48 protein-coding genes, 2 tRNA genes and 3 pseudogenes (2 of these 53 cut by a window edge) are annotated in these 57,422 nt (G+C 71.4%); 12 read left to right on the top strand and 41 right to left on the bottom strand.

Translation table 11 applies throughout. The annotated features are described in order from the left end of the window. From rsfS to RIU97_RS26870, 4 genes are all read right to left on the bottom strand, one after another. Window positions 1–139, bottom strand: the 5' end (the start) of a protein-coding gene (gene rsfS / locus RIU97_RS26885; protein ID WP_030008628.1) for a ribosome silencing factor. 308 nt of this gene lie to the left of the window's left edge; 139 of the gene's 447 nt are visible here — the first part of the coding sequence; its start codon is at window positions 137–139; the stop codon falls past the left edge of the window. Window positions 140–258: 119 nt separating this feature from the next. After that, the gene (locus RIU97_RS26880; RefSeq protein ID WP_404960152.1) at window positions 259–1,956 is read right to left on the bottom strand and encodes an LCP family protein; all 1,698 of its coding nucleotides are present in this window, start codon (window positions 1,954–1,956) and stop codon (window positions 259–261) included. A gap of 24 nt (window positions 1,957–1,980) precedes the next feature. Beyond that, window positions 1,981–2,598, bottom strand: coding sequence for a nicotinate-nucleotide adenylyltransferase (gene nadD, locus RIU97_RS26875; protein WP_319720699.1), 618 nt, complete (start codon window positions 2,596–2,598; stop codon window positions 1,981–1,983). A 36-nt stretch (window positions 2,599–2,634) separates the two neighbouring features. Continuing rightward, on the bottom strand, window positions 2,635–2,802 hold the full coding sequence (locus RIU97_RS26870; RefSeq protein WP_327413986.1) for a hypothetical protein: 168 nt from the start codon (window positions 2,800–2,802) through the stop codon (window positions 2,635–2,637). Window positions 2,803–2,942: 140 nt separating this feature from the next. Here RIU97_RS26870 and RIU97_RS26865 point away from each other — a divergent pair, with 140 nt between their 5' ends. After that, window positions 2,943–4,031, top strand: coding sequence for a M48 family metallopeptidase (locus tag RIU97_RS26865; protein ID WP_404960151.1), 1,089 nt, complete (start codon window positions 2,943–2,945; stop codon window positions 4,029–4,031). Here RIU97_RS26865 and RIU97_RS26860 read toward each other — a convergent pair. The 7 genes from RIU97_RS26860 to RIU97_RS26830 form a co-directional block, all read right to left on the bottom strand. Further along, window positions 4,015–5,160 (bottom strand): hypothetical protein, encoded by a 1,146-nt coding sequence (locus RIU97_RS26860; RefSeq protein WP_404960150.1) that lies wholly within the window; start codon window positions 5,158–5,160, stop codon window positions 4,015–4,017. The two genes, RIU97_RS26865 and RIU97_RS26860, sit on opposite strands and share 17 nt — an antisense overlap. Before the next feature lie 68 nt (window positions 5,161–5,228). Continuing rightward, window positions 5,229–5,789: a hypothetical protein gene (locus RIU97_RS26855; protein ID WP_404960149.1), complete on the bottom strand. Its 561-nt coding sequence runs from the start codon at window positions 5,787–5,789 to the stop codon at window positions 5,229–5,231. Window positions 5,790–5,866: 77 nt separating this feature from the next. Beyond that, window positions 5,867–7,150 (bottom strand): glutamate-5-semialdehyde dehydrogenase, encoded by a 1,284-nt coding sequence (locus tag RIU97_RS26850; protein ID WP_404960148.1) that lies wholly within the window; start codon window positions 7,148–7,150, stop codon window positions 5,867–5,869. Between the two features lie 257 nt (window positions 7,151–7,407). Next, window positions 7,408–7,875: a hypothetical protein gene (locus tag RIU97_RS26845; RefSeq protein ID WP_319720729.1), complete on the bottom strand. Its 468-nt coding sequence runs from the start codon at window positions 7,873–7,875 to the stop codon at window positions 7,408–7,410. Between the two features lie 34 nt (window positions 7,876–7,909). After that, window positions 7,910–9,037: a glutamate 5-kinase gene (proB, locus tag RIU97_RS26840; RefSeq protein ID WP_404960147.1), complete on the bottom strand. Its 1,128-nt coding sequence runs from the start codon at window positions 9,035–9,037 to the stop codon at window positions 7,910–7,912. Between the two features lie 76 nt (window positions 9,038–9,113). Continuing rightward, complete coding sequence (locus RIU97_RS26835; RefSeq protein WP_404960146.1) at window positions 9,114–9,542, bottom strand: GtrA family protein; 429 nt, start codon at window positions 9,540–9,542, stop codon at window positions 9,114–9,116. Continuing rightward, window positions 9,539–10,534: a glycosyltransferase family 2 protein gene (locus tag RIU97_RS26830; protein ID WP_404960145.1), complete on the bottom strand. Its 996-nt coding sequence runs from the start codon at window positions 10,532–10,534 to the stop codon at window positions 9,539–9,541. The genes RIU97_RS26835 and RIU97_RS26830 overlap by 4 nt, the downstream gene beginning before the upstream one ends. 188 nt (window positions 10,535–10,722) lie before the next feature. Here RIU97_RS26830 and RIU97_RS26825 point away from each other — a divergent pair, with 188 nt between their 5' ends. Beyond that, the gene (locus RIU97_RS26825; RefSeq protein ID WP_404960144.1) at window positions 10,723–13,611 is read left to right on the top strand and encodes a CDP-glycerol glycerophosphotransferase family protein; all 2,889 of its coding nucleotides are present in this window, start codon (window positions 10,723–10,725) and stop codon (window positions 13,609–13,611) included. Further along, the gene (locus RIU97_RS26820; RefSeq protein ID WP_404960143.1) at window positions 13,608–14,780 is read left to right on the top strand and encodes a glycosyltransferase; all 1,173 of its coding nucleotides are present in this window, start codon (window positions 13,608–13,610) and stop codon (window positions 14,778–14,780) included. Before RIU97_RS26825 ends, RIU97_RS26820 begins: the two co-directional genes overlap by 4 nt. A gap of 84 nt (window positions 14,781–14,864) precedes the next feature. Here RIU97_RS26820 and galE read toward each other — a convergent pair whose 3' ends face one another. The 18 genes from galE to RIU97_RS26730 form a co-directional block, all read right to left on the bottom strand. Further along, a complete protein-coding gene (gene galE, locus RIU97_RS26815) occupies window positions 14,865–15,878 on the bottom strand; it encodes a UDP-glucose 4-epimerase GalE (RefSeq protein ID WP_404960142.1) in 1,014 nt (337 codons plus the stop codon). 62 nt (window positions 15,879–15,940) lie between these two features. Continuing rightward, complete coding sequence (locus RIU97_RS26810) at window positions 15,941–17,557, bottom strand: glycosyltransferase family 2 protein (RefSeq protein ID WP_404960141.1); 1,617 nt, start codon at window positions 17,555–17,557, stop codon at window positions 15,941–15,943. A 70-nt stretch (window positions 17,558–17,627) separates the two neighbouring features. Next, window positions 17,628–19,073 (bottom strand): GTPase ObgE, encoded by a 1,446-nt coding sequence (gene obgE / locus RIU97_RS26805; RefSeq protein WP_404960140.1) that lies wholly within the window; start codon window positions 19,071–19,073, stop codon window positions 17,628–17,630. Window positions 19,074–19,241: 168 nt separating this feature from the next. Continuing rightward, window positions 19,242–19,496: a 50S ribosomal protein L27 gene (gene rpmA / locus RIU97_RS26800; protein WP_030027134.1), complete on the bottom strand. Its 255-nt coding sequence runs from the start codon at window positions 19,494–19,496 to the stop codon at window positions 19,242–19,244. Window positions 19,497–19,509: 13 nt separating this feature from the next. Then, a complete protein-coding gene (gene rplU / locus RIU97_RS26795; RefSeq protein ID WP_404960139.1) occupies window positions 19,510–19,830 on the bottom strand; it encodes a 50S ribosomal protein L21 in 321 nt (106 codons plus the stop codon). A gap of 276 nt (window positions 19,831–20,106) precedes the next feature. Beyond that, window positions 20,107–24,087: a ribonuclease E/G gene (locus RIU97_RS26790; RefSeq protein ID WP_404960138.1), complete on the bottom strand. Its 3,981-nt coding sequence runs from the start codon at window positions 24,085–24,087 to the stop codon at window positions 20,107–20,109. Window positions 24,088–24,322: 235 nt separating this feature from the next. After that, the gene (locus tag RIU97_RS26785; RefSeq protein ID WP_053171682.1) at window positions 24,323–25,102 is read right to left on the bottom strand and encodes a TIGR03936 family radical SAM-associated protein; all 780 of its coding nucleotides are present in this window, start codon (window positions 25,100–25,102) and stop codon (window positions 24,323–24,325) included. A 127-nt stretch (window positions 25,103–25,229) separates the two neighbouring features. Continuing rightward, the gene (locus RIU97_RS26780) at window positions 25,230–26,315 is read right to left on the bottom strand and encodes a hypothetical protein (protein WP_404960137.1); all 1,086 of its coding nucleotides are present in this window, start codon (window positions 26,313–26,315) and stop codon (window positions 25,230–25,232) included. Window positions 26,316–26,378: 63 nt separating this feature from the next. Beyond that, a complete protein-coding gene (locus tag RIU97_RS26775) occupies window positions 26,379–28,304 on the bottom strand; it encodes a TIGR03960 family B12-binding radical SAM protein (protein WP_208869402.1) in 1,926 nt (641 codons plus the stop codon). A 72-nt stretch (window positions 28,305–28,376) separates the two neighbouring features. Continuing rightward, the gene (locus tag RIU97_RS26770; RefSeq protein ID WP_404960136.1) at window positions 28,377–29,897 is read right to left on the bottom strand and encodes a CHAD domain-containing protein; all 1,521 of its coding nucleotides are present in this window, start codon (window positions 29,895–29,897) and stop codon (window positions 28,377–28,379) included. A gap of 49 nt (window positions 29,898–29,946) precedes the next feature. Continuing rightward, window positions 29,947–31,146, bottom strand: coding sequence for a rod shape-determining protein RodA (rodA, locus tag RIU97_RS26765; RefSeq protein WP_404960135.1), 1,200 nt, complete (start codon window positions 31,144–31,146; stop codon window positions 29,947–29,949). A 12-nt stretch (window positions 31,147–31,158) separates the two neighbouring features. Next, window positions 31,159–33,339 carry a penicillin-binding protein 2 gene (mrdA, locus tag RIU97_RS26760; protein ID WP_404960134.1) on the bottom strand — a complete coding sequence of 727 codons (2,181 nt, stop codon included), beginning with the start codon at window positions 33,337–33,339 and terminating at the stop codon, window positions 31,159–31,161. Between the two features lie 13 nt (window positions 33,340–33,352). Further along, on the bottom strand, window positions 33,353–34,060 hold the full coding sequence (gene mreD / locus RIU97_RS26755; protein WP_404960133.1) for a rod shape-determining protein MreD: 708 nt from the start codon (window positions 34,058–34,060) through the stop codon (window positions 33,353–33,355). Between the two features lie 13 nt (window positions 34,061–34,073). After that, a complete protein-coding gene (gene mreC, locus RIU97_RS26750; RefSeq protein WP_404960132.1) occupies window positions 34,074–35,021 on the bottom strand; it encodes a rod shape-determining protein MreC in 948 nt (315 codons plus the stop codon). Window positions 35,022–35,154: 133 nt separating this feature from the next. Next, the gene (locus tag RIU97_RS26745) at window positions 35,155–36,174 is read right to left on the bottom strand and encodes a rod shape-determining protein (protein ID WP_008738981.1); all 1,020 of its coding nucleotides are present in this window, start codon (window positions 36,172–36,174) and stop codon (window positions 35,155–35,157) included. Between the two features lie 306 nt (window positions 36,175–36,480). Next, a complete protein-coding gene (gene ndk, locus RIU97_RS26740) occupies window positions 36,481–36,891 on the bottom strand; it encodes a nucleoside-diphosphate kinase (RefSeq protein ID WP_030710854.1) in 411 nt (136 codons plus the stop codon). A gap of 97 nt (window positions 36,892–36,988) precedes the next feature. Continuing rightward, a complete protein-coding gene (locus RIU97_RS26735; protein ID WP_404960131.1) occupies window positions 36,989–37,357 on the bottom strand; it encodes a DUF4233 domain-containing protein in 369 nt (122 codons plus the stop codon). 3 nt (window positions 37,358–37,360) lie between these two features. Next, a complete protein-coding gene (locus RIU97_RS26730) occupies window positions 37,361–38,899 on the bottom strand; it encodes a bifunctional folylpolyglutamate synthase/dihydrofolate synthase (protein ID WP_404960130.1) in 1,539 nt (512 codons plus the stop codon). A 117-nt stretch (window positions 38,900–39,016) separates the two neighbouring features. Here RIU97_RS26730 and RIU97_RS26725 point away from each other — a divergent pair. Beyond that, window positions 39,017–39,484: pseudogene (locus tag RIU97_RS26725) on the top strand (rod shape-determining protein); the annotation flags it as partial. Here the strand turns inward: RIU97_RS26725 and RIU97_RS26720 are convergent. Continuing rightward, window positions 39,420–40,571: a sensor histidine kinase gene (locus RIU97_RS26720; RefSeq protein WP_404960129.1), complete on the bottom strand. Its 1,152-nt coding sequence runs from the start codon at window positions 40,569–40,571 to the stop codon at window positions 39,420–39,422. The pseudogene RIU97_RS26725 and the gene RIU97_RS26720 sit on opposite strands and share 65 nt — an antisense overlap. A 150-nt stretch (window positions 40,572–40,721) precedes the next feature. Here RIU97_RS26720 and RIU97_RS26715 point away from each other — a divergent pair, with 150 nt between their 5' ends. After that, complete coding sequence (locus tag RIU97_RS26715; RefSeq protein WP_404960128.1) at window positions 40,722–41,327, top strand: vitamin K epoxide reductase family protein; 606 nt, start codon at window positions 40,722–40,724, stop codon at window positions 41,325–41,327. 92 nt (window positions 41,328–41,419) lie between these two features. On the opposite strand, the gene RIU97_RS26710 is transcribed toward RIU97_RS26715, so the two are convergent. Further along, window positions 41,420–44,041, bottom strand: a complete 2,622-nt coding sequence (locus RIU97_RS26710) for a valine--tRNA ligase (protein ID WP_404960127.1) — start codon at window positions 44,039–44,041, stop codon at window positions 41,420–41,422. Between the two features lie 139 nt (window positions 44,042–44,180). Here RIU97_RS26710 and RIU97_RS26705 point away from each other — a divergent pair, with 139 nt between their 5' ends. Together RIU97_RS26705 and RIU97_RS26700 are read left to right on the top strand one after the other, a co-directional pair. Continuing rightward, complete coding sequence (locus tag RIU97_RS26705; RefSeq protein ID WP_404960126.1) at window positions 44,181–45,155, top strand: hypothetical protein; 975 nt, start codon at window positions 44,181–44,183, stop codon at window positions 45,153–45,155. Window positions 45,156–45,268: 113 nt separating this feature from the next. After that, entirely contained in the window at window positions 45,269–45,565 is a 297-nt protein-coding gene (locus RIU97_RS26700; RefSeq protein WP_404960125.1) for a hypothetical protein, read from the top strand. A 73-nt stretch (window positions 45,566–45,638) separates the two neighbouring features. Here the strand turns inward: RIU97_RS26700 and clpX are convergent, their stop codons facing one another. The 5 genes from clpX to RIU97_RS26675 all read right to left on the bottom strand — a co-directional run bounded on the left by clpX (window position 45,639) and on the right by RIU97_RS26675 (window position 50,352). Beyond that, entirely contained in the window at window positions 45,639–46,925 is a 1,287-nt protein-coding gene (gene clpX / locus RIU97_RS26695; protein ID WP_301371147.1) for an ATP-dependent Clp protease ATP-binding subunit ClpX, read from the bottom strand. Window positions 46,926–47,078: 153 nt separating this feature from the next. Then, window positions 47,079–47,744, bottom strand: a complete 666-nt coding sequence (locus tag RIU97_RS26690; RefSeq protein ID WP_150257432.1) for an ATP-dependent Clp protease proteolytic subunit — start codon at window positions 47,742–47,744, stop codon at window positions 47,079–47,081. A gap of 54 nt (window positions 47,745–47,798) precedes the next feature. Next, entirely contained in the window at window positions 47,799–48,416 is a 618-nt protein-coding gene (locus RIU97_RS26685) for an ATP-dependent Clp protease proteolytic subunit (RefSeq protein WP_030026957.1), read from the bottom strand. Window positions 48,417–48,692: 276 nt separating this feature from the next. Then, complete coding sequence (gene tig, locus RIU97_RS26680) at window positions 48,693–50,087, bottom strand: trigger factor (RefSeq protein ID WP_404960124.1); 1,395 nt, start codon at window positions 50,085–50,087, stop codon at window positions 48,693–48,695. Window positions 50,088–50,275: 188 nt separating this feature from the next. After that, window positions 50,276–50,352, bottom strand: a tRNA-Pro gene (locus tag RIU97_RS26675). Window positions 50,353–50,519: 167 nt separating this feature from the next. On the opposite strand from RIU97_RS26675, the gene RIU97_RS26670 reads away from it, so the two are divergent. Then, window positions 50,520–50,590, top strand: a tRNA-Gly gene (locus RIU97_RS26670). A 95-nt stretch (window positions 50,591–50,685) separates the two neighbouring features. Further along, entirely contained in the window at window positions 50,686–51,222 is a 537-nt protein-coding gene (locus tag RIU97_RS26665) for a hypothetical protein (RefSeq protein WP_404960123.1), read from the top strand. A gap of 35 nt (window positions 51,223–51,257) precedes the next feature. Here the strand turns inward: RIU97_RS26665 and RIU97_RS26660 are convergent, their stop codons facing one another. The 3 genes from RIU97_RS26660 to RIU97_RS26650 form a co-directional block, all read right to left on the bottom strand. Beyond that, on the bottom strand, window positions 51,258–51,452 hold the full coding sequence (locus tag RIU97_RS26660; protein WP_404960122.1) for a hypothetical protein: 195 nt from the start codon (window positions 51,450–51,452) through the stop codon (window positions 51,258–51,260). A gap of 176 nt (window positions 51,453–51,628) precedes the next feature. After that, entirely contained in the window at window positions 51,629–52,084 is a 456-nt protein-coding gene (locus RIU97_RS26655; protein ID WP_404960121.1) for an HD domain-containing protein, read from the bottom strand. Beyond that, complete coding sequence (locus RIU97_RS26650; protein WP_404960120.1) at window positions 52,081–53,469, bottom strand: pyridoxal phosphate-dependent decarboxylase family protein; 1,389 nt, start codon at window positions 53,467–53,469, stop codon at window positions 52,081–52,083. Before RIU97_RS26650 ends, RIU97_RS26655 begins: the two co-directional genes overlap by 4 nt. 402 nt (window positions 53,470–53,871) lie before the next feature. Here RIU97_RS26650 and RIU97_RS26645 point away from each other — a divergent pair, with 402 nt between their 5' ends. Both RIU97_RS26645 and RIU97_RS26640 read left to right on the top strand, forming a co-directional pair. Next, window positions 53,872–54,519, top strand: a complete 648-nt coding sequence (locus RIU97_RS26645) for a DUF4232 domain-containing protein (RefSeq protein WP_404960119.1) — start codon at window positions 53,872–53,874, stop codon at window positions 54,517–54,519. Beyond that, window positions 54,516–55,118 carry an AAA family ATPase gene (locus tag RIU97_RS26640; protein WP_404962948.1) on the top strand — a complete coding sequence of 201 codons (603 nt, stop codon included), beginning with the start codon at window positions 54,516–54,518 and terminating at the stop codon, window positions 55,116–55,118. Before RIU97_RS26645 ends, RIU97_RS26640 begins: the two co-directional genes overlap by 4 nt. Before the next feature lie 5 nt (window positions 55,119–55,123). On the opposite strand, the pseudogene RIU97_RS26635 reads toward RIU97_RS26640, so the two are convergent. Together RIU97_RS26635 and RIU97_RS26630 are read right to left on the bottom strand one after the other, a co-directional pair. Continuing rightward, window positions 55,124–55,650 (bottom strand): annotated as a pseudogene (locus RIU97_RS26635) (ABC transporter ATP-binding protein); the annotation flags it as partial. A 20-nt stretch (window positions 55,651–55,670) separates the two neighbouring features. Further along, on the bottom strand, window positions 55,671–56,813 hold the full coding sequence (locus RIU97_RS26630) for a PP2C family protein-serine/threonine phosphatase (protein WP_404960118.1): 1,143 nt from the start codon (window positions 56,811–56,813) through the stop codon (window positions 55,671–55,673). A gap of 117 nt (window positions 56,814–56,930) precedes the next feature. On the opposite strand from RIU97_RS26630, the pseudogene RIU97_RS26625 reads away from it, so the two are divergent. Next, window positions 56,931–57,422 (top strand): annotated as a pseudogene (locus RIU97_RS26625) (GNAT family N-acetyltransferase) (it continues 743 nt past the right edge of the window).

The raw sequence follows: 57,422 nt of genomic DNA, 5'->3' as shown, positions 1-57,422 counted from the left end.
GCGCCGAGGCGAGCAGGAAGGCATCGGTGATCGACAGCACGTCGCTGACGTCGTACGCGATGATGTCGTGCGCGAGCCGGTCGGCCGCGGCCTGGGCGGCGGCGGTGATGAGCTCGATGGAGCGGTCCGTGGCGGTCACTGGCCATGCTTTCGGGTTGGCGGGCAGATCCTTACAAGGGTCTCATGTACCGCCGACACCGCCCGCGCGGAACGGCCCGCGCGGGCGAAAGCACTCCCCGGGACCGGGCCCGAGCCCGGTCAGGACGCCTTGTAGTCCTTGCCCAGGATCACCACGACCTCCGCGTTCACCACGTTCTCGGCCTTCTTCACGACCGTCTCGGGCAGCCCCAGCGTCTTGGCGACCTCGATCGCGCGGTCCCGCTGCGCGTCGTCCTGGTACGTGATCTGGGAGGCGGCCGCCGTCTTGTCGGCCTTGCCGCCGTCCACGAAGGTGTAGCCGCCGTTCAACAGCGCCGCCTTCGCCGCGACCTGCGTCTTCTCGTCGCCGGTGGCGTCCTTGAGGCCGACGCGCGGGGAGGCGCCGGGCTGCGCCGCGGCGACGGAGCCGCCGAGCACCTCCTTGACGACCTTCTTGTTGGCCTCGTCCGTGAGGGTGCCGTCCGCCTTCACCGCGAGGAGGTCGGTGCGGTACGCGCCCACCTTGGCGTGCTCGCCGAGCCGGGCCAGCAGGGCACCGAGGGTCTGCGCGTTCAGGGCCGGGTCGAGGATCTGGCCGATGCTCTCGACGGTCACGGCCGCCGCCTTCGGGTCGCTCGGGACCTTGCGCAGGACCGCCTGGAGCACCTTGCCCACACGCTCCAGCTGCTTGGTCTCCGGTTCGCCCTGGCCGCGGTACGTGGCGTACGCGACGGCCATGGGGCCGCTCAGGCTCTGCTTCTGGCCCTGGGCCACGGCGGGGGTCTTGGCCGCGTCGTCGGCCGGGACCGCGGTGTCGGTGTCGACCTCGATGCCGCCGACCAGCTCGACCAGGTTCTCCAGGAAGGGGGTGTCCAGCCGCCAGGTGCCGCCGATCTGGGTGCCGAGCACCGAGTCGAGGGCCTCGCGGGTGCCGAGGCCGCCCTCCTCGACCGCCTTGCCGAGCGCCGTCGCGGAACCGTCCTGGCTGGTGACGCCGAGGGCGTTCGGGAGCAGGACGGTGGCGCCCTGCTTGGTGGTGACGTTGTCGACGAGCAGCGCCGAGGAGGTGCCGCCCTTCTTGGTGTTGTGCAGGTGGACGACGATCATGTCGCGCTTCTGCGCCCCGGGGGCGGCCGCCCCGCTCTTGTCCTGGCCGGGGCCGTCGAGGAAGGGCAGCTGGCCCGCGTACCAGAGGTAGCCGAGGCCGCCGACGACGAACAGGGCGAGGACGACGATCAGCGCCACCACCCGGTTGCGGCCGCGGCGGCGGGCCTCCTCGCGGCGTTCGGTCCGGCTCTCGGTGAACTTGAGCCAGTCGATGACGTCCTCGGAGTCCTCGTCCGGCTGGTCGATGAAGGCGAACATCTCGGTGCGGTAGTCCCGGCCCGCCTCGGGCTCACCGTCGGGCCGGCGCGGCTCGGGGACCTGGGCGGTCCGGCGCTCGGCCGGGGCCGGCGGCTCGGGGGCGGCAGGCTGCGGCGCGGCCTGCTCGGGGGCCTGCTGCGGGGCGGTCTGCTGCGGGATCCACTGCTGGGTCTGCTGCGTGTCGTAGCCGTAGCCGGGCGCCTGCGCGTAGTCCTGCTGCCCGTACTCCTGGGCGGCCGGCTGCGGCACGTAGTACTGCTGCTGCGGCTGCTGCTGGCCGTAGCCCTGGTAGTCGTAGCCGTACTGCTGCTGCTCGTACTGCGGCGCGGGCGGAGCGGGCTGGACGGGCTGTGCGGGCACCTGGCCGTACACCGGCCGCCCGTACGCGTCGTAGCCGATGAGCTGCTGCTCCTGGGCGGCATACGGGTCGTACGGATCCTGTCGGTCGTTCACCGCGGGGCCCCTCTCTCCGGAAGCTCAGGCTCCCCGGTACAGCTCACGCTTGTCGATGTAGCGCACGACGCCGTCCGGCACCAAGTACCAGACGGGATCCCCCTGGGCCACCCTCGCACGGCAGTCCGTGGACGAGATCGCCAGCGCGGGCACCTCGACCAGGGAGACGCCGCCCTCGGGGAGCCCGTCGTCGGTGAGGACGTGGCCCGGCCGCGTGACGCCGATGAAATGGGAGAGCGAGAAGAGCTCGTCGGCGTTCCGCCAGGTCAGGATCTGTGCGAGAGCGTCGGCACCCGTGATGAAGAACAGGTCGGCGTCGTCGTTCAGCGCCTTGAGGTCCCTCAGGGTGTCGATCGTGTACGTCGGCCCGCCGCGGTCGATGTCGATGCGGCTGACCGAGAACTGGGGGTTCGAAGCCGTGGCGATGACCGTCATCAGGTAGCGGTCCTCGGCGGGCGAGACGGCCCCGTGCGACTTCTGCCACGGCTCACCCGTCGGCACGAACACCACCTCGTCGAGGTGGAAAAGGGCGGCCACCTCGCTGGCGGCCACCAGGTGTCCGTGGTGGATCGGGTCGAATGTCCCGCCCATCACGCCGAGCCGGCGCTTGACCGGACCGGTAGGCATCTCCTGCTCTCCCATGAGCGCAGAGCCTACTGGCCCGGTGGACCGGTCGGTCTAGCGGTCGCGGTTCAGGCGCGTGGTGACCCAGAGCATCAGCATCAGGACGACGAAGGCACCGCCGCCGGTCAGGTACGGGTTCAGGCTGTCGTGGTTGCCGCCGTGCTGTTCGGCCCCCTCCGAGGCGAGGACGACCAGGTTGTGGGCGGTGGAGGCGAGGCTCATCAGGCAGGTACCTATCGAGTCGGGGAGCGGGCGGAGACTTCGCTCACATCGTATGCGGGGGCCTGGGGCACGCTCACGCCGACTCAGGCGTTGGAGAGGATAGACGCACGGCCAAGCAGGCCATTCCAGGGGAGGGCGCTATGACGGAGACGGGTTTCGAGAAGGCACCGGCGCGGGACCGCAGGCGGTTCCCCGGTATCTCCTCGCGGGCGTACGAGCATCCGGCGGACCGCTCGGCGCTGGTGGCGCTGCGCAAGCTGACCGGGTTCGACACCGCGTTCAAGGCCCTGAGCGGGCTGCTTCCGGAGCGGAGCCTGCGGCTGCTGTTCCTGTCGGACTCCGTACGCGTGGGCGAGACGCAGTTCCCGCACCTGTACGCGATGCTGCGCGACGCCTGTTACATCCTGGACCTGGAGAAGGTCCCCCAGATGTACGTGCAGCAGGACCCGAAGCCCAATGCCATGTGCATCGGGCTGGACGAGCCGATCATCGTGGTGACCACGAGCCTCGTCGAGCTGCTCGACGAGGAGGAGATGCGGGCGGTGGTGGGCCACGAGGTGGGCCACGCCCTGTCGGGGCACTCCGTGTACCGCACGATCCTGCTGTTCCTGACGAATCTGGCGCTGAAGGTCGCGTGGATCCCGCTGGGCAATGTGGCGATCACGGCGCTCGTGACCGCTCTGCGCGAGTGGTTCCGCAAGTCGGAGCTCTCGGCCGACCGGGCCGGCCTGCTGGTGGGGCAGGACGTGACCGCCTCGATGCGGGGGCTGATGAAGCTGGCGGGCGGCAACCACCTGCACGAGATGAACGTGGACGCCTTCCTGGAGCAGGCCGACGAGTACGAGAAGGGCGGCGATCTGCGCGATTCCGTGCTGAAGATCCTCAACATGCTGCCGCGCACGCACCCCTTCACCACGGTCCGGGCGGCCGAGCTGAAGAAGTGGTCGGAGAGCCGGGACTACCAGCGGATCATGGACGGCCACTACCCGCGCCGCGAGGAGGACAAGGACGCCTCGGTCACCGACTCCTTCCGGGAGTCGGCCGCGCACTACGCCGACGCGGTGCGCACCAGCAAGGACCCGCTGTTCAAGCTGGTCGGCGACATCGCGGGCGGCGCGGCCGACATGGGCGGCAAGCTGCGAGACAAGTTCACGGGCGCCGGCAGCGGATCCGCCCCGGGCACCGGGCCGGCGGGCAAGGACGGGGCCGGGGCTACGGAGCAGGGCTGACCGAGGTCTCCCCCGGGTACGCGGAGGGCGCCAGTACGCCGCACAGCCCGGCCGCGCGCCGCGGTTCGCCGGTGGCGTACGGGTCGCTCGCGGGCGGGCCCACGGTGGTCGGGCCGGCTCCGGCCGGCACCGGGCGGAAGCCCCCGGCCGGGTCGCTGGAGCAGTCCTGCGGCCCGGCCATCACGTAGGCCGCCACCAGCTCCAGCCGCCGGGCAGCCAGGTCGTCCCGGTCGAAGCGCAGCCGCAGCTCCCGCCGGACGGTGAAGAGCGAGGCGCCGTCGGCCGCGGCCGGGAATCCGGTGGCCGGCCGCACGGCGTACACGAAGGTGTGGTCGGTGATCACCTCGAGCACGTCCGGAGCGACCTCCGCGTAGGCGAGGGTCCCGCTCACCCGGACCCGGGAGTCGGCCACGACCGCGGTGGCCGGGTCGAAGCGGACCAGCCAGCCGGTTTCCGCGTGCCGGCCGTCGCCGGCGGGCGAGGTCATGCTGTGGTCGAACTGCGCCAGCTGGTCGGGGTCGAGCAGGACGCGCACCGGCCGGTTGGCGGTTCCGGCCAGGACGTCGGGGTCCAGCGAGGAATTCACCAGGTAGTCCTTGGCGATGGACAGGGCGGTGACGATCTGGACGTCGGTGAAGTGCTGCGTGCGGCGCACGGCGGGCAGGGTGATCCCGGCCGCCCCCACGCGGTAGTCGGCGGCGGGGCTCTTCGCGTACAGGTCGGCGGGCCGCCCGCCGGGCACGGCGCTCGTCGGCGCGAGCGGGACCACGGTGCTGCTGAGCGCCTGGGCGGGCCCTGCGGGCGGGGGGACGTAGGGGTTGCGCAGCCCCATGTAGACGGCGGCCGAGAAGGCCGTGGCGATGAGCAGCACGAGCAGCATGCCCTGCCGGGCGCCCCGGCCGGGGGTGCCGGTGCGGGGCCCGGAGCCGCCGCCCGACCAGATGGAGCGGCTGCGCACGGCCCTGGCGTGTTCGCCCATGCGTTCCTGTGCCGAGTACTCCTGGAGCCTGGCAGCCCTGACGAAGTCCTCGTCGAACACCACCGATCGGTACTCGTCCGACCGGAACTCGTCGTCGCCCCCGCCCGTGCCTTCGGGGGTGCCGTTGGGCGGATCTCCTGGAACGGCCATCGCTTCTCCCCGCTGTCCCCGCTTCAGAGAAGCCCCCTACTCCGGCGTACGCGAGTGGGGTCGTACCTTCAGGGTTGGCGGACGGAGGGGTACGTAAACGCGCCTACGCCGGTGACTTCGCGCCTGGGGGTGCTGGCGGGCGCCGGGGCGGGGTCCGCCTCGCCCGAGGCACTGCGGTAGACGGCGCTGAAGGCGAGCGCGACCATGCCGAGGCCCATCACGAACGCGAGCACCCAGGCGACCGGGCGCAGCCAGGGCGCCCGGCCGCGGTACGGGCGCAGGCTGCCGCCGTAGGCCCCGTACGGGCCGTACGTGCCGTCGGGGTAGCCGGGGCCGCGGTCGTCCCAGCCGGGTTCGTCGCCCTCGTAGCCGTCGGGGTGGCCGTAGGCGTATCCGTCGTAGTCGTCGTCGCCCGTCCAGCCGCCGGCCACGGCGCGGGCGGCTTCGGCCTCCGCGCGTGCCCGGTCCGCCGCCCGCTGGCGCTCGGCGGCACTCGGTTCATGGATCTCGGCGTTCCGGACGAAGGCCTCGTCGAACACCACGGAGGCGAAGTCCTGATCCGCGCCTCCGCGGTCGTCGTCGGGCTCCCCGTCGTCCGGGAACGGCTTGCCCCCCACGTCGTCCGGCACAGGACCAGCCTAGACCTGGGGGCCGCCTTTGGGCAGGGTGTCCGCCGAAATCCGGCCACACCGCGTCCAGGCCACGACTACCGAACGTGACCGTCGCCGGTGACGATGTACTTCGTGGAGGTGAGCTCGGGAAGGCCCATCGGGCCCCGGGCGTGCAGTTTCTGGGTGGAGATGCCGATCTCGGCGCCGAATCCGAACTGGCCACCGTCCGTGAACCGAGTGGATGCATTCACGGCGACCGTGGTCGAGTCGACCAGCTGGGTGAAGCGGCGCGCGGCGGCCTGCGAGGTGGTGACGATCGCCTCGGTGTGGCCGGAGGTCCAGCGGCGGATGTGGGCGACGGCGTCGTCGAGGGAGTCCACGACGCCCGCGGCGATGTCGTAGGAGAGGTACTCGGCGGCCCAGTCCTCGTCGGTGGCGGGCAGGGCGGTGACCTTGCCGCCTTCGGCCGCGGCCAGGACCCGGGCGTCGCCGTGCACGGTGACGCCGGCGTCGGCGAGCGCGTCGAGGGCGCGGGGCAGGAAGGCGTCGGCGATGTCGCGGTGGACGAGGAGGGTCTCGGCGGAGTTGCAGACGGAGGGCCGCTGGGCCTTGGAGTTGACGAGGATGTCCACGGCCATGTCCAGGTCGGCCTGGGCGTCGACGTAGACGTGGCAGTTGCCGGTACCGGTCTCGATGACCGGGACGGTGGACTCCTCGACCACGGTCTTGATGAGGGAGGCGCCGCCGCGCGGGATGAGCACGTCGACGAGGCCGCGGGCGCGCATCAGCTCGCGGACGGAGTCACGGGACTCGCCGGGGACGAGCTGGATCGCGTCGGCGGGGAGACCGGCCTCGGTGACGGCGTCGCGGAGGATCGCGACGAGCGCGGTGTTGGAGGCGTAGGCGGAGGAGCTGCCGCGCAGCAGGACCGCGTTGCCGGACTTGAGGCAGAGGGCGGCGGCGTCGACGGTGACGTTCGGGCGGGCCTCGTAGATGATCCCGACGACGCCGAGGGGGACGCGGATCTGCCGGAGGTCGATGCCGTTGGGGAGGGTGGAGCCGCGGACGACCTCGCCGACGGGGTCGGGGAGGGCGGCGACGTCACGCACGTCGGAGGCGATGGCGGCGACGCGGTCGGGGGTGAGGGTGAGGCGGTCGATGACGGTCTCGCTGGTGCCGGCGGCGCGGGCCTTGTCCGTGTCCACGGCGTTGGCGGCGATGATCTCGGCCGTACGGGCCTCCAGCGCGTCCGCGATCGCCAGCAGGGCCGTGTCCTTGACGGACCGCGGCAGTGGCGCGATGGCGGCGGCCGCGGTGCGGGCCGCTTGCGCGGTGGCGATGACGGGCGAGGTGGCGGTGGGGGCATCGAGCGAGGTCATGCCGCCCAGGGTAATCCCCCGCCGGTGCCCCGCCGATGGGGTTCCACCCCGCGAGACGCTGCCGCGGGCCGACTGCGGGGCCGCTGCGCGGGGCCTTCTCCCCGCCCCGCCCTTTCGCCGTTTCCCCGGGCGCTGCCCGGACCCCGGTCCTCAAGCGCCGGACGGGCTGAGAAGGCCTGGGGCTCCGCCCCGGACCCCGCGCCTCGAACGCCGGCGGGGCTGGATGGTCCCCGGCGGGGCTGAAAGCGGGGGCTGAGTCAGTACGGGTGCACGCCGACCGGGTGGGCCGGGGGTGGGCCGTAGCCTTCGGCCACGCGTTGGTGGTAGGTGGCGCGGTCGATGACCTCCAAGCCGACGATCTCCCACGGCGGGAGCTGCGCCGAGGAGCGGTGTTCGCCCCACAGGCGCAGGGCGACGGCCGCCGCGTCGTGGAGGTCGCGGGCCTCTTCCCAGTAACGGATCTCCGCGTGGTCGTCGGCGTACCGGCTGGTCAGCAGGAAGGGGTGGTCGTGGGCCAGTTGTTCCAGCCCGCGCCGGACCTCGGACAGCGGGGCCGGCCTGCCGGAGACGCTCAGGGTCACGTGCCACAGGCGCGAGGCGTGATCCTGCTCCTCCCCGCCACCGCCGCCGTCACCGTCCCCCGGACCGACGCTGGTCAGCGCTCGTCTCACCAGCCGCCTCCTGTCTCCGCTGCGCGTGTCCGCCCGCCCCTCACAGTTGACCAGTCCCCGGCCCGCCGCGCTGCGCTTTTACCGAACCTCAGCCCTGCAGCAGGACCAGATCGTCACGGTGGACGACCTCCCGTTCGTACGCGGGTCCGAGTTCCCGTGCGAGCTCGCGAGTGGAGCGGCCGAGGAGCTGAGGAAGCTCCTTGGCGTCGAAGTTGACCAGGCCCCTGGCCACCGCGCGGCCGTCGGCCGCGCGCAGCTCCACGGGGTCGCCCGCGACGAAGTCGCCCTCGACCGCGGCGATGCCGGCCGGGAGGAGCGAGCTGCCGCGTTCGGTGACGGCGCGCACCGCGCCGTCGTCCAGGACCAGGTGGCCCTGCGGGGTCGAGGCGTGCTGGAGCCAGAGCAGCCGGTCCGCCGAGCGGCGCCCGGTGGCGTGGAAGAGCGTGCCGGTCCCCCGTCCGGCGAGGGCGTCGGCGGCCTGGCTCGCGGAGGTCAGCACGACGGGGATCCCGGCGGCGGCCGCGATCCGGGCCGCCTCGACCTTGGTGACCATGCCGCCGGTGCCCACGCCCGCCTTGCCGGCACTGCCGATCGAGACGTGCGCGATGTCCTCGGGCCCGCGGACCTCGTCGATGCGGGTGGTGCCGGGCAGGGACGGGTCGCCGTCGTAGAGGCCGTCCACGTCGGAGAGGAGGACGAGGAGGTCGGCGCGGACGAGGTGGGCGACGAGGGCGGCCAGGCGGTCGTTGTCGCCGAAGCGGATCTCGTCCGTGGCGACGGTGTCGTTCTCGTTGACGACCGGGAGGGCGCCCATGGCGAGCAGCTGGTCGAGGGTGCGGTACGCGTTGCGGTAGTGGGCGCGGCGGCTGGTGTCGTCGGTGGTGAGGAGCACCTGGCCGACGCGGAGGCCGTAGCGGGCGAAGGAGGCGGTGTAGCGGGCGACGAGCAGGCCCTGGCCGACGCTGGCGGCGGCCTGCTGGCGGGCCAGGTCCTTGGGGCGGCGGCGCAGGCCGAGCGGGGAGAGTCCGGCGGCGATGGCTCCGCTGGAGACGAGGACGATCTCCTTCTCGCCGCCGCTGCGGACCTTGGCCAGGACGTCGACCAGCGCGTCCACCCGGTCGGCGTCGAGACCCCCGGCCGCGGTGGTCAGGGAGGAGGAGCCGACCTTGACCACGATCCTGCGGGCGTCCACGACACCTTGCCTAGCCGCTGACACGTCTGTCCCCTTGCCCCTTGCCGAAATGCCTGCCACCTCAATCTACGGGGTGGCCCCGAAGGGCTGCTCGGGGGTTTCAGACCCTGGACGGGCCGTCGTGCGCGTGCTCCGGCTCGGCGGCCCGCGCGGCACCCGGGACGAGGATCTTGCGGGAGAGGAGGAAGGTGAACGGGATGGCCACGATCGCCGCGACCAGCGGGGCGATCCGGGTGTCCATCCCGGCCCAGGTCACCAGGGCGTAGAGGCCGGCCGACTGGATCACGTAGTTGGTGACGTTCGTCAGCGGGAAGAGGAAGAACTTCTTCCAGGTCGGCCGGGTCCGGTAGGTGAAGTAGGTGTTCATGAAGAACGAGCCGACCATCGCCAGCACGAAGGCGAGGGAGTAGGCCGCGAAGTACGGCATCCACGGGTGCAGCAGGAGGTAGATGCCGAAGAAGGTGCCGGTGTTGACCCCGCCGACGAGGGCGAAGCGGAAGATCTGGCCGAGCTGCTCCCTGCGGCTCATCGGGCGCTGCGCTCCACGATGGCGGGCTCCGCCGCCGGACCGGTCCGGCCGTCGCGCGGGGGCTGCTCCGTGCCGTGCGACTCCTTCACCAGGAAGTGCGGCCGGCGCTTGGTCTCGTAGTAGATGCGGCCGATGTACTCGCCGATGAGACCCAGCATGATCAGCTGGACGCCGCCCAGGCCGGTGATGATCGCCACGAGGGTGACGTAACCCGGGGACTCGACGCCGTTGGTGATCGCCATGATCGTGATCCACAGCGCGTACAGGCCGGTCAGGGCGACCAGCGACACGCCGAACCAGATCCCGATCCGCAGCGGCCGGTTGTTGAAGGAGATCAGGCCGTCCATGCCGTAGTTCAGCAGGGACCCGAACTTCCACTTCGTCTCGCCGGCCTCGCGCTGCGCGTTGCGGTAGTCGAAGTGGACGGTGTCGAAGCCGATCCAGGAGAAGAGGCCCTTGGAGAAGCGGTTGTACTCCGGCAGCGACAGCAGGGCGTCCACGGCCGGGCGCGACAGCATGCGGAAGTCTCCGACGCCGTCGGTGAGCTCCACGTCGACCCATCGGTTGACGCCCCGGTAGTAGAGGCTGCTGAGGGCGGAGCGGAGCTTCTTGTCGCCCTCGCGCGTGCGGCGGGCGATGATCTGGTCGTGGCCCTGCCCGTAGAGCTCCAGCATGCGGGCGATGAGCTCCGGCGGGTGCTGGAGGTCGGCGTCCATGATCACGACGGCGTCGCCGGTGGCCTCGCGCAGGCCGGCGAGCATGCCCGCCTCCTTGCCGAAGTTGCGGCTGAAGGAGACGTAGCGCGTCCGGTCGCCGTGCTCCGCGGCGATCTTCCGGAGTTTGCCGAGGGTGCCGTCGCGGCTGCCGTCGTCGACGTAGCAGATCTCATACTCGACGGGGAGGGTGTCCAGGACCTTGCGGACCTCCGCGTCGAAGCTGTCGATGACGGCCTCTTCGTTGTAGCAAGGGACAACTACGGACAGCTTCGTCATGAACACTTCCTGCTGGGTCCGAACGGGTGATTGTCGGCGACCGGACCGGCCTCTCACCTCTTCCTTAGAAGTATGCACGGCGAGAGTGGAGCGTCGGTCGGCCTGCCTGAGCCGAGACCGGTACACGGTAGCTTTGACGAGATAAGCGGAATGAGCTGAACGAAACGCAACGAAACGAAGGGATCGAGGTGCACGTGCCCGACGTCTCCGTGGTCGTCATCGTCTACAACGACGCAGAGCGTCTGTCGACAGCAGTCCAGTCCGTTCTGGACCAGACCCTGCACGGGGTCGAAGTCGTGATCGTCGACGACTGCAGCAAGGACCGTTCCTACGCGGTCGCCCAGGAACTGGAGGCCGCGCATCCGGGAAGAGTGCGCGCCTTCCAGCTGCCGGAGAACAGCGGTGGCTGCGGTGCGCCGCGCAACCACGGCATCCTGCAGGCCACCGGAACGTACGTGATGTTCCTCGACAGCGACGACGTCCTGGAGCGCAACGCCTGCCGGAACATGCTGCAGGCCGCCGAGCGCACCGGCTCCGACCTGGTGTCGGGCATGTGCGTACGCGTGCACCTCGACAACCGCTGGGGGAAGACCACCGAGTGGTACCCCTGGATCTACTCGCGCACGCGCACGCTGGAATCGATCACCGAGTTCCCCGACCTGCTGGTCTACGACACCCTCTCCACGAACAAGTGCTACCGGCGCGCGTTCCTGCTGGAGCAGGGCCTGGAGTTCCCGGTCGGCATCCACTACGAGGACCTGCTCTTCTCCGCGCAGGCGTACGTGGCGGCCCGCCGCATCACGCTGATCCCGAACCACGTGTACTTCTGGAACGTGGTCGAGAAGGCCTCCGCCAAGTCGATCAGCAACCGGCGCCACGAGATCGCGAACTTCGTCCACCGGATGGAGATCCACCGCCGCGTCGACCAGCTGCTGGCGGCGGAGGGCCACGCGGACATCAAGTCCGCGAAGGACGCCAAGTTCGTCAAGCACGACCTGGTGCTGCACCTGCGCGACCTGCCGCTGCTCAGCGACGAGTACCGCCAGGAGTTCGCCCGGCTGGCCAACGGCTACCTCGCGGGGATCGACCCGACCGCGTACGAGAACGTCACCTACCTCCAGGCGATCTGCGCCTACCTGCTGGGCAAGGAGGACTGGGACAACCTGCTCCCGGCCGCCGACGCCATGACCAACAAGGGCCGGCTCACCTCCCCGCTCGCCGAACGCGACGGCCGCGTCTACTGGTGCGCGCGGCACATCGACAGCCCCGACCCCGCCGAGGCCGCCGAGGCCCGCCGGATACTGGACGTCACCGAGCAGGCCTTCCACACCACCCCGCTCACCTCCCTCACCATCGGCAACCGCCTCACCGCCTACGAGGACGACGGCCGCGGCACCGTCACGCTGTCCGGCTCCGTCGTGAATCCGCTGGGCCGGATCCCCGCCGACGCCGATCTGAAGGCCACGCTCGAATTCAGGGCCCGCCGGCAGATCGGTGTGCGTTCCTTCGGCTTCCCGGTGGCAACCGTGCGCCACGCCGGTGACACGATCGAGTGGACCGGCACCGCCGACGTCGCGAGCACCGTCCGCCCCCTCGGCATCGTCGACGCCGTCTGGGACGTCCGCCTCAAGCTGACCGCCGGAGGCGAGCGGATCACCACGCGCGTCTCGGTCGGCGGGGTCGACCTGGACTCGGCGGCCCGGCTGCGCGTGCGGCCGCGGCTGACCCGGCTGGTCTCCGACCGCTTCGGGCCCGAGGTGACGAAGAAGGGCAACCTCAGCTACGTCCTGACCGCCGAGAGCGCCGCCGCCGTCCGCACCCAGTCGCTGATCAACAACGCCATACAGGGCAAGGCGGCCGGCGTGGTCAAGCGGGGCCTGCGCAAGGCGCTGCGGGCCCGCCGGAACATGGGCTCCGGCGAGCAGAAGGTGAAGCTCTACCACGAGGTCTTCTCGAAGCTGCCGGTCAAGAAGGACACGGTCGTCTTCGAGAGCCACATGGGCAAGCAGTACAGCGACAGCCCCAAGGCGATCTACGAGGAGATGGTGCGCCAGGGCGTGCCGTTCGAGGCGATCTGGTCGTACGCGGGCGCCAAGCCCACCGGCTTCCCCAAGGAGGCCACCCTGGTGCGGCGCTGGAGCTGGCCCTACCTGCGGGCCCTGGCCCAGGCCGAGTACTGGGTCGACAACCAGGGCTTCCCGCTGGCACTGGCCAAGCGCCCGGGCACCACGTACATCCAGACCTGGCACGGGTCCGCGCTCAAGCGCATGGGCTTCCACGAGCCCCGCACCAAGGCGCAGGGGCGGGCCGGCCAGAAGCGCTTCCAGGAGGCGGTCGACCGCTTCGACCACTTCCTGATCCGCTCCGAGCACGACACCCGCACCCTCGCCAAGGGCTTCCGGCTGCGCGACGAGGTGCTGCTGCGCACGGGCTACCCGCGCAACGACGCCCTCGTCGAGGCGCACCGGACCGAGGTTCAGAGCGGTGAGCGGGTCCGCGGACCCCTGGCGGCCGAGCTCGGCATCGACCCGGACAAGAAGGTGCTGCTGTACGCGCCGACCTTCCGGGCGGGTGCAGACGGCGCGGTGGAGGGCTTCACCTTCCCCTTCGACGTGGAGGAGTTCGCGGACCGGCTCGGCGACCGCTTCACGCTGCTGGTGCGGACCCACTACCTCAACAGCGTCTCGCTGCCGCCGTCGGTGGCCGGCCGTGTCCTCGACGTGTCCCGGCGCCACGACATCACCCCGCTGCTGGCCCTCGCCGACGGACTGATCACCGACTACTCGTCCGTCATGTTCGACTACGCGGTCCTGGACAGGCCGATGCTGTTCTTCGCGTACGACTACGAGAAGTACGCGACGGACATCCGCGGCACGTACTTCGACCTGAAGGAGAAGGCCCCGGGCCCGGTGGTGGCCACGGCGGACGAACTCCTGCAGGCGGTCGCCGCCTTCGAGGAGGCGGACGCCAAGTACGCCCAGGCGCGCGAGCGCTTCCTCGCCGAGTTCGGCGAGTACGACCGCGGGGACGCGGCCCGCCAGATCGTCGAGAAGTTCTTCACCAGGAGCGGCAAGTGAGCCAGGAGACCACCACCCCGGGCGGCCGTGACATCTTCATCGTCTCCAACAACGTCGACGAGCTCGGCGGCGTGACCACCTGGTCGCACCAGATGGCCCGGCTGTTCACCGACCGCGGCCACCACGTGCACATCGTCGGCATCGCCCCGGTCGCCGAGGAGATCCGGCAGAAGCTGCCGCAGGACCTGCCGTACGCGATGACCACGCTCTACGACGCCCACCCGCCGTCGGCCCGCCGGCTGCGCGGGATCAAGGGCCGGCTGAACGCACCCGAGCGGCGCCGTCAGGCGGCCCGGCGGGCGAAGATGCGGGTCAAGGCGGAGCAGCTGAGCGAGCTGCTGCGCACGGCCCGTCCGGGCGGTGTGGTCATCGTCACGCAGGTCTGGGCGATGGAGTGGGTGGCGCTCGCCGACACCAAGGGGCTCACCGTCATCGGCATGAGCCACGAGTCGTTCGAGGCCAGCCAGAAGTCCACCCGCGGCGAGCGGGTCCGCCGCCACTACCCCGAGGTCGACCGGCTGCTGGTGCTGACGGCCGAGGACGCGGACCTGTGGATCCGGGCGGGCATGGAGAACGTCGGCAGCATGCCGAACCCGCTGCCCTTCATGCCCGACACCCCCGCCCCGCGCACGGAGAAGGTCGTGGCGTGCGTCGGCCGCCTCGCCTTCGAGAAGGGCGTCGACCTGCTGCTCGACGCGTGGGCTGACGCCGCGCCGCTCCACCCCGACTGGGTCCTGCGGATCTACGGGGCGGGCGCGGAGGAGGAGGCCCTGCGGGCGCACTGCACCTCGCTGGGCCTGGACGACTCCGTGGAGTGGATGGGCAGCACCGGCGACGTGCTGGGCGCCCTGCGCGGGGCCTCGGTCTTCGCCCAGGCCTCCCGGGCCGAGGGCTTCCCGATCACACTGCTTGAGGCGATGGCGGCGGGCGTTCCGGTGGCCGCCTTCGACTGCGCGCCGGGCGTACGGGAGATCGTCGAGCACGGCGAGGACGGGCTGCTGGCCCGGCTGGGCAACACGATGGAGCTGGCCGGGCACCTGCACGTGCTGATGTCCGACCGTGAACTGCGCGACCGGCTCGGCGACAACGCCTTCCACTCGGTGAAGCGGTACTCCAGCGCCGACATCACCGACCGGTGGGAAGAGCTGTTCACCTTCCTGGAACGCTGACGGCTCCCGCCGCGTGACACACGGAGCCGCCCGCCCCGGACACGTCCGGGGCGGGCGGCTCCGTACCCGTCCTTCGGCGGCCGGTCAGGCCTTGTGGACGTCCGCGTGGCGGTCCGCCCGGGCGGCCTTGTTGGCCTCCCAGCCCGCCCAGGCGGAGGTGACCATCTCGCGGACGTCGTGGCGGGCCTTCCAGCCCAGCTCGCTGGTGATCTTGTCGGCCGAGGCCACGACCTTCGCCGGGTCGCCGGCGCGGCGCGGGCTGATCACCGGCGCGTAGTCGTGCCCGGTGTTCTTGTTCAGGAGCGCCACCATCTCGGCGACCGAAACGCCCTCGCCGCGCCCGATGTTGACGGTGAGGTCCTTGTACTCCCCGGCCGCGCCCCACTCGGCGAGCTTGCGGGCCGCCGCCACGTGGGCCTCCGCCAGGTCCTCGACGTGGATGTAGTCGCGGATGCAGGTGCCGTCCGGGGTCGGGTAGTCGTCACCGAAGATCTTGGCGCCCTCGCCGGCGTCATAGCGCTCGAAGACCATCGGGACCAGGTTGAAGACGCCGGTGTCGGCGAGCTCGGGGGTCGCCGCGCCCGCCACGTTGAAGTAGCGCAGGCAGGCCGTGGAGATGCCGTGCGCCTTGCCCGCGGCGCGGACCAGCCACTCGCCGGCCAGCTTCGTCTCGCCGTAGGGGCTCAGCGGCGCGCAGGGGGTGTCCTCGGTGACCAGGTCCACGTCGGGCATGCCGTAGACGGAGGCGGAGGAGGAGAAGAGGAAGTTGCGGATGCCCGCGTCGGCCACGGCCTGGAGCAGGACCGTCAGACCCTGCACGTTCTCGTGGTAGTAGTACAGCGGCTTCTCGACGGACTCGCCGACCTGCTTCTTGCCCGCGAGGTGCACCACGCCGGTGATCTTGTGCGCGCGGATGGTCTTGTCCAGGGTCAGCCGGTCCAGGACGGAGCCGACCACCAGCGGGACGCCCTCCGGGACGCGGTTCTCGTTGCCCGTGGAGAGGTCGTCGAGCACGACGACCTCCTCCCCCGCGAGCTGCATCGCGCGGACGACGTGCGCGCCGATGTAACCGGCGCCACCGGTGATCAGAAACGTCATGTGTATCTCCTTGGTCCTGTCCGACTTCGGTGGGGAAAAGCGCAGCGGTGTGGAAGCGGCCCTCAGCCCGCCTCGCGGCCCGCCCGGGCCCGGTGGAGGCGGTTGCGCACGAGGTACAGCGCTCCCTCGGCGCCGGGCGCGAGCCGCAGCGCGAGGGCGCCGGCCCCCGTCCGGTAGGGCTGCGCCAGCAGAACACCGTACCGGCTGCTGGGCAGGGCCCGGCGGCGGAGCAGACGGCCCTGGGGGCGCAGGGCGGTGAACACCGAGCTCCCGTCGGCGCACTCCACGCGCACCCCGACGTTCCAGGCCTGCATCCTGCGCAGCCCCTGGCGGCGGCCGGTGACGGCCAGGTCGGCCAGGCGGAAGGGCAGCACGGCGATCCAGCCGCCGCTGCGGTCGGGGCGCAGCTCGACCGGCTGGGCGAGGACCGGCTCGGCTCCCGCGCGCGGCATGAAGCTCAGCTGCACGGTCCGGGGCCCGGCCTCGGCGAGGCGCCCGTACAGGTCGTGCAGACGGACCCGGACGGCGCCGCGGCCGGCCGGCTCGGCATCGACGGTCACTGGCAGTTCGGCGACCGGCAGCCCGGCCAGACCGTCCAGCTCCACCGGGAGCTCCTCGCTCCACACCGGGGCACCGGTGGGGCCGACCGCGTACGGGGGCAGCAGCCGCGGCGGTTCGGCGGCCAGCCGGGTGAGCCGGCCGACGTCGGCGGGCGGGGTCGCGGTGGCGCGCAGCACCCGTACGATCCAGCGGGCGTGGGCGGCGGCGGACTCGATGTCGGCCTCGGCGAAGGTGTCGAGGTACTCGCGGGTGAGGGTCCACCAGGCGGCCTGGTACCCGGGGTCCTTGCCGAGCTCGCGCAGGTACATGCGCAGGTCGTACTCCAGGAACTTCACCTGGCAGGCGCTGCCCAGCTCCGGGGAGGCGGCGGCGAGGGTCCGGGAGGCCGTGCGGTGGGCCTCGACGCGGGCACGCCAGTTCCCGACGTCCTTGCGGTCCAGGGAGATCGACACCTGGGCGGCGCTGCGCCGCACGTGCCAGACGTAGACGAGGTCGCCGGTGACGGCGATGCGGGGGGCCGCGGCCAGTACGCGCGCGGTGAAGACGAAGTCCTCGTAGACGAACCGGCCGTCGGGGAAGCGCAGGCCGTGTTCCTGGAGGAAGGCGCGGGCGTAGAGCTTGTTGACGCAGAGGGTGTCGCGGACGAGCTCGGGCCGGTCCGCCGGCCGCTCGATGACGTCGCCGGGCGTGTAGAGCCCGGGCATCCACGGCACGTCGTGGTGCTGGGGCAGCTCGCGCCGGACCGCCGCGCCGACGGTGACGGGGGCGCCGTGCTCCTCGGCGGTGCGCACCAGGGCGTCGGCCGCACCCGGTGGCAGGACGTCGTCGCTGTCGAGGAAGAGGACGTACGTGCCGGACGCGACCGCGATCCCGTCGTTGCGCGGGGTGCCGCACCCCCCGCTGTTCTCCGCGCGGTGCACGACCTTGAGGCGGGGGTGCGCGGCCGCCAGCTCGTCCAGCACCCGTGCGGTGCCGTCGGACGAGGCGTCGTTCACCGCGATGACCTCGGCGACCACCGGGCCCTGGGCGAGGGCCGAGGAGACGGCCTCGCCCACGAGCCCGGCGTCGTTGTACGCGATGACCACGACGGAGACCGTGGGGAGGTTGCTGCTGTTCACCCGAAGGATCCTAGGCGACCCACATAAAGACGCCTTCAAACCCTCCGGGTCGGATTCCCTCGGAAGGGGACTAGAACGGCCGGAATTCGTCGTACTCCTTCTGCGCCGAGTCCCCGCGCTGGGCTTCCTTGTCCTTGCGGCGGGTGGTGGCCGGACGCGGGGCGTCCAGACGGTGGTCCTCGCCGCGGCGGCCCAGCATCTCGGCGCCGGCCATCACGGTCGGCTCCCAGTCGAAGACGACCGCGTTCTCGTCGGAGCCGATGGCCACGCCGTCACCGGCGCGGGCGCCGGCCTTCTTGAGCGCCTCCTCGACGCCGAGGCGGTTGAGGCGGTCGGCGAGGTAGCCGACGGCCTCGTCGTTGTTGAAGTCGGTCTGGCGGACCCAGCGCTCCGGCTTCTCGCCGCGCACGTTGTAGACGTCCTCGACCTCGTCGTAGGTGACGGTGAAGCCGGCGTCGTCCACGGCCTTCGGACGGATGACGATGCGGGTCGCCTCCTCCTTCGGCTTGCGGGCGCGGGCCTTGGCGATGCCCTCGGCGAGGTAGTAGGAGAGTTCCTTCAGGCCGGTACGGGCGACCGCGGAGACCTCGAAGACCTTGTAGCCGCGCGCTTCCAGGTCCGGGCGGACCATGTCGGCGAGCTCCTGGCCGTCCGGGATGTCGACCTTGTTCAGGACGACGAGGCGCGGGCGCTTCTCGAGGCCGCCGCCGTAGAGCTTGAGCTCCTCCTCGATGACGTCGAGGTCGGCGATCGGGTCGCGGTCGGACTCCAGGGTGGCGGTGTCCAGGACGTGCACGAGCACCGAGCAGCGCTCGACGTGGCGCAGGAACTCCAGGCCCAGGCCGCGGCCCTGGCTGGCGCCGGGGATCAGGCCGGGGACGTCGGCGATCGTGTAGACGGTCGAGCCGGCGGTGACGACGCCCAGGTTCGGGACGAGGGTGGTGAAGGGGTAGTCCGCGATCTTCGGCTTGGCCGAGGAGAGCACCGAGATCAGCGAGGACTTGCCGGCGCTCGGGAAGCCGACCAGCGCCACGTCGGCGACGGTCTTGAGCTCCAGGACGATGTCGCCGGTGGTGCCGGGGACGCCGAGGAGCGCGAAGCCGGGCGCCTTGCGGCGGGCGGAGGAGAGCGCGGCGTTGCCGAGACCGCCGCGGCCGCCCTCGGCGGCCACGTAGGTGGTGCCCTGGCCGACGAGGTCGGCGAGGACGTTTCCCTCCTTGTCGAGGACGACGGTGCCGTCCGGCACGGGCAGGATCATGTCCTGGCCGTCCTTGCCGGAGCGGTTGCCGCCCTCGCCGGGCTTGCCGTTGGTGGCCTTGCGGTGGGGGCTGTGGTGGTAGTCCAGCAGGGTGGTGATCGCCTGCTCCACCACCAGGATGACGTCGCCGCCGCGGCCGCCGTTTCCGCCGTCGGGGCCGCCGAGCGGCTTGAACTTCTCCCGGTGAACGGAGGCGCAGCCGTGGCCCCCGTTACCCGCGGCGACGTGCAGCTCGACGCGGTCCACGAAGGTGGTCATGGTTGTTCCTCCAGTTACATGCGGGAATGTCCCGGACAGGCCTTGCTGTCCATTAAAACGTCTGTACGTACCAACGCGCCGAGGGCGGACCTCTCTTCCCGGCTGACGCCGGGAAGAGCTGAGATCCGCCCTCGGGAAGTTACGAACGCTTGATCAGCCGAAGCTGGATCAGGCGGCCGGAACGATGTTGACGACCTTGCGGCCACGGTGCGTGCCGAACTGCACGGCACCCGCCTGCAGCGCGAACAGCGTGTCGTCGCCACCACGACCGACACCCGAACCCGGGTGGAAGTGGGTGCCACGCTGGCGGACGAGGATCTCGCCGGCGGAGACGACCTGACCGCCGAAGCGCTTCACGCCGAGCCGCTGGGCATTGGAGTCGCGCCCGTTCCGGGTGGACGATGCGCCCTTCTTGTGTGCCATGTCTCAGTCCCTCTTACTTCGCAGCCGCGGGGATACCGGTGACCTTGATCGCCGTGTACTGCTGGCGGTGACCCTGGCGACGGCGGTAGCCGGTCTTGTTCTTGTACCGAAGGATGTCGATCTTCGCACCCTTGTGGTGGTCCACGATCTCGGCCTGGACCTTGATGCCGGCCAGGACCCACGGGTCGCTGGTCACGGCTTCGCCGTCGACAACGAGCAGGGTCGAGAGCTCGACCGTGTCGCCAACCTTGGCAGTGGAAATCTTGTCAACCTCAACGATGTCGCCGACAGCAACCTTGTGCTGGCGACCACCGCTGCGCACGATGGCGTACACGCGGATCTCTCTCTCACTCGGGACGGATGCTCCTGAAGCCAGCCGCTCAGGCGGGCCGGGGCCCACGCTGATCCGGATTGGACGAGCGGCCTCTCCCGTACAGCGCTTGCGCGCGGAATAGCGGGAGGAGGGTGCTCAGGAGCGCGGCGCACACTGAACGGATTCGTCCAAGACACGCCGACGGTCTAGGTTACGGGGCCGGTTCCGGAGGGTCAAACCGGGCCCCGCACGGCCGTGGGCCCCGCCGCTCGGCGGGGGCCCACGGTCATGAGCGGATCAGGCTTCGGTCGGAGCCGAGACGGAGGGCAGCGTCTGCTGCTCCGCCGCCGCGGTCTTCTTCGTCGCCCGCTTCGCCACGGTCTTCTTGGTCGTGGCCGCCTTCTTGGCCACGGTCTTCTTGGCGGCCGCCGCCTTCTTGGCCGGGGCCTTCTTCGCCGTGGTCGCCTTCTTGGCCGGAGCCTTCTTGGCGGCCTTCTTCGCCGGTGCGGCCTCCTCGGCCGGTGCGGCTTCCTCGACGGGCGCCGGGGCCTCGGTCACCGGAGCGGCCTCGACGACCACCACGGCGGCCTCTGCCGCGCCTGCCGGGGACCCGGCGGGTGCGGTGGCCTTACGGGTGGCACGCCGGCGCGGACGGGCCGGTGCGGCCTCCGCCACGGGGGCCTCCTCGACCACGGCCACGGGCTCGGGTTCGACGACGGCCGGCTCGGGCTCGACGACGGGCTCGGGCTCCGGCACGACGACCGGCTCCGGGGCCACCTCGGCCGCGGGGGCCGGGGCGCCCGCCGGGGCGGTGGCCTTACGGGTCGCACGGCGACGGGTACGGCCCTTGGGAGCCTCCTCCGCCACCGGCTCCGCGACGGCCTCGGCCACGGGCTCGACCACGGCTTCGACGACGGGCTCGGGCTCGGGCACCAGCACCGTGTCGGCCGGCTCGGTCACCGGCTCGACCTCGGCCTCCGGGGCCTGCACCGGAGCGGCCGCACCGCGCGGGGCGCCCGCCGGAGCGGTCGCCTTGCGGGTGGCGCGGCGCCGGTTGCGACGGCTGCTCACGCCCGCGGCGGCCTCGGCCTCGGCCGGGCTGCTGTAGAGCTCCTCGTCCGCGACGAACTCCGGCTCGGGCAGCGCACGCGGGGCGGCGGCCTCGGCAGCCACCTCCGCCTCGGACTCGAAGCCCTCCGTCTCGACCGTCTCGACCTCGTGGTCGTGCTGGTCGAACTCACCGCGGCCACCGCGGCGCTTCGAGCGCTTGCCGTTGCCACCGCCGCCGATCGCGGTCGGCGTCTCCATGTGCACGATGACGCCGCGGCCGTTGCAGTGGACGCAGGTCTCGGAGAAGGACTCCAGCAGACCCTGGCCCACCCGCTTGCGGGTCATCTGGACCAGGCCCAGCGAGGTGACCTCGGCCACCTGGTGCTTCGTACGGTCGCGGCCCAGGCACTCCAGCATGCGCCGCAGGACCAGGTCGCGGTTGGACTCCAGGACCATGTCGATGAAGTCGATGACGACGATGCCGCCCAGGTCGCGCAGCCGCAGCTGGCGCACGATCTCCTCGGCCGCCTCCAGGTTGTTCCTGGTGACGGTCTCCTCGAGGTTGCCGCCCTGACCGGTGAACTTGCCGGTGTTGACGTCGATGACGATCATCGCCTCGGTCTTGTCGATCACAAGCGAGCCGCCCGAGGGCAGCCACACCTTGCGGTCGAGCGCCTTGGCGAGCTGCTCGTCGATCCGGTACGTCGCGAAGACGTCGACCTCGGAGGTCCAGCGCTGCAGCCGGTCGGCCAGGTCCGGGGCCACGTGGTTCACGTAGCCGTGGATGGTCTCCCACGCGCCGTCACCGCTGACGATGACCTTCGAGAAGTCCTCGTTGAAGATGTCGCGCACGACACGGACGGTCATGTCCGGCTCGCCGTAGAGCAGGCTCGGCGAAGAGGTCGAGATCTGCTTCGACTTCTTCTGGATGTCCTCCCACTGGGCCTGCAGACGCTCGACGTCGCGACGCAGCTCGTCCTCGCTCGCGCCCTCGGCGGCGGTGCGCACGATGACGCCCGCGTCCTCGGGGACGATCTTCTTGAGGATGGTCTTCAGGCGCGCGCGCTCGGTGTCGGGCAGCTTGCGGCTGATGCCGGTCATCGAGCCCTCGGGCACGTAGACCAGGTAGCGGCCGGGCAGCGAGACCTGGCTGGTCAGGCGGGCGCCCTTGTGGCCGATCGGGTCCTTGGTGACCTGCACGAGGACCGACTGGCCGGACTTGAGGGCGGATTCGATGCGGCGCGGCCCGTTGGCCATGCCGAGCGCCTCGAAGTTGACCTCACCGGCGTACAGGACCGCGTTGCGGCCCTTGCCGATGTCGATGAAGGCGGCCTCCATCGACGGCAGCACGTTCTGGACCTTGCCCAGGTAGACGTTGCCGACGTACGAGGTGGCTTCTTCCTTGTTGACGTAGTGCTCGACGAGCACGTTGTCCTCGAGGACGCCGATCTGGGTGCGCTCGCCGGACTGGCGGACGACCATGACGCGCTCGACGGCCTCACGGCGGGCCAGGAACTCGGCCTCGGTGATGATCGGGACGCGGCGGCGTCCCTGCTCGCGGCCCTCGCGGCGGCGCTGCTTCTTGGCCTCCAGGCGGGTCGAGCCCTTGATGGACTGGACCTCGTCGGCGCTCGAACCGGGTTCGGCCTTCTCACGGGCCGGGCGCGGCTCACGGACCTTGACGACGGTGCGCACACCGTCCTCGTCGCCCGCTTCGGCGGCATCGGCGGCGGTGTCGCCACTGCGGCGACGGCGACGGCGGCGACGGCGGCTGGAGCTGGAACCGAGGGCCTCTTCGGCCTCGTCCTCTTCCTCCTCGTCGGCCTCCTGCTCGGCGGACTCGTCCTCTGCCTCAGCATCTTCCTCGGCGGACTCGTCGAGGTCGGCGGCCTCACCGCGGCGGCGGCGACGGCCACCACGGCGGCGGCGGCGCGACGGGCGCTCGCCCGACTCGTCGCCCTCCTCGAACTCCGCGGACTCCTCCTCGAGCTCGGCCTCGGGCTCCTCCTCGGCGAGAACCTCGGGGAGGGAGACCGGGGCGGACTCGGCGGCCGGGGCGGACTCGGCGGCGACGCCGCGCCCACGGCGACGGCGGCGGCCGGCGGGCTGCGGGGCGGGGGTCTGGACGACCTCGGCCTCGACCTCCGTCTCCTCCTCCTCGACCTCGTCGGCCGGGGCGGCGGCGCGGGCGGCCGCGGCGGCCATGGCGGCGGTCTCGGGGGTCTGGAACATCGGCTCGGCGAAGACCGGGGCCTGGAAGACGGCCACGGCGGGGCGCGCGGCGCGGCGGGCGCGGGCCGGGGCGGCGGGCGCCTCGGTCTCGGCGGCGGGCTGCGCGGCGGTGGCCGGTGCGGTGGTGGAGCGGGTGGCGCGGCGGCGGCCGCCGCGCTTCGGGGAGTCCAGGGCGTCGGCGACGGTGAAGGCGCGGGCGGCGGCCTTGGGGGCCTCCTCCACGACCGGCTCGGCCTCGGCGGCCGGGGTCTCGACGACGGCGGCGGCCTCGGCGGCCGGAGCCTCCGGGGCGGTCACGGCGCGGGTCGCACGACGACGGGCACGCGGAGCCGGAGCGGCCGGGGCCTCCTCCTCGACCACGGGCGCGGCCTCGGCGGCCGGAGCCTCCGGGGCGGTCACGGCGCGGGTCGCACGACGACGGGCACGCGGAGCCGGAGCGGCCGGGGCCTCCTCCTCGGCCACCGGCGCGGCCTCGGCCACGGGAGCCTCGACGGCGGCGGCCTCGGCGGCCGGAGCGGTCACGGCACGGGTGGCACGGCGACGGGCACGCGGAGCGGGAGCGGCCGCAGCCTCCTCCTCGACCACGGGCGCGGCCTCGGCGGCCGGAGCCTCCGGGGCGGTCACGGCGCGGGTCGCACGACGACGGGCACGCGGAGCGGGCGCGGCGGCGGGCTCCTCGGTGACCGGGGCGGCAGCGGGAGCCGCGGCGGCGGGGGCCTCGACGACGACGGCCTCGGCCGGCGTCTCGGGAGCGGCCACGGCGCGGGTCGCGCGGCGGCGGGAACGTGCGGGGGCGGCGGCCGGAGCGGCCTCCGCCGCACTCGCCTGGGGGGCGGCCGGGGCGGCCTCCGTCTCCGGGGTCACCTCTGCGGTGGCCCCGCCGGGCGGCCCGGCGGGCCGGGAAGCGGCGCGGCGACGCCTGCGCGGCGGCAGGTTGTCGCTGGGGCTGCCGCTGTCGGCGTTACCTGCGGTGGTGTCGTTTTCGTTGTTGAGCATTGCGGGCGGTTCTCCCGTCACGCTCCCGGGCGCCGCGGCTGACTTCCGGTCCGGCTCGGCTCCGCGTAATGAGCGCGGAGCCGGCCTCCGGGGCGCGTTCGCCACACGGGAGCTGTAGTCCATGGCCGCCGGTTCCGTACGTGTTGTCCGTACGGCCTGGCGGAAGTCTTCAGGTCAGTGCGCGGCCCGACCCAGGTGGCTCCCGAGTGCCAGGGCTGCGCGACGACGACGATCCCTACGCGGCGGGACCTTCCGGCGCCTTCGCGTCGGCTGCTACGGCGGCCGTGGGTGGGGCGGCCGTGTCAGCCTCGCGGTCGGGCGCGAGCGGGTCGGTCACCGTGCCGGACTCCTCGTCGAAGAGCCCCTGCGCCAGCCTGGTCACCGCTGAGGGGACCGGCGGCGCCAGGTCGGCCACAGCTCGGAGACCGGACAGGACGTCGTCGGGTCGCACGGCAGGTGTCAGATGCCGAACAACCAGCCGCAGTATCGCACAAGCATTGTCCAGCGGCCTATCAGCCGGGGCAGGAAGGGCTTCGAGAGAGACCACGGCGCCGCGCGTGTCGAAGGTCCGCATCCCGTTCTTGGTACGGCGCTGCACCTCCACGGTCTCGGCGGCGAGGAAGGCCGTCACGGCCCGCTCGGCCTCGGCGGGCTCCACGCCGTCCAGGCGCAGCTCCCACACGGAGGCGGTCAGCCGGTCCGCGAGGCCCGAGGTGCGGGCCTCGACGGCGTCGATGATGTCGAGCCCGGTCGGCATCGACTCGTCGAGCAGCTCACGGAGCTTCTCGGGGTCGCGCGGCTCGGCGAGGGCGATCTCCAGGTATTCGGCCTCGCTGCCGGTCCCGGTCGGGGCGGCGTTCGCGTACGAGACGCGCGGGTGCGGGGTGAAGCCGGCCGAGTACGCCATCGGCACCTCGGCACGGCGCAGGGCCCGCTCGAAGGCGCGCTGGAAGTCGCGGTGGCTGGTGAACCGGAGGCGGCCGCGCTTGGTGTAGCGCAGTCGGATGCGCTGCACCACCGGTGCGGGAGGCGGGCCTTCGGGCTGTCGCTTGCCCAGTGGTTCTTCTCCTTGTGCGGGGCTCCGCGGCTCGCGCGTCGCCCTGAGCGTCTGTGGGACCGGCCGGCCCCGCCCTGCCTCCGGCTCACCCCTGCCGTTCGTGGAGGGAGATCTCGGGAGCGGGCGTGTTGCCTGCGGCTGTCGTACTACCCAGAGTACGCGCCCGTGACCTCGCCGGTTCCACGGGAGGAGTGCCGAACAGCGCCTGCCGTACGGCGGCGCGCGCCTCCCTGACCGCGGCGCGGCCCGTGCGCCACACCTCGCGGACGGCGTGGCCGGCGGGGGTCAGGACGTGCCGGTACACCCGGGAGGCGGGCCACCCGACCAGGACCCAGCCGACCCGTTTGAGCCCGCGCCACAGCGCTGCGGCGATCCGGCCGGCCACGTGCCAGGCCCAGAGGAGGACCTGGCCGACCGGGGTGAGCACGTACCGGTACAGCGCGACCGCGAGCCAGGCGAGGCCGAGTCCGAGGGGCCGCAGCAGGTACCGGTACAGCGCCACCGCCAGCCATACGAGGCCCAGCCCGACGGGCCGCAGCAGGTACCGGCAGGCCGCCACCGCCAGCCACGCCAGGCCGTGTCCGACCGGGGTGAGCACGTGCCGGTAGGCCGCCGCGGCCAGCCGTGCGAGGCCGCGGCCGACGGGCGCGAGCACGTACCGCCACAGCCCGACCCACGGCCACACGAACGACGCCATGGCCAGGGCCCAGAGCACCCAGGCCACCCCCTTGCCGAGCGGGGCGAGCAGGTACCGCAGCCCGCCCCGGCCGGCCCAGGTCAGCGCTGCCCAGAGCGGTTGGAACACGTAGGCGGTCAGGATCCGCCCGGCCGGTGCGAGCAGGTGCGCGTACGCGCCGCGGCCCAGCCAGGCCAGGCCCCGCCCGACCGGGGTGACCACGTACCGCCACAGCCCGACCCACGGCCAGACGAAGACCAGCTTGAGCAGGGTGGCCAGCACCCGGCCGAGCACCCGGAGCGCCGGCTCGACGACATGGACGTACAGCGGCCCGAGGACGTGCCGGTGCACGGCCCGGCCCAGGGCGACGAGCAGCTCCCAGACCACTCGTACGGGCAGTACGACGAGCACGGCGACGATCTTGACGGGGATCCTGATGACTCCCGCCAGGCATCCGTCGCCACCGTCGCCGGGAGGCCGTTCGCGCAGTTCCATGCAGTCAAGGACACGGCAGAGGCCCCCGCCCGTTGCGGGCGGGGGCCTCTCGTGACCCAAGGGTTACTTCACGACCGACAGCGGCAGCAGCTTCTTGCCGGTGGGTCCGATCTGGATCTCGGTCTGCATCTGAGGACACACGCCACAGTCGAAGCACGGGGTCCAGCGGCAGTCGTCGACCTCGGTCTCGTCGAGGGCGTCCTGCCAGTCCTCCCAGAGCCAGTCCTTGTCGAGACCGGAGTCCAGGTGGTCCCAGGGCAGGACCTCCTCGTAGGTGCGCTCGCGGGTCGTGTACCAGGCCACGTCCACGCCGTAGGCCGGCAGCGTCTTCTCCGCGGCCTCCATCCAGCGGTCGTACGAGAAGTGCTCGCGCCAGCCGTCGAAGCGGCCGCCCGACTCGTACACGGCGCGGATGACGTCGCCGATGCGGCGGTCGCCGCGCGAGAGGAGGCCCTCGACGATGCCCGGCTTGCCGTCGTGGTAGCGGAAGCCGATGGAGCGGCCGTACTTCTTGTCGCCGCGGATCTTGTCGCGGAGCTTGCCCAGGCGGGCGTCCGTCTCCTCGGCCGACAGCTGCGGCGCCCACTGGAACGGGGTGTGCGGCTTCGGCACGAATCCGCCAATGGACACCGTGCAGCGGATGTCGTTCTGACCGGAGACCTCGCGGCCCTTGGCGATGACGTTGACCGCCATGTCGCCGATCTGGAGGACGTCCTCGTCGGTCTCGGTGGGCAGGCCGCACATGAAGTACAGCTTCACCTGGCGCCAGCCGTTGCCGTACGCGGTGGAGACCGTGCGGATCAGGTCCTCCTCCGAGACCATCTTGTTGATGACCTTGCGCATGCGCTCGGAGCCGCCCTCGGGGGCGAAGGTCAGACCGGAGCGGCGCCCGTTGCGGGTCAGCTCGTTGGCCAGGTCCACGTTGAAGGCGTCCACGCGGGTCGACGGCAGGGACAGGCCCACCTTGTCGTCCGTGTAGCGGTCCGCGAGGCCCTTGGCGATGTCGGCGATCTCCGTGTGGTCGGCCGAGGAGAGGGAGAGGAGACCCACCTCTTCGAAGCCCGTGGCCTTCAGGCCGCGCTCCACCATCTCGCCGATGCCGGTGATGCTTCGCTCCCGTACGGGACGCGTGATCATGCCGGCCTGGCAGAAACGGCAGCCGCGGGTGCAGCCGCGGAAGATCTCCACGGACATCCGCTCGTGGACGGTCTCGGCGAGCGGGACCAGGGGCTGCTTGGGGTAGGGCCACTCGTCGAGGTCCATGACCGTGTGCTTGGACACGCGCCACGGCACGCCGGAGCGGTTGGGCACGACACGGCCGATGCGGCCGTCCGGAAGGTACTCCACGTCGTAGAAGCCCGGCACGTAGACGTTGCCGGTCTTCGCCAGGCGCAGCAGGACCTCCTCGCGCCCGCCCGGCCGCCCCTCGGCCTTCCAGGTGCGGATGATCTCGGTCATGTCGAGGACGGCCTGCTCGCCGTCGCCGATGACCGCGCAGTCGATGAACTCCGCGATCGGCTCGGGGTTGAAGGCCGCGTGGCCGCCCGCGAGGACGATCGGGTGGTCGACCGTACGGTTGCGGGCCTCCAGCGGGATGCCCGCGAGGTCCAGCGCTGTGAGCATGTTGGTGTAGCCCAGCTCCGTGGAGAAGGACAGGCCGAACACGTCGAAGGCGGAGACCGGGCGGTGGCTGTCCACGGTGAACTGCGGCACCTTGTGCTCGCGCATCAGTTCTTCGAGGTCGGGCCACACGCTGTACGTGCGCTCGGCGAGGACGCCCTCGCGCTCGTTCAGCACCTCGTAGAGGATCATGACGCCCTGGTTGGGCAGCCCGACTTCGTACGCGTCCGGGTACATGAGCGCCCAGCGGACGTCGCAGCTCTCCCACTCCTTGACCGTGGAGTTGAGTTCACCGCCGACGTACTGGATGGGCTTCTGCACGTGCGGAAGCAGGGCCTCAAGCTGAGGGAAGACCGACTCGGTCATCACGCGACTTTCGTGAAGCGGGCGGGGGGCAGCTCTCAAGCGTACCTCGGCCCCCACCCGCCTCCACCCACATGATCATCCCAACGCCGCCCGCAGCGCGGGGTCCGAGGCCTTCGCCCAGATGCCCGGAAGTTCCCGTTCGCGCCGCTCGGCCAGGGCCTCCTCGCGGGCGTAGAGGACACCCCAGGTGAACGCGGACTCGCCCGCGCCCGCAGCCTGGGCCGCGAGGCCGCGCAGGGCCTCGCGGGCCACCACGCTGTCCTGGTGGTCGCCGAGCAGGCTCTGGACCTTCTTCCCCGCCTTGGCCAGGCGTTTCGCCGGCTTGCCGAGGGCCGGTACGGCCGACTCCGCCGCGTACCGGAGGCGCTTGGCCGCCTTGCGGGCGTCGTGCAGGGCCAGGTCCCGCTCCTGGCCCTGCGCCAGGGTGAGCGCGCCCTCGACGCGCACGGCGAGGCGCGCGTAGTCGCCGAGCACCGCCTTCGGCAGGACGGCCCGCGGCTCCGCGTCGGCGCCCTTCCGCAGCGGCGGCGCCTCCAGCAGGGCGTCGAGGGAGTCCAGGAGGGAGACGTACCGCTCGCTGTCGAGTACGGCCAGGGCCCGGCGGCGCGACGCGGAGCGCCGGGTGGCGTTCCACACCCGCAGCCGGCTGCGGACCGGGCCGGTCACCAGGGTGCGCGGCAGCTCGCCGAGGCTGGTCTGGATCCGCTCCAGCAGGACCTCCTGGTCGCGGTCGACGCCGAGTTCGGCGGCCAGCCAGCGCAGCTCCTCGCCGATCGGGTCGGTGACCGCCCGGTCGAGCACCTTGCGGTACGTCTTGAAGGCACTGCGCAGCCGCCGGGTGGCGACCCGCATCTGGTGGACGGAGTCCGGCAGGCTCCGTCGCACGGCCGGGTCCTGGGCGATCAGGATGTCGCGCTGTTCGCGCAGGTACGCCAGGACGTACGCGCCCGCCGTGCCCTCGGGGCCGCCGCCCTCGGGCCGGGCCGGGGGCACGGCGTCGGTCTCCACGAGCGCCCGGGAGAGCTTCGAGGGGGCGTCCGAGACCCGGAGCCCGGCCTTGCGGAAGGTCTTCTCCACGGCATCGAGCAGTTCGGGGTCCACCCCGTCGGCGAGTTCCACCTCGACCTCGGTCCAGGAGGCGCTGGCCTGTCCCCGCTCGGCCAGGACCTCGTCGGTGCTCAGTTCCGCGAGGAGGGCTCCGCCGGCGTCGAGCAGGTGGCTGACACGGCGCGAGGAGACCAGCCTGACCTGCGGCTGGAGTCCGGTGCCGCGCACCCGGGAACGGACGAGGGCGGCGAGGGCGGGCGGGACGGTGTCGCTGAGCGCGGCCGTGACCTCGTCGCGCACTCCCGGGGAGACGGGCAGTTTGAGGTGCCAGCCCGCGTCCGCGCCGCCCGTTCTGCGCCGCAGCGTGAGGCCGTCGGCGGCGAGCCGTTGGTCGGGGGTGTCGTAGTACACGGCGTCGAGGTCGACGGTGCCCTGGTCGGAGACGGCCGCGATCGCGGCCGTGCCCGTCAGGTCCGGCACCCCGCGCCGGGCAGATTTGGCCTTGGAGAACTCGAATTTACGCTCGATTTCGCGCTTGGTGTCCGCCATAGACCGAACTTAGTCCTGAACGGATCACGGCGGCAGGGTGAACAGGAGATCAGGCTGACAATGGCCGTTGGACCTTGATCGACTGCAGCAGTCCGATCGCCACCCACACCGCGAACATCGACGAGCCTCCGTACGAGACGAACGGCAGCGGCAGCCCGGCCACCGGCATGATCCCGAGGGTCATCCCGATGTTCTCGAAGGACTGGAAGGCGAACCAGGCGATGATTCCGGCGCAGACGATCGTCCCGTACAGCTCGGTGGTCTCCCGGGCGATCATGCAGGCCCGCCACAGGATGACGGCCAGCAGGAAGAGGATCAGCCCGGCCCCGAGGAAGCCCAGCTCCTCCCCCGCCACGGTGAAGACGAAGTCGGTCTGCTGCTCGGGCACGAACTGGCCGGTCGTCTGCGAGCCCTTGAAGAGCCCCGAGCCGGTGAGACCGCCGGAGCCGATCGCGATGCGCGCCTGGTTGGTGTTGTAGCCGACGCCCGCGGGGTCCAGCTCGGGGTTGGCGAAGGCCGCGAAGCGGTTGATCTGGTACTCGTCGAGGACGCCGAGCTGCCAGATCAGGACGGCGCCGCCCGCGCCGGTGCCGAGGAGTCCGAGCACCCAGCGGTTGGAGGCGCCGGAGGCCAGCAGCACGCCGAGCACGATGACGATCATGACCATGACGGACCCGAGGTCGGGCATCAGCATGACGATGCCCATCGGGGCGGCGGCCAGGCAGAGTGCCTTGACGACCGTGCGGTGGTCCGGGTGGGTGAGGTCGCCCGCGTCCACCCGGGTGGCCAGCAGCATCGCCATGACCAGGATGATCGTGATCTTCACGAACTCGGAGGGCTGGAGGGAGAATCCGCCGCCGATCACGATCCACGCGTGGGCGCCGTTGATGGTGGCGCCGAGCGGGGTGAGCACGGCCAGGATGAGCACCAGCGAGAGCCCGTAGAGGACCGGCACCGCACCGCGCAGGGTGCGGTGGCCGAGCCAGACGGTGCCGATCATCAGGACGAGGCCGATGCCGGTGTTCAGGGCGTGCCGGGCCAGGAAGTAGTACGGGTCCCCCTGGTTCAGCTGGGTCCTGTTGCGGGTCGCCGACCACACCAGCAGGGCGCCCATGAAGGACAGGGCGAGCGCGGAGAGGAGTATCGGCCAGTCGAGCCGGCGCACCACGGAGTCTCGGGCGGTGAGCCTGGCCATCGCCCCGCGCTCGGGCGCGTACCGGGAGACGGAGAACTTGTTGGCGGTCTGCATGTCTTTCGGTCCTCAGTCGTGCCGTGCGGGGGGCGGGGCGGGCGGCCCGGCGAGGGCGGGCGGTTCCAGTTCCTCCGGGGACGGCGGCACGTACGGCCGGATCTCCGGGGAGTCGATGGAACCGTCGGGGCGGATCTTGGGCAGCTTCGACTCGGGCTGCAGCAGCAGGGCCTTCTTCAGGTCCTGCTTGCCGGCCATGTCGAGACCGTAGATGGCGTTGTAGAGGTTGCGGACGGCGGGGCCGGAGGCTCCGGAGCCGGTGCCGCCCTGGGAGATCGTCATGACGATCGTGAAGTCCTTGGTGTAGGTCGCCAGCCAGGACGTGGTCTGCTTCCCGTACACCTGGGCGGTGCCGGTCTTGGCGTGCATCGGGATCTTGTCCATCGGCCAGCCGATGAACCGCCAGGCGGCGGTTCCGCCCGGCTCGGCGACCGAGCGCAGGCCCTTGTCGAGGTCGCTGACGGTCTTGGCGCTGATCGGCAGCCTGCCGTGGGACTGCGGCTTGATCATCTCGATGCGCTTGCCGTCAGGGCTGATCAGGGCCTTACCGACCGTGGGGTTGTAGAGGGTGCCCCCGTTGCTGATGGCGGAGTACGCGGTGGCCATCTGGATGGGGGTGACGAGGACGTCTCCCTGGCCGATGGCGAAGTTGATGCTGTCGTAGGCCTTCAGCTGGTTGCCTTCGAGGCAGCTCTCGTAGGCGATCTGCTCGACGTAGGTGCCGCCCCGCTTGCCCTGCTTGCACCAGGAGTTCTTGTTGGCCGCCCAGAAGCTCTGCTTCCACTGGCGGTCGGGGATCCGGCCGGTGACCTCGTTCGGCAGGTCGATGTGGGTCTCGGAGCCGAGTCCGAATTCGCGGGCGGTCCGGTAGAACCAGTCGTGGGCGTTCTTCTTGGGCTTGAGGCCGCCGTCGCGCTGCCACTCCTTGTGGCCGAGGGCGTAGAAGACGGTGTTGCAGGAGAACTTGAGCGCGTCGCCGAGGGTGATGGGGCCGTGGCCCTTGGACTCGAAGTTCGCGAAGCTCCGGCCGCCCATGTTGTAGGAAGCGCTGCACTGGTACTTGTCGTTGAAGTCGTAGCCGGCCCGTACGGCCGCGCTAGCGGAGACCACCTTGAAGATGGAGCCCGCGGGGGCCTGGCCCTGGATGGCCCGGTTGAGCAGCGGGTAGTTGGAGTTCTTGCTGGTGAGCCTGGCGTAGTCCTTGCCGGAGATGCCGCCGACCCAGGCGTTGGGGTCGTAGTCGGGCTGGGAGGCCATCGCGACGACGCGGCCGGTCTTGGCCTCCATGACGACGACGGCGCCCGAGTCGGCCTCGTACTTGCGGCCGGTGATGTTGTCGGTCTCGTGGCGGACGACCTTCATCGCCTGCTGGAGCTCGAACTCGGCCACGGCCTGGACCCGGGCGTCGATGCTGGTGATGAGGGTGGACCCGGCGATGCCCGGGTCGGACTTGGTCTGGCCCATGACCCGGCCGAGGTTGTCGACCTCGTACGAGGTGACCTCCGCCTTGCCGCGCAGCTGCCGGTCATAGGTGCGTTCGATTCCGGAGCGGCCGACCTGATCGGACCGCAGGTGCGGCGAGTCGGTGTCCTTGGCCTTCTGGATCTCGTCGTCGGTGACCGGCGAGAGGTAGCCGAGCACCTGCGAGGTACGGGCCCCGCCGGGGGCCGGGTAGCGGCGTACGGCGGTGGGCTCCGCGGTGATGCCGGGGAAGTCCTCGGGGCGCTCGCGCAGCTGGAGCGCCTGCTGCGTGGTGGCCTCCATGGTGACCGGGATCGGCTGGTACGGGGAGCCGTTCCAGCAGGGCGCGGGGGTCTGCGAGTCGCAGAGGCGGACCTTCTCCATGACCTCCTTGGGGGTCATGTCCAGGACGCCGGCGAGGCGGGTCATGACGCCCTTGCCCCGGTCCTTCATCTTCATCAGCGCGGTCCGGCTGGCGGAGACGACCAGCCGGGTCTCGTTGTCGGCGAGGGGGACCCCGCGGGCGTCGAGGATCGAACCGCGCACGGCGGGCTGGACCACCCGCTGGACGTGGTTGCTCTTGGCCTCGTGGTAGTACTCCGCGCCGTTGCGGATCTGCAGGAACCAGAGCCGGCCGCCGAGGGTGACCAGCATCGAGAGGATGAGCACCTGCATGATGACGAGCCTGATCTGCACCCGGGAGGTGCGGCCGGTCTCCGGAACGTTCGTCATGCCTGCTCCTCCCTCACAGCTTCTTGACGCTCTTCACACCCTTGACTGCCTTGACGCCCTTTATGCGGACGGCCTTGTTGGCGCGGGAGCGCGCGGTCTTCAGCCGCAGGCCGCCGCGCTGGCCGCCGATGCGCAGGCCCGTACCGCCGGCCAGCCAGCCGGCGGAGACGTAGGCGGCCTTGTTCGTGGGGCCGCCGCCGGCCTCGACGGCCATCGGGTCGTTCTCGGCGCGCCGGGCCAGGGCCATGATGAACGGCACCGTGAACGGCGCGAGCAGCAGGTCGTAGAGGGTCGCGGTGAACAGCAGCCCGGTCAGGCCCACGTGGCGGGCGGCGGTGTCGCCGACGAGGGCGCCCACGCCCGCGTAGAGCAGGGTGGAGCCGATCGCGGCGGCGACGACGGTGAGCAAGGGGCCCCAGGCGGAGCGGAAGCGCCCGCCGTCGGGGCGGACCAGCCCGCAGAGGTAGCCGATGACGCACAGCACGAGCGCGTACCGCCCGGCGGCGTGGTCGGCGGGCGGGGCCAGGTCGGCGAGGAGACCGGCGGCGAAGCCGATCAGGGCTCCGCTGACGTGCCCGTACACGAGTGCGAGGGCGACGACGGTGAGGAGCAGCAGGTCGGGTACCGCGCCGGGCAGTTGGAGCCGGCCCAGGACGGTGACCTGGACGACGAGGGCGACCACGACGAGCGTGGCCGAGAGCAGGATCCGGTTGAAGCGCATGGGCGGTCTGCTCCTACTCGTCGGCCGGCTTGCCGGGCACGCTGGCGGACCCGGACGGGGTCACCGTGACGGTGACCGTCGGGGTGGGCTTGGGGGCCTCGGGCTTGGGCGGCAGCACGGCGTCACGGGGATCCTCGCGCGGCGGCATCACGACGACGCCGACGATGTCCAGGCGCGAGAAGGCGACGGCCGGATTGACCCAGACGGTGCGGGTCAGGTCGCCGCGCGAGGGGTCGACCTTGACCACCTCGCCGATCGGCACGCCGGGCACGAAGGGCTTGTTGCCGCGCGAGCCGAAGGTGACGAGCCGGTCGCCGGGGTTGATCTTGGCCTTGCCGTTGAGCATCTGGACGGACATCGCGCGGTCGCCCTGGCCGGTGGCGAAGCCGAGTTCGCCGGTCTTCTCCAGCCGGGTGCCGACGGTGAAGTCGGGGTCGTTGGCGAGGACGACGGTGGCGGTGTCGGGGCCCACGGTGCTGACCCGGCCCACGAGCCCGTCCCCGTTGAGGACGGTCATGTCGCGTTCGATGCCGTCCTTGCTGCCGGCGTCGATGGTGACGGTCCAGGAGAAGCCCTGGGCCGCTCCTATCGCGATGACCTCGGCGCCCTTGATGCCGTACTGACCGGCGCCCGCCCGCTTGAGCATCTCGTCGAGCTCGTGGATGCGGCTGCGGGTCTGCTCGTCGCTGCCGAGCTTGGCCTTCAGGGCCGCGTTCTCGCGCTCCAGTGCGGCGATGCGGTTGTGCCGCTCGCCCGAGTCCCGTACCGCCCCTATGGCGTTGGCGACCGGATCGACAGCGGTCGCCACACCCTTCTCGACCGGCCCGAAGACCGCTGCCGCGGCCTGCCGGGCACCGTCGACCGGCGACTCCTCGCCTGCCCTGATGTCCACCGTGATCAACGCGAACGCGATGGCGATCAGAAGCACCAGGAGCAGCCGGCTTTCTCGTGTGTCCCTCACGTGCGGCGGCCGTGCCTTCCTCGTCGGAATTCTCTTTTGCCTGTATATCAACGATCCGCCGTACGGGTCCGGTAGCACCCGTACGGCGGATCCTTGTGTTCCGCATGGCCCCTCCGGCAGGGAGGGGTGTCTGTCAGCGACGGGGCTGGGCGTCCAGGACCTGCTGGAGCGCCTCGAACTCCTCGACGCACTTGCCGGAGCCGAGCGCCACGGAGTCGAGCGGGTCCTCGGCGATGTGGATCGGCATGCCGGTCTCCCGGCGCAGCCGCTCGTCGAGGCCGCGCAGCAGGGCGCCGCCGCCGGTCAGGACGATGCCGCGGTCCATGATGTCGCCGGAGAGCTCCGGCGGACACTTGTCGAGCGTGGTCTTGACCGCGTCGACGATGGCGTTGACCGGCTCCTCGATGGCCTTGCGCACCTCGGCGGCCGAGATGACGACCGTCTTGGGCAGGCCGGAGACCAGGTCGCGTCCACGGATCTCGGTGTGCTCGTCCTTGTCGAGGTCGTACGCCGAACCGATGGTGATCTTGATCTGCTCGGCCGTGCGCTCACCGAGGAGGAGCGAGTACTCCTTCTTGATGTGCTGGATGATCGCGTTGTCGAGCTCGTCGCCGGCCACCCGGATGGACTGTGCCGTGACGATTCCGCCGAGGGAGATGACGGCGACCTCAGTGGTGCCGCCGCCGATGTCCACGACCATGTTGCCGGTGGCCTCGTGGACGGGCAGGCCCGAGCCGATGGCGGCGGCCATGGGCTCCTCGATGATGTGCACCTGGCGGGCGCCGGCCTGCGTGGACGCCTCGATGACGGCGCGTCGCTCCACTCCGGTGATGCCGGAGGGGACACAGACCACGACGCGCGGACGTGCCAGGTACCGTCGCTTGTGGATCTTGAGGATGAAGTACCGGAGCATACGCTCGGTGATCTCGAAGTCGGCGATGACGCCGTCCTTGAGGGGCCGTACGGCGACGATGTTGCCGGGCGTGCGCCCGATCATCTTCTTCGCCTCCGAGCCGACCGCCAGAATGCCGCCGGTGTTCGTGTTGATGGCGACCACGGACGGCTCGTTCAGGACGATCCCCCGGCCCCTCACGTACACCAGCGTGTTGGCGGTCCCGAGGTCGATCGCCATGTCACGGCCGATGAACGACATGTTGTTCCCCTTGTTCCCCATGAGGAGCGTCTGGCCTTCCAGTTGATAGCGGCTGCTGTCAGGTCGGCGAGGTGGGTGTGTGGGTGGAGGCCCCATCGTAGTCACGGTTGTACCGACACCGCGCGACGGGACTCCGGCAATCCCGCCGGAATGGATACCCGCCCCCTTAGTGGTGACGACGTGTCCTGCCCAGGCGTTCCCGCTTGTGCCGGTAAATACCGAAGGGCGACCGAAATTACTTCGGTCGCCCCAGGTCATGAGCGCTATTTGGCTGATGTCTCGTCAGGAAAGAGTGCTCCAAAAGAGTCAGAGAGCGGGGAAGAACAGCTTCAGCTCGCGCTCCGCGGACTCCTCCGAGTCCGAGGCGTGGATCAGGTTCTCCCGGGTGACGGTGCCGAAGTCGCCCCGGATGGAGCCGGGCGCCGCGGCGATCGGGTCGGTGGGTCCGGCCAGCTGGCGGACACCCTCGATGACGCGTTCCCCTTCGACGACCAGGGCGACCACGGGACCGCTCGCCATGAAGCCCATGAGGGGCTCGTAGAACGGCTTGCCCTTGTGCTCGCCGTAGTGCGTCTCCAGGGTCTCCTGGTCCAGCGTGCGCAGCTCCAGGGCGGGAATGGTCCAGCCCGCCTTCCGCTCGATGCGGCCGATGATCTCGCCGACCAGACCACGACGGACGGCGTCGGGCTTGAGCAGGACGAGGGTGCGCTGGGTCATGTTTCGGCTCCTTGCGGCAAACGGGTGCGGTGGGACGAATCTACAGGGCCATCAGGGGCCGTCCGGCCGGTCGCCGGCCGGGCCCGGAGGGGACCCGTCACGCGGTGTCGGGCGCCGCGGACGCCGCGGACGCCTCCTGCGCGGCCGCCCAGCGCTCCTTGATCGTGTCGATCTTCCGGCCGTAGTGCACCGAGCACCACCACAGGCCGGCGAACACCGCGCCGAGGAAGAACATCGTCGGGACGACGAACCCGCTCACGATCAGGCCGATCTGCAGGGCCCAGCCCAGCTGGACCGCCCCGGGACGCGACAGCATCCCGCACAGCAGCACCGACAGCAGCATCGCGACCCCGCACACCGTCCAGACCGCGGCCTGGGTCAGATCGGGGTCCTTCATCGCCACCAGCCCCGCGAAGCCGATCACGAAGAACTCGCCAATCAGCGTGCTCGCACACAGCGTGCGCATCCCTCAGCCCCTCTTCAGCAGCAGGCGGGCCTCGCCCACCGTGATCACGGAACCGGTCACCAGGACCCCGGCCCCTCCGTACTCGGCCTCTTCCTCCGCCAGGGTGATCGCCGCCTCCAGGGCGTCGTCCAGCCGCGGCTCCACCTGCACCCGGTCCACGCCGAAGACCTCGACCGCGACGGAAGCCAGCTCGTCCGCGCCCATCGACCGGTGGCTGGAGTTCTCCGTCACCACCACTTCCGCGAAGATCGGCTCGAAGGCCTCCAGCACCCCGCGGACGTCCTTGCCCTCGCTCGCGGCCACGACCCCGATCAGCCGGCTGAAGCCGAACGACTCGGTCACCGCCTCCGCCGTGGCCGCGGCACCCGCCGGGTTGTGCGCGGCGTCCAGGACCACCGTCGGGCTGCGCCGCACGACCTCCATGCGGCCCGGCGAGGTCACCGAGGCGAAGGCCCGCTGCACCGTCTCCAGGTCCAGCACCCGCGCGTGCTCCTGGCCGATCCCGAAGAAGGCCTCGACCGCCGCCAGCGCCACCGCCGCGTTGTGCGCCATGTGGGCGCCGTACAGCGGCAGGAAGATGCCGTCGTACTCCCCGCCCACACCGCGCAGCGTCAGCTGCTGGCCGCCGACCGCGACCTCGCGCGAGACGACGCCGAACTCCATGCCCTCGCGGGCCACCGTGGCGTCGACCTCCACGGCCTTCTTCAGCAGCACCTGCGCCGCGTCCACCGGCTGCTGCGCCAGGATCACGGTCGCGTCCTGCTTGATGACGCCGCCCTTCTCCACGGCGATCTCGCCGGGCGTGGAGCCGAGCCGGTCGGTGTGGTCCAGGCTGATCGGGGTCACCACCGCGACCGAGGCGTCGATGACGTTGGTGGCGTCCCAGCTGCCGCCCATGCCCACCTCGACCACGGCCACGTCCACGGGCGCGTCCGCGAAGGCCGCGTAGGCCATTCCGGTGAGCACCTCGAAGAACGACAGCCGGTACTCCTCGGCGGCGTCGACCATCTCCACGTACGGCTTGATGTCCTGGTACGTCTCGACGAACCGCTCGGCGCTGATCGGCGCCCCGTCGAGGCTGATCCGCTCGGTGATCGACTGCACGTGCGGGCTGGTGTAGCGCCCGGTGCGCAGCTCGAAGGCGTTCAGCAGGCACTCGATCATGCGGGCCGTGCTCGTCTTGCCGTTGGTGCCGGTGATGTGGATGGAGGGGTACGCGCGCTGCGGCTCGCCCAGCACGTCCATCAGCGCCGCGATCCGCGACACCGACGGCTCCAGCTTGGTCTCGCCCCAGCGGGTGGAAAGCTCCTGCTCCACCTCCAGCAGTGCCTTGGCGACCTCCGGGTCGACGGGCGGGGCGGGTACCGGGTCGCCCTGGGGCGGTCCGGCCTGGGCGCGCAGGGTGCGGCTGCCGGCCTCGATCACCGCCAGGTCGGGGTCGCGGTCGGACTCTTCCGCCACGATCTGGTCGAACTCGTCGAAGGTGCCGGCGAGGTCGTCGTTGTCGTCGCGGTCGTGGCTCTCGGGCTGCTGCTCACTCACAGGGCCAGTCTACGGACGGGGACGAGCAGGACTTTCGGCCCGGCCGTTCAGGGACCTTCGGCGGCCAGAGCGACCGGATCGTTATGCAAGCCTTGCGAGCAGCAGATAGGGGGACAAATGCCGCAGGACAGCACCAACAAGACGGCTACCAGCCGCGACATGGGGATAGACCTGGGGACGGCCGACACCCTCGTCTACGCACGGGGGCACGGAATCGTCCTCAATGAGCCGTCCGTGGTCGCCGTCGAAGCGGGCACCACCACCGCCCTGGCCGTCGGATCGGACGCCAAGGAGACCATCGGCTGCACCCCCGGCTCCATCACCGCGATCCGCCCCCTCAAGGACGACGTGATCTGCGACTACGAGGCCGCCGAGGAGATGATCCGGCACTTCGTGCGCAAGGCCGTCCCCGGCCGCCGGCCCCGCACCCGGATGGTGATCTGCGTGCCGTCCGGGGTCACCCCCGTCGAGCGCGAAGGCGCGGGCCGCCCGGGGGCCACCCGTCTGGCCGTCTGGCCGTCTAGCCGCGCGGCAGCGTGGCCACGACCTCGTACGCGTCCTCCGTGCGCCTCGCCGTCAGGGTCCCGCCCAGGCTGCGTACGCGCTCGGACATGCTCGCCGTGCCGGAGCCCGCCGAGACGGGGGCCCGGCCCGGGGTCCGGGTCGGCAGCGCGTTGCGGACGGCGATCCGCAGCTGCGGGCCGTCCGCCGCGATCGACACGTCGATGGTCTCCCCGTGCGCGTGCTTGGCGGCGTTGGTCAGGCACTCCTGCACCACCCGGTAGACCGCCGCCTGCCGCAGCGGCGACAGCCCGTGCGCCTCCCGGTCCATGGCGAGCCGCACCGGCGACCCCGCCCGCCCGCTCTCCTCGGCCAGCGCGGGCAGCCCGTCCACGCCCGGGGTCGAGGCCCGCTCCCCGCGCTGCACGATGATCTCGTTGAGCACCAGATGGGCCCGGCGCGCGGTGTCGGCCAGCTCCTCGAAGTCCTTCGCGTGCGTCGTCTCGCGCGCCCGCACGGACAGCACCTCGGAGCGCACCGTCAGCAGGGTCAGTTCCCGCCCGACGAAGTCGTGGACGTCGCGGGCGACGGAGGTGCGCTCCTGCTGGACGGCCTGCAGCACGGCGGACTCGGCCCGCCGGGCGGTGAGCTCGCCCACCAGGTCGTGCCGGTAGGCGGCGATGCCCACCGCCGAGGCGAGCACCCCGATGGGCACGAACAGGCCGAGGAAGCCGCTGAGCGTCCCGGCCTTGTCCGCCGCCCAGCCCGGCACGCAGGAGAACAGGAGCAGCGCGAAGCCGACGTACCCGATCGTGGCCGGGACCGCGGCCCGGCGGCCCCGGTAGCGGCCCACCGAGTACAGCGCGAACTGGATCAGGGTCAGCTCGTGCAGCCACCCGATGAACAGCAGCGCGGCCAGGTACGAGATCCAGGGCGTCCGGCGGCGCACCAGGAGGCTCGCGCAGCCCACGGCGAGCACGACGGCGGCCGCGGGCCCGCTCAGCGAGTTGTCGGCGGCGGCGAGTCCCGGCAGGTCGAGGGCCATCAGGCCGAGGCAGCTCAGCGCCGTGAGCACGTCCAGCGCGCGCGGTGACCCGGCCCAGCTCTCCGCCAGCCGACGGCCGGAGGCCACCCACCGGTGGTACGCCGAGACGACGGGCTTGACGAGCATGCCCTCCATCATCCGTGGTCAGCGGATCGGATCGGATCAGCCGGGACCGAAACCTGAGTGATTTAGGGCACTTCGGACAGGTCGGAGGTCCCGGCATCCCGCGACCTTGCGCCCTGCCGCAGGCCGCCGGGGCCTCGTAGCCTCGGAAGAATGACGACCGGAACGACCACGGGACCGACCGCCGGTACGGCGACCGGAGCCGCCACCCGCCGGGGCAGCGGCACCGGCACCGCCCTGCTCCTGCTGATCGGCGGCCTGATCGGCACGCTGGCCTCCGGAGTCCTCGCGTACGACCGCGTCCGCACCCTGGAGGACCCCCTCTTCACCCCGGGATGCAATGTCAGCGCCGTCCTCAGCTGCGGCGACGTGATGACCACCTGGCAGGGCAATCTGCTGGGCTTCCCGAACACCCTCCTCGGCCTCGCCGGCTTCGCGGCCCTCGCCGCGCTGGGCCTGGCCCTGGTGGCCGGGGCGGTGTTCCCGCGCGGGCTCTGGCGCGTCCTGTGGGCCGGCCTCGCCGCGGGCTTCGCCTTCACGGTGTGGCTGATCGGCCAGTGCCTGTACGTGATCGGCGCGCTGTGCCCGTGGTGCATGGCCGTCTGGGCGGTGATGATCCCGCTGTTCTGGTACGTCACGCGGCACCTGGCGGCGCCCGGCTCCCGGCTGCGGGCGCTGCCGCACTGGCTGGTACCGCTGGCCGCGTACGCGGTGCTGGCCGCGCTGGTCCTTTCGGAGTTCGGCACCCGCCTGCTGTGAGGGCGTCCCCCGCACGGGGAACGCATAGGGCGAAGGCCCCCGTACCGACCGACGGTGCGGGGGCCTTCGCCTTGTCGCCTGCGCCTACGGAGCTAGGCGGCGGGCAGCGCGTCCAGCTGGGCCTGGAGCCGCGCGATGTCCGCCCCGGCCTTGGCGAGCCGGCCCTTGATCTTGTCCACGACGTTGTCGGGGGCCTTGGCGATGAACGCCTCGTTCCCGAGCTTCGCCTCGGCCTGCTGCTTCTCCTTCTCCGCGGCCGCGAGGTCCTTGGAGAGGCGCTTGCGCTCGGCGGCCACGTCGATCGTGCCCGACAGGTCGAGCGCGACCGTGGCACCGGCGACCGGCAGGGTCGCGGTGGCGCTGAAGGCCTCGCCCTCGGGCTGCAGGCGCAGCAGCTGGCGGATGGCGCCCTCGTGGGCGGCCAGCGCCGTACCGGTCAGGTCCAGGCGGGCCGGGACCTTCTGGCCGTCCTGCAGACCCTGCTCCTTGCGGAACCGGCGGACTTCGGTGACGACGGCCTTGACGAGGCCGATCTCGGCCTCGGCGGCCTCGTCGCGGAAGCCGCTGTCGCTCGGCCAGTCGGCGATCACCAGGGACTCACCGCCGGTGAGGGTGGTCCACAGCGTCTCGGTGACGAACGGGACCACCGGGTGCAGCAGCCGCAGCATGACGTCGAGGACCTCGCCGAGGACCCGGCCGGAGACCTGGGCCTGCTCGCCGCCCGCGAAAAACGTCGTCTTCGACAGCTCGACGTACCAGCTGAAGACCTCGTCCCACGCGAAGTGGTACAGGGAGTCCGACAGCTTCGAGAACTGGTAGTCCTCGTAGAAGGCGTCGACCTCGGCCACGGTCTTGTTGAGCTGCGACAGGATCCAGCGGTCGGTCGCCGACATCTGCTCGGGGGCCGGCAGCTCGCCCTCGATCGTGGCGCCGTTCATCAGCGCGAAGCGGGTGGCGTTCCAGATCTTGTTGGCGAAGTTCCGGGAGGCCTGGACCCAGTCCTCGCCGATGGGGACGTCGACGCCCGGGTTCGCGCCGCGGGCCAGCGTGAAGCGGACCGCGTCGGAGCCGTAGGTGTCCATCCAGTCCAGCGGGTTGACCGCGTTGCCGAAGGACTTCGACATCTTCTTGCCGAACTGGTCGCGGACCATGCCGTGCAGGGCGATGGTGTGGAACGGCGGGACGCCGTCCATCGCGTACAGGCCGAACATCATCATCCGGGCGACCCAGAAGAAGAGGATGTCGTAGCCGGTGACCAGGACGGAGTTCGGGTAGAACTTCGCGAGGCTCTCGGTCTGCTGCGGCCAGCCGAGGGTGGAGAAGGGCCACAGGCCGGAGGAGAACCAGGTGTCGAGGACGTCGGTGTCCTGGTGCCAGCCTTCGCCCGCCGGCGGCTGCTCGTCCGGTCCGACGCAGACGACCTCGCCGTTCGGGCCGTACCAGACGGGGATGCGGTGGCCCCACCACAGCTGGCGCGAGATGCACCAGTCGTGGAGGTTGTCGACCCAGTCGAAGTACCGCTTCTCCATCTCCTGCGGGTGGATCTTGACCTTGCCGTCGCGGACCGCGTCACCGGCGGCCTTGGCGAGCGGACCGACCTTGACCCACCACTGCATGGACAGGCGCGGCTCGATGGTGGTCTTGCAGCGCGAGCAGTGGCCGACGGAGTGGGTGTACGGACGCTTCTCGGCGACGATCCGGCCCTCGGCGCGCAGCGCGGCAACGATGGCGGAGCGCGCCTCCAGCCGGTCCAGGCCCTGGAAGGGGCCGTGAGCCGTGATGATGGCGTGCTCGTCCATGACGGCGAGGTTCGGCAGGTTGTGGCGCTGGCCGATCTCGAAGTCGTTCGGGTCGTGCGCCGGGGTCACCTTGACGGCACCGGTGCCGAACTCCGGGTCGACGTGCTCGTCCGCGACGACCGGGATGCGGCGGCCGGTCAGCGGCAGCTCGATCTCGGTGCCGACGAGGTGCTTGTAGCGCTCGTCCTCCGGGTGGACGGCGACGGCGGTGTCGCCGAGCATCGTCTCGGCGCGGGTGGTCGCGACGACGATGGACGTGTCGCCCTCGCCGTAGCGGATCGAGACGAGCTCGCCCTCGTCGTCCTGGTACTCGACCTCGATGTCGGAGATCGCGGTGAGGCACCGCGGGCACCAGTTGATGATGCGCTCGGCGCGGTAGATCAGCTCGTCGTCGTAGAGCTTCTTGAAGATGGTCTGGACGGCCTCGGAGAGACCCTCGTCCATCGTGAAGCGCTCGCGCGACCAGTCCACACCGTCACCGAGGCGGCGCATCTGGCCGGAGATCTGCCCGCCGGACTCGCCCTTCCACTGCCAGACGCGCTCGACGAACGCCTCGCGGCCCAGGTCGTGCCGGGACTTGCCCTCCTTGGCGAGCTCGCGCTCGACGACGTTCTGGGTGGCGATGCCGGCGTGGTCCATGCCGGGCTGCCACAGCGTCTCGAAGCCCTGCATGCGCTTGCGGCGGGTCAGGGCGTCGATCAGCGTGTGCTCGAAGGCGTGGCCCAGGTGGAGCGAGCCCGTGACGTTCGGCGGCGGGATGACGACGGTGTACGCCGGCTTCTCGCTCTTCGCGTCGGCCTCGAAATACCCACGCTCTACCCAGCGCTCGTAGAGCTTCCCCTCTACCTCGGCCGGCGCGTACTGGGTCGGCAGTTCGGAGTTGGGGCTGCTGGGTGTCTGCGTGTTCTCGGTCACGGACCACAGTTTAGGGCCGTAACAGTCCAGTCATGAAACCGGTAATGAGGGGGCCCGCCGCCCCGGCCCCCACCGGCTTCCGCCAGGATGTGTGGAACGGATAAGCAGACAGAGAAGCAACCTCATTGGGGGACGCGGGATGAGCTACAACCAACCAGGGCCCTACGGGCAGCAGCCCCAGCAGCCGGGACCGTACGGGCAGCAGCCCCAGCAGCCCGGCCCGTACGGGCAGCAGCCCCAGCCCGGTCCCTACGGCCAGCAGCCCCCGCCGCCGGGTCCGTACGGCCAGCCCGCCCCCCAGCCCGGTTACGGCTACCCGCAGCAGCCGGGCGTGCCGCCGCAGGGCTACCCGCAGCAGCCGCCGACGCCGGCGTACGGCTACCCGCAGCAGGCCCCGTACGGCGGCCAGCCGCCGAAGAAGTCCAAGGCCGGCGTGATCATCGGCGTGGTCGTCGCGGTCGCGGTCGTCGCGGGCGCCGGCTGGTACTTCACGCAGGGCGGCGGCGCGGGCGGCGACATCGCGGCCGACACCAAGGGCTACAAGCTGGCCTATCCCGCCTCGGTCGACAGCTACCAGAAGGCGCCGGACACCGCCGGTGCCCCCGCGGCCGACGCCCCGGTCACCGGGGAGGGCAAGGCCAAGGCCGAGGCGCTCGGCGTGCAGAACGCACACAACGCGACTGCCAGGTACCAGATCGGTGCGGACGGGAAGGGCAAGCAGTTCGCGGCCAACGGCCTCTGGGGCGAGATCGCCGACCCCGAGAAGGCGGTCGACAGCTACTACGCCGGGATCGGCCAGAACAACAAGGAAACCGAGAAGGTGCTCGGCTTCAAGTACGAACTGGTCGGCACTCCGAAGGAGTTCACCCCGGCCGGCTTCAAGGGCGCCGTGATGAAGTGCGCCAACGTCAAGATGATCAGCACCAAGCCCGGCACCGCCAAGACACCCAAGGACGTCGAGATCCCCTCCTGCGCCTGGGGCGACCACTCGACGCTGGTCGGCATCAACGCCGTCGATCCGGTCGCAGCCGCGCTCGGCGGGAGCAGCGGCACCCTCGACGAAGTCGCCGCGCTGACGGCGAAGCTCTACAACACCGGCCGGACCAAGGCCTGATCAACCGGTAGGGGTCCCTCAGCCGTCCGGGCGGCGGCATTTACGCCCTCCGGTCGATCGCATGATCTAATGCCGCTCGACCGATGTTGATCATCAATTCACCGGGGACTCCTGTGGCACCTGTACGGACCAAGCGACTCGTTGCATCCTTCTTCCTGACGGCGGCAGTCGTCATCACGCCGCTGGCCGTTGCGGCGCCCGCATCGGCAGACGGCCACGACTGTGCGGCGACAGCGCGGGCACTGGGCTACGTGGTCGGACCCAAGGTCGCCGCCGCCTGCGGCTTCGAGGCCGAGCAGCCCACCTTCTCCCGTCCGTGGGCCCAGCCCCACAACTCGTGCATGACCCGCCTCGCGAACGCCGGCATCAGCAACTGGAACCACCGGTTCGGCATTTGCATCCAGGCCTGACGCTCAGCCGTTTTGCACAGAAGGGGCGCCCCGACCGGGGCGCCCCTTCTGCGTACTGCTGTCTGCGTGCCGGCTACGCCGACTTCTCGTGCGGGCCCTGGTCCTTCGGGACGATCCTCGGGACCAGCGTCGGGTTGACGTTGGAGCGGACCACGTCCGAGGTGATGACCACGCGGGCCACGTCCTTGCGGGACGGGACCTCGTACATCACCGACATGAGGACCTCTTCCATGATGGCGCGCAGGCCGCGCGCGCCCGTCTGGCGGAGGATCGCCTGGTCGGCGATGGCCTCGAGGGCCTCCCGCTCGAAGTCCAGCTCGACACCGTCGAGTTCGAACAGCCGCTGGTACTGCTTCACCAGGGCGTTGCGCGGCTCGATCAGGATCTGGAGCAGGGCCTCGCGGTCCAGGTTGTGGACGGAGGTCAGCACGGGGAGGCGGCCGATGAACTCGGGGATCATCCCGAACTTCACCAGGTCCTCCGGCATGACCTCCTGGAACTGGTCGCTGGCCTCGATCTCGCGCTTCGAGCGGATCGTCGCCCCGAAGCCGATGCCCTTGGCGCCCGCACGCGACTCGATGATCTTCTCCAGGCCGGCGAAGGCGCCGCCCACGATGAAGAGCACGTTCGTCGTGTCGATCTGGATGAACTCCTGGTGCGGGTGCTTCCGGCCGCCCTGCGGCGGGACGGAGGCGGTGGTGCCTTCCAGGATCTTCAGGAGGGCCTGCTGCACGCCTTCGCCCGAGACGTCGCGCGTGATCGACGGGTTCTCGCTCTTGCGGGCCACCTTGTCGATCTCGTCGATGTAGATGATCCCGGTCTCGGCCTTCTTGACGTCGTAGTCGGCGGCCTGGATCAGCTTCAGCAGGATGTTCTCGACGTCCTCGCCGACGTAACCGGCCTCCGTCAGCGCCGTCGCGTCGGCGATGGCGAACGGGACGTTCAGCATGCGGGCCAGGGTCTGCGCGAGCAGCGTCTTGCCCGAGCCCGTGGGGCCCAGCAGCAGGATGTTGGACTTCGCGAGCTCGATCGCGTCGTCCCGGCCCTGCGCGCCGCCGTTCTCGCCGGCCTGGACCCGCTTGTAGTGGTTGTAGACCGCTACCGAGAGGGCCTTCTTCGCCGGCTCCTGGCCGACGACGTAGCTCTCCAGGAACTCGTAGATCTCACGGGGCTTGGGGAGTTCCTCCCACCGGACCTCGGAGGTCTCCGCGAGTTCCTCTTCGATGATCTCGTTGCAGAGGTCGATGCACTCGTCGCAGATGTACACACCGGGTCCTGCGATGAGCTTCTTCACCTGCTTCTGGCTCTTTCCGCAGAACGAGCACTTGAGCAGGTCGCCGCCGTCACCGATGCGTGCCACGAGGTGCTTCCCCTTCGCCTGGGAGACGCCTGGTTCAGCGCTCCTGGTGCCTCATATCCGACGGTACCTTGCCGGGGGCCCCGTGCGGGGCCCCCTTGACGTGGTTCACATCGCCGAATCCGGCGGCGGTTCCACGCCAACTGACGGCAAGGATCAGTGGGAGTTCTTGCGGGTCGAGACGATCTGGTCGATCAGGCCGTACGCGAGCGCGTCCTCGGCCGTGAGGATCTTGTCGCGCTCGATGTCGTCGCGGATCTTCTCGATCGGCGTCGTCGAGTGCTTGGCCAGCATGGTCTCCAGCTGGTCGCGCATGCGCAGGATCTCGTTGGCCGCGATCTCGAGGTCCGAGAGCTGCTCACGGCCGGTGCCGCCGGACGGCTGGTGGATCAGCACGCGGGCGTTCGGGAGGGCCATGCGCTTGCCGGGGGTGCCGGCGGCGAGCAGGACCGCGGCGGCGGAGGCCGCCTGGCCCATGCAGACCGTCTGGATGTCCGGCTTCACGAACTGCATGGTGTCGTAGATCGCCGTCAGCGCGGTGAAGGAGCCGCCGGGGCTGTTGATGTAGATCGAGATGTCGCGGTCCGGGTCCATCGACTCCAGGCACAGCAGCTGCGCCATGACGTCGTTGGCGGAGGCGTCGTCGATCTGCACGCCGAGGAAGATCACGCGCTCCTCGAAGAGCTTCGCGTACGGGTCGTACTCGCGCACGCCCTGCGAGGTGCGCTCGACGAAGCGCGGGATGACGTAGCGGTTGTCCACCTGCGGGCCGGTGTAAAGGCCGCTTGCGGAGAAGTTGTTCTGCATCTGGGTGTTCACCATCCTGGTGGCGTTCTGCGGGCTGTCGACTGCTGGGTGCTGACGGTGGTGCCGGGATCAGGCCCCGGTGCCGCCGCCGCCCGGAACGTTGGACGCGGCCGAGATGATCTCGTCGATGAGGCCGTAGTCCTTGGCCTCCTCGGAGGTGAACCAGCGGTCGCGGTCACCGTCGCGGATGATCGCCTCGACGGTCTGGCCCGAGTGGAACGCGGTGATCTCGGCCATCCGCTGCTTGGTGCGCAGCAGGTACTGGGCCTGGATCTTGATGTCCGACGCGGTGCCACCGATGCCGGCGGAGCCCTGGTGCATCAGGATGTCGGTGTTCGGCAGGGCGAAGCGCTTGCCCTTGGCGCCACCGGTGAGCAGGAACTGCCCCATCGAGGCCGCCATGCCCATGCCGATGGTCACGACGTCGTTGGGGATGTACTGCATGGTGTCGTAGACGGCCATGCCGGCCGTCACCGAGCCACCGGGGCTGTTGATGTAGAGGTAGATGTCCTTCTCCGGCTCGGCGGCCAGGAGCAGGAGCTGCGCGGTGATCTTGTTGGCGATGTCGTCGTCGACCTGCTGGCCGAGGAAGATGATGCGCTCGCCGAGCAGCCGGTTGTAGACATGGTCGCCGAGGCCGCCACCGATGGACGGCTCACCCGCGGCGTAAGGCTTCAGATTCGTCACGTATCCACCTGCTCGTCTCCGACGGCCATGTGCCGTCTCAGCGTCTCGTTCTGGGGCGCGGTCCGGCCGATGCGGACGAGTCCGCCGACGCCCGGGTACTCACGTGCCCTCGTATTCATGGACCCTAACGCGCAGGTCGGACAACACCATCCCGCTTCCCGAACTGTTCGCTCGGAGCGCAAGCTCCCGGGGCCTTCCGGGCACCGTGCCGAAGGGCCCGGACGCGGCTGCGTCCGGGCCCTTCGGGGCACTGCTCAGTGGGCTGCGCCCGGGGGGTTACTTGGCCTCGTCGGCCTTGACCTCGTCGTCGCCGTCGACGGTGGCCTCGACGGTCTCGGCGGCCGTCTCGACCTCGTCCTCGTCGTCGGACAGGTCCACGACGTCACCGTTGGTGTCGACGACCTTGGCGGCCTCGACGACGACCGCGAGGGCCTTGCCGCGGGCGACCTCGCCGACCAGCATCGGAACCTGGCCACCCTCGACGACCGCCTGGGCGAACTGGTCGGGGGACATGCCGGAGGACTGGGCACGGCGCATGAGGTGCTCGGTGAGCTCCTCCTGGTCGACGCCCAGCTTCTCCTTGTTGACCAGCGCGTCGAGGACGAACTGGGTCTTGATGCCCTTGATCGCCTGCTCGGAGGTCTCGGCGTCGAACTCCTCGACCGTCTTGCCCTGGAACTCCAGGTACTTCTCGATGGTCAGACCCATCTGGCCGAGCTGGTGGTGCTCCAGGTTGTGCTTGCGGGTCTGGACCTCGTCCGCGAGGAGCTTCTCGGGGATCGGGACCTCGACGAGCTCCAGCAGCTTCTCCAGGACGCGCTCCTGGGCCTGCGTGGCCTGGTCGTACTGCTTCATGTTCTCGAGGCGCTTGCGGCTGTCCGCCTTGAGGTCCTCGAGGGTGTCGAACTCGCTCGCCATCTGCGCGAACTCGTCGTCCAGCTCCGGGAGCTCCTTGGCGGAGACCTTGGTGACCTTGACGGTGACCTCGGCGTCCTTGCCCTCGGCGGAGCCGCCCTTCAGCTGGGAGGTGAAGGTGGCCTCGCCACCGGCCTCCAGGCCCGTGACGGCCTCGTCGATGCCCTCGAGGAGCTCCCCCGAGCCGATGGTGTACGAGACGTCGGAGGCGACGCCGTCGGGCAGCACCTCGCCGTCGACCTTGGCCTCCAGGTCGATGGTGACGACGTCACCCTCGGCGGCGGCGCGCTCGACGTCCTTGGTGGAGCCGAAACGGCCGCGCAGCTGCTCGACCGACTTCTCGACGTCCTCGTCGGAGACCTCGACGGCGTCGACCTCGACCTCGATGCCGGAGTAGTCCGGGATCTCGATCTCGGGACGGACGTCGACCTCGGCGGTGAAGGCCAGCAGTTCGCCGTCCTTCAGCTCCGTGATGTCCACCTCGGGCTGGCCCAGCGGGTTCAGGTCGGCCTCGTTGACGGCCTCGGTGTAGAACTTCGGGAGGGCGTCGTTGACGGCCTCCTCCAGCACCGCACCGCGGCCGAAGCGCTGGTCGATGACGCGGGCCGGGATCTTGCCCTTGCGGAAGCCCTTCACCGTGACCTGCTGGTTGATCTTCTTGTACGCCGCGTCGAGGCTGTCCTTGAGCTCCTCGAAGGGCACCTCAACAGTGAGCCGAACCCGAGTCGGGTTCAGGGTCTCCACGGCGCTCTTCACGGTTCGGTCTCCTTGTGGCTGACTTCTGGGGGATCTGCCGTCTCGCTGCGATTCAGCGGTTCAGCGGACTTCGGCCCGGTACATCAGACACACGGGCACGCAGCTTGCATAGTAGCCGCAAGCGGCAATCAGCCCACAACGCGATCTTGCGGCCCGCCCTCGAAAGATCCCGAGGGGGACACTGATGGTGGTCGGGGTGGCCGGATTCGAACCGACGACCTTCCGCTCCCAAAGCGGACGCGCTACCAAGCTGCGCCACACCCCGTCGGTGCGACACGTAGGGTACATGCCCGGAGACCCTCTGATGTGCGGGTTTCCCGATGCGTTTCGGGCCGGTCCCGGGCGTGGGCGCGAAATGTGGTGTGCGCTCCCCCTGTACGACCCGCTAGGATGCTGTCCGTGCCGCGGTCCCCGACCTACGGCGCGCGCGTTGCGGGTGTAGCTCAATGGTAGAGCACTAGTCTTCCAAACTAGCTACGCGGGTTCGATTCCCGTCACCCGCTCTGAAGACGGAAGGGCCAGGTCAGAGGATGTTTCCTCGGCCTGGCCCTCCGTCGTTTCCGGGGCATGCAGGCCGCGAACTCAGGGATGGCAGAACGTGAGCAGGAGAAGCATCGGGGCCGCGTGGGCGGCTGCTGCGGGGGTCGCGGTGCTCGCGGGCGTCCTCGCCGTGGGCGGGGCCGTCCTGGCCCCGGCCGCGGAGGACCACGGGTACGGCTGGATACGGGAACCCGCGGGCGCGAAGGTCCCGGCGCGGGTGGGGGGTGATCCCTCGCGCGGCACGGTCGCGGCCGAACTCGCCGCCGCCGCCACCGCGGCCGGGCTCACCCCGGGTGCCGCGTCCCCCGCCGAAGAGGGGGAACTCGCCGACTGCATCGCGGACTGGACGGGCGACGGCCCCGCCGACGACGGCCGGCTCGCGGCCCTCGAAACCGCCCTGGAGGAACGCGGCTGGCAGGTCACGGCCCGCCAGGGCGGGCCCGCTCCGGCGGTGGCCCTGACCAGCGGCTCGTGGCGCCTGCAGTTCACCAACGGCGGTCTCGTCGACACCCTTTCTCTGGTGGCCACCCGCTCCGGCCGGACCTGCGACGAGGCCTTCCGCCGCGCCAAGGCGACCCGGGGCCCGCTGGGCTGACCACGCCCCGCCCGCACCGCACGCGGCTGGACCGTTCAGAACTTGATGTTCGAGATCATCGTCGCGAGGGAGTTGAGGAAACGGTTCACGTCGTCCGCGATGGAGCTGGACGCCAGGAAGAAACCGAAGAGGGCCGCGACGATGGCGGGGCCCGTCTTGATGTGGTTGCCGCGGATCAGCACCACCAGGATGACCGCCAACAGAACCACCACTGACAGCGAAATGGCCACTACTGATCACACCTTCGGTCGTCCCCTGGTCGGCCCGGGGCGCACGGCCAGGCACACCCCCACATGGACCATCCTCCCACCAACGGGCCCCGGCTATCCGCCCCGTGACGAATCGCCGCGGTTCCGTTTCCGCCAACCACATGTGCGCCCGGCATGTTTCGGGCGCGGGGTCCGGGTCATGGACTGGTGAGGCCCAGCAGGGAGCGGACATACGCGTACTTGGCGGACAGCCGCTCGCGCGTGGGGGCGTCCAGTACGGAGAGGCGTACGGGGTCGGCGTTGTGCGCGAGGTCGGCCTCCTTGACGAGGAGGGCGCCGGGGGTGGCGAGGATGCGGGCCGTGTACTGCTCGACCGGTTCGCCGGGGCGCTTGGTGACCGCGAGGACCATGTCCTTCACCGACTGCGGCAGGGCGGCGGAATCCAGCCAGGTGAGGCTGAGGGCCTCGTCCTCGATGGAGTCGTGGAGCCAGGCCGCAGCCTGCTGTTCGGGGGTGCCGCCGCGCAGGCGGACGCCTTCGGCGACGGCCGCGAGGTGCTCGGCGTAGGGCCGGCCCGCCTTGTCGGTCTGCCCTTCGTGCGCGGTGCGCGCGAGGGCCTCGACCTCGATGAGGGTCAGGGGGCTGTCCGTCATGCGATCTCCCTTGCCGCCGCGCCGAGGGCCTCCGCGGCCCGGCGTGCATCCGCTTCCGTCGTACGCCAGTTGGAGAACGCGGCGCGCAGGGCCGCGGTTCCCCCGTACACGGTCGGAGTGACGAAGACCTCGCCGGCCGCCGCCTCGCGCAGGGCGGTCAGCCGGGCCGGGGTGGGGTCGGCGGCGAGGGTGAAGCAGACGACGTTGAGGCGGACCGGGGCGAGGACGGTGAAGGCGGGGTCCTCCTCCAGTGCGGCGCCCAGCGCGCGGGCGCAGGCGATGTCGCGTTCGACGATCTCCCGGTGGCCTTCGCGGCCGTACGCGCGGAGGGTGAACCAGGCGGCCAGCGCGCGCAGCCGGTGGGAGTTCTCCGGGGTGAGGTGGACGAGGTCGGGGTGGTCGCCGAGGGGGCCGAGGTAGGCGGCGGAGTTCTGGAAGACGCGGGCCTGCAGATCGCGCCGGCGGGTGAACTGGACCGCGCTGTCGTAGGGGACGTTGAGCCACTTGTGCAGGTCGACGCAGACGGAGTCGGAGGCGTCGAGTCCGGCGGCGAGGTGGGCGTGGTCCGGGGAGAGGGCGGCGAAGGCGCCGAAGGCGGCGTCGGTGTGCAGCCAGAAGTCGTGCCGGTCGCGGAGGGCGTCGATGGCGGGGAGGTCGTCGAAGTCGACGGTGTTGACGGTGCCCGCGTTGGCGACGACGACGGCCGGGCCGGGGGTGTCGGCCAGCGCGCGGTCGAGGGCGGCCGGGTCCACGGCCTCGCGGCCGGGCAGCGTCGGGACCGTGACGAGGGAGCCCCGGCCCAGGCCGAGGACCGCGAGGGCCTTGCCGATCGAGGAGTGCGGGGCGCCGGACAGGACGCGGACCCGGCCGAGCGCGGCGGCGCCGTCCTCGGCCGGGGAGACGCCGAGGCGTTCGCCGAGCCATTCGCGGGCGATGGCGAGGCCGGTGGTGTTGGACATGGTGGCGCCGGAGACGACGGTGCCGGTGTGGGCGGCGGAGAGGCCGAAGAGGTCGCGGAGCCAGCCGGTGGTTTCGCGTTCGAGGTCCTGGCCGGCGCCGTCGAGGGCGGAGTTGGAGTTCTGGTCGTGGGCGGCGGTGAGCCAGTCTCCGGCGAGGGCGGCGGGGGTGCCTCCGCCGGTGACGAAGCCGAGGTAGCGGGGGCCCGCGGAGGCCGACAGCCGCGGTTCCCAGCGCTCGCGGAAGGCGGCGAGGGCGGCGTCCGCGCCCGTGCCGTGCTCGGGGAGCGGTTCGGGGTCGAGCGGCTTGCCGGCGGGCGGTACGACGGGCCGCTCGTCCAGGGACGCGAGGGCGTCGGCGGCGGCGCGGCGGGTGGCGTCGAGGAGGTCGGGGAGCCGGGCGAGGTCGGCGGCGAGCGTGCGGTCCATGGGGGCACGGTAGGCGGGCCGCCACCTGCCGGGGCGGGCCAATCCGCGCGGATTGGCCCGCGTGTCGGCGCCGCCGGCCGGGCCGAACCGCGGGAACAACCCGCCGGGCGGCACCTCCGGGGCCCGCCGGGTCAGGGGTGCGGGCGGCGCAGCAGGCGGGCCGGGCGGAGCGGGCGGGCCGGGCGGGCGGGCCGGGCGGGCGGGCCGGGCGGGCGGGCGGGCTGGGCGGGCGGGCGGGCTGGGCAGCGCAGGCGGGCCGGGCAGCGCGGGCAGGCCGGGCAGCGCGGGCGGGCCGGGCGGAGCAGGCGGGCCGGGCGGAGCAGGCGGAGCGGGTGGGCCGGTCCTGGTGGGTTGGGCCGCTCCGGCCACCGGGGGCGGCACGCGCCGTCGTAGGCTCGGCGGGTGATCGCGAAGCGGTGGATGGGTGGCGTTGTCGGGGGCGTGGTCGTCTCGGGGCTGCTGGCGGGGGTGGCGGGGTGCAGTACTCCGCCGGCGCCGCGGGCCGCGCCGGGGCCGACCTTCGGGCCGCAGGTGAAGTCCACGCAGCAGGGCACGGAGGCGCGGCCGAACCGGAACTCGCCCGCCCCGGAGGCGAGGCCGGACGAGAAGTGCCCCGAGGGCGGGGTCCGGCTCGTCGAGACGGGCGGGGACGCGGCCATGGGGCTGCGGGTGGAGGGATTCCAGCTGGTCAACTGCGGTACGGAGCCTTACGTGCTGGAGGGGTACCCGGAGGTGTCGCTGCGGGACGGGCGCAACGATCCGCTGGAGGTCACGGTGGAGCACGGCGCGGCGGGAATCACCACGGGCGTGCCGAACATCGAGGCGGCCCCGCAGCCGGTGACGCTGGCGCCGGGACAGGCCGCGTCGTGGTGGGTGGTGTGGCGTAACCTCGTCACCGACGCGGCGGTGACGGCCACGACGGTGCCGGTCCTGGAGATCGCACCCCGCCCCGGAGCGCCCCGGCTGTGGCTGCGGCTGGCCCGGCCGTTCGACCTCGGGAACACCGGGAAGCTGGGGATCGGCCCGTGGACGGCGGTGGCGGACCGGTGATCGTCTGGCTCAACGGGCCCTTCGGCGGCGGCAAGACGCAGACGGCGTACGAGATGCACCGGCGGCTGCCGGGCAGCGTCGTGTGCGACCCCGAGCACGTCGGTTTCGGGCTGCACCGGATGCTGCCGCCCGGGCTGCGCGGCGATTTCCAGGACCTGACGGCCTGGCGCCAGGGGGTGTTCGAGGTGCTGGACCTCGCGGCGCGGCGGCATCCGGGCGTGGTGCTGGTGCCGATGACGGTCACCGAGCCGTCCTGTTTCGCGCAGACCGTGGGGCGGCTGCGCGAACACGGGCACGACGTACGGCATTTCGCGCTGCTGGCGCAGCGGGAGACGGTGCTGCGGCGGCTGCGCGAGCGCGGGCTGGGCCGCGGGCTGAAGCGGGAGAGCTTCGCGGTGTCCCGGCTGGACGGGTGTCTGGAGGCACTGCGCGCGCCCGAGTTCGCGCAGCACCTGGCCACCGACCGGCTGACCGTGTCCGAGGTCGCCGACCGGGTGGCCGCCTCCTCGGGGCTGGACCTGGCCCCGGACACCGACGGCCCGCTGCGGGGCCGGATCCGGCGCGCGCTGGTCGGGGTACGGCACATTCGCTTCGACTAGGAGGGTCAGGCTGCCGCGGGAGCGGGGGTGCGGCGGGCGGTGAGTGTGGTCATCCGGGCGGCGACGGTCGTGGCGGGGCTGCGCGGGATCCGGTCCGCGATCAGGCCGTCGGCGAGGAAGAGCACCTGGTCGGCGTGGGCGGCGGCGGCCGGGTCGTGGGTGACCGTGACGACGGTGGCGCCCATGGAGTCGACGGCGTCCCTGAGGAGTCCGAGCACCTCGGCGGCCGTGGTGGTGTCGAGGGCGCCGGTGGGTTCGTCGGCGAAGACCACGTCGGGCCCGGTGACCAGCGCCCGGGCGAGGGCCACGCGCTGCTGCTGGCCGCCGGACAGTTCGGCGGGGACCGGCCGCCCCTGCCCTCCAGGCCGACGCGGGCGAGCAGGTCGGCGGCGCGGGCCCGCCCCTGGTGCGCGGACCGGCCGCCGGCGAGCCGCATCGGGAGGAGCACGTTCTGCTCGACGGTCAGCGACGGCAGCAGGTTGAAGGCCTGGAAGTTGAAGGCCTGGAAGACGAAGCCGAGGCGGCTGCGGCGGGGGGCCAGCCCCACCCCGGTCAGGCGGAGCGGCGGATGAGCAGGAGGGCGCGGTCGTCGTTGACGTCCTTGGCGACCTTTTCGATGAGGTGCCAGGCGGCGCCTTCCCAGCCGGAGGCGACGTAGCGGTCGGCCTCGCCCGTGAGGCGGTCGATGCCCTCGCTGATCTCGCGGTCGGAGGTCTCGACGAGGCCGTCGGTGAAGAGCATCAGGACGTCGCCGGCACGGAGGTTTCCGCGGGCGGGGATGAATTCGGCGCCGTCGTAGACGCCGAGCAGCGGGCCCTCGCCGGACTTCTCCTGCCAGCGGCCGGTGCCCGCGGAGAGCTGGAGGGCGGGGAGGTGGCCGGCCGAGAGGAGTTCGTAGTCGCCGGTCTCCAGGTCCAGGACGAGGTGGATGGAGGTGGCGAAGCCCTCGTCCCAGTCCTGGCGGAGCAGGTAGCCGTTGGCGGCGGGCAGGAATCCGTGCGGGGGCAGGGCGCCGAGCAGTCCGCCGAAGGCCCCGGACAGCAGCAGGGCCCGGGAGCCCGCCTCCATGCCCTTGCCGGAGACGTCGGTCAGGACGATCTCCAGGGTGCGGCCGCCGTTGGTGCGGGCCGCGACGACGAAGTCGCCGGAGAAGGACTGGCCGCCGGCCGGGCGCAGGGCCATCTCGCGGTGCCAGCCGCGCGGCAGGCCGGGCAGTTTGCTCTGGACGCGGATCCGCTCGCGCAGGTCGAAGAGCATGGTGCCGCCGCGCCGCCAGGGCACGCCGACGCGGCTGCGGAACTGGGCGATGACCAGTCCGAAGAACCCGCAGGCGGCGACGACGAGGACGGTTCCGGGGGTGACGCGCGCCGGGCCCTGGGTATACGGACCGAGCACGAGGGCCTCGACGATGAGTGCGGCCGCGGAGGCGGCGTACAGGCCGAGCAGGCTGGCGGGGCGCAGCAGCAGCCCGCCGGCCACGATCGGCAGGACGAGGGCCGAGGGCGAGAACCAGACCGGCAGCATCATCGTGCCGCAGGCGATGGCGGGGACGGTCAGGAGCAGCCCGGCGAAGGCGAGCCAGTCGGAGGCGTCGCCGCGGAAGTAGTCGACCGCGGATTTGCGCAGGGCGGTGCGGCCCCGGTGCGACAGCATGCGCATCCGGGCCATGAGGGTCTCCACGCGTGCTCCGGCCATTGCTTCGGGACCTTATCCATCCTGGCTGTGGATGCGCAGGGGTACCCCCGGACCTGGGGCCCCCGGGCGCCCGAAAACACTTCGACCGGGGCGGAATGCCCTGATAGGGATGACCGCATGGCTCTTGAGATGCGCGTATTACAGGCTGATGAGTGGGATGTCTGGTACGACCACCTGGAACTGGCGTTCGGCGGTGTGCCCGAATCCCCCGAGGAGCGAAAACTCTACAAGTCGCTGACGGAAGCGGAACGCTCCCTCGGCGTCTGGGACGGCGCCGCGTGCGTCGGCTCGGCCGCCGCCTTCAGCTTCCGCCTCTCCGTGCCGGGCGGGGCGGCCGTCCCCGCGGCCGGCGTCACGATGGTGGGCGTCTCCCCCACCCACCGCCGGCGCGGGGTGCTCAGCTCCCTGATGCGCCGGCAACTGGACGACGTCCGGGCGGGTGGCGAACCGCTCGCCGTGCTGACGGCCTCGGATCCGGCGATCTACGGGCGGTTCGGCTACGGCACGGCGACGTACGCGCTGGAAGTGGACATGGACAAGACCCGGGTACGGCTCTCCGTGCCGCCGGGGACGGACGAGGTGCGGCTGCGCCTCGTCGACCCGCGGGAG

Source organism: Streptomyces sp. 147326 (genome assembly GCF_045000215.1).
Lineage (GTDB): Bacteria > Actinomycetota > Actinomycetes > Streptomycetales > Streptomycetaceae > Streptomyces.
The sequence above is the reverse complement of the archived record's forward strand: the minus strand, read 5'-3'. Positions and strand labels throughout refer to the sequence as shown.

What these genes read in the sequence shown, in the direction of transcription:
- nadD (WP_319720699.1), bottom strand. Translation starts at nt 2,598, where the DNA reads ATGGGAGAGCAGGAGATGCCTACCGGTCCGGTCAAGCGCCGGCTCGGC.
- RIU97_RS26870 (WP_327413986.1), bottom strand. Translation starts at nt 2,802, where the DNA reads ATGAGCCTCGCCTCCACCGCCCACAACCTGGTCGTCCTCGCCTCGGAG.
- RIU97_RS26865 (WP_404960151.1), top strand. Translation starts at nt 2,943, where the DNA reads ATGACGGAGACGGGTTTCGAGAAGGCACCGGCGCGGGACCGCAGGCGG.
- RIU97_RS26860 (WP_404960150.1), bottom strand. Translation starts at nt 5,160, where the DNA reads ATGGCCGTTCCAGGAGATCCGCCCAACGGCACCCCCGAAGGCACGGGC.
- RIU97_RS26850 (WP_404960148.1), bottom strand. Translation starts at nt 7,150, where the DNA reads ATGACCTCGCTCGATGCCCCCACCGCCACCTCGCCCGTCATCGCCACC.
- RIU97_RS26835 (WP_404960146.1), bottom strand. Translation starts at nt 9,542, where the DNA reads ATGAGCCGCAGGGAGCAGCTCGGCCAGATCTTCCGCTTCGCCCTCGTC.
- RIU97_RS26830 (WP_404960145.1), bottom strand. Translation starts at nt 10,534, where the DNA reads ATGACGAAGCTGTCCGTAGTTGTCCCTTGCTACAACGAAGAGGCCGTC.
- galE (WP_404960142.1), bottom strand. Translation starts at nt 15,878, where the DNA reads ATGACGTTTCTGATCACCGGTGGCGCCGGTTACATCGGCGCGCACGTC.
- obgE (WP_404960140.1), bottom strand. Translation starts at nt 19,073, where the DNA reads ATGACCACCTTCGTGGACCGCGTCGAGCTGCACGTCGCCGCGGGTAAC.
- rpmA (WP_030027134.1), bottom strand. Translation starts at nt 19,496, where the DNA reads ATGGCACACAAGAAGGGCGCATCGTCCACCCGGAACGGGCGCGACTCC.
- RIU97_RS26790 (WP_404960138.1), bottom strand. Translation starts at nt 24,087, where the DNA reads ATGCTCAACAACGAAAACGACACCACCGCAGGTAACGCCGACAGCGGC.
- RIU97_RS26780 (WP_404960137.1), bottom strand. Translation starts at nt 26,315, where the DNA reads ATGGAACTGCGCGAACGGCCTCCCGGCGACGGTGGCGACGGATGCCTG.
- RIU97_RS26770 (WP_404960136.1), bottom strand. Translation starts at nt 29,897, where the DNA reads ATGGCGGACACCAAGCGCGAAATCGAGCGTAAATTCGAGTTCTCCAAG.
- rodA (WP_404960135.1), bottom strand. Translation starts at nt 31,146, where the DNA reads ATGCAGACCGCCAACAAGTTCTCCGTCTCCCGGTACGCGCCCGAGCGC.
- mrdA (WP_404960134.1), bottom strand. Translation starts at nt 33,339, where the DNA reads ATGACGAACGTTCCGGAGACCGGCCGCACCTCCCGGGTGCAGATCAGG.
- mreD (WP_404960133.1), bottom strand. Translation starts at nt 34,060, where the DNA reads ATGCGCTTCAACCGGATCCTGCTCTCGGCCACGCTCGTCGTGGTCGCC.
- RIU97_RS26745 (WP_008738981.1), bottom strand. Translation starts at nt 36,174, where the DNA reads ATGTCGTTCATCGGCCGTGACATGGCGATCGACCTCGGGACCGCCAAC.
- ndk (WP_030710854.1), bottom strand. Translation starts at nt 36,891, where the DNA reads ATGACCCAGCGCACCCTCGTCCTGCTCAAGCCCGACGCCGTCCGTCGT.
- RIU97_RS26735 (WP_404960131.1), bottom strand. Translation starts at nt 37,357, where the DNA reads ATGCGCACGCTGTGTGCGAGCACGCTGATTGGCGAGTTCTTCGTGATC.
- RIU97_RS26720 (WP_404960129.1), bottom strand. Translation starts at nt 40,571, where the DNA reads ATGCTCGTCAAGCCCGTCGTCTCGGCGTACCACCGGTGGGTGGCCTCC.
- RIU97_RS26715 (WP_404960128.1), top strand. Translation starts at nt 40,722, where the DNA reads ATGACGACCGGAACGACCACGGGACCGACCGCCGGTACGGCGACCGGA.
- RIU97_RS26705 (WP_404960126.1), top strand. Translation starts at nt 44,181, where the DNA reads ATGAGCTACAACCAACCAGGGCCCTACGGGCAGCAGCCCCAGCAGCCG.
- RIU97_RS26690 (WP_150257432.1), bottom strand. Translation starts at nt 47,744, where the DNA reads ATGGTGAACACCCAGATGCAGAACAACTTCTCCGCAAGCGGCCTTTAC.
- RIU97_RS26655 (WP_404960121.1), bottom strand. Translation starts at nt 52,084, where the DNA reads ATGACGGACAGCCCCCTGACCCTCATCGAGGTCGAGGCCCTCGCGCGC.
- RIU97_RS26650 (WP_404960120.1), bottom strand. Translation starts at nt 53,469, where the DNA reads ATGGACCGCACGCTCGCCGCCGACCTCGCCCGGCTCCCCGACCTCCTC.
- RIU97_RS26630 (WP_404960118.1), bottom strand. Translation starts at nt 56,813, where the DNA reads ATGGCCGGAGCACGCGTGGAGACCCTCATGGCCCGGATGCGCATGCTG.